Consider the following 57,671-nt stretch of genomic DNA (forward strand, 5'->3'; position numbering starts at 1 on the left):
AAATCATTACCTTTATCATCCCTTATTTCACAAGAACCGCCCATACAGATATATGCAACAAAAGAATCGACAGACGAATAATCCCTGGTCACATCTTTTGTCAGTTCAAGAAGATTGGTTGTAAAATAGCGACAAGATTCGAGTTGTACCGGTTGATTTTCTTTTCGGGTATATGCCGTCTTATAGTTATCATACAATTTAAAGTCTATTGCATCTTTTGCCAATTCGGTATGCAATTCTCGTCCATTACCGTTCGCATCTTTACGATTATAATCGTAGATACGATATGTAATATCGGAAGTTTGTTGTATTTCTGCAATAAAAGTTCCAGCCCCAATAGCATGCACACGCCCAGCAGGAAGAAAGAACACGTCACCTTTCTTTATATCGTGCTTAGCCAAGGAATCTATAAAAGTATTATCTTCTATACTTTTCACATACGAGTCGGGTGTCATCTGTTTTTCGAAACCGGAATATAAGAATGCCCCAGGAGCAGCATTAATCACATACCACATTTCAGTCTTTCCAAACGAATTGTGCCGAGCTTTTGCCAACACATCGTCAGGATGTACCTGAATAGATAGATTATCTCGGGCATCGATAAATTTGATAAGAAGAGGGAATGTGGTTCCAAATATTTCATAATTGCGTTTTCCAACCAATTGCTCCTGATATGTAGCAATAACCTCGCTCAAATCTTTATCTGCAAGCTCTCCATTAGCGACTACAGAGACATTTCCTTTCACACTGGATATCTCCCAACTCTCACCAACACCTTCCTGAACAGGTGTTATACCTTTAAATTTACATATTTCGTTACCACCCCAAATAATAGACTTTAGAATGGGTTTAAACTTTAATGGATATAATTTCATTCTTTTTGTTTAATTAATTCCTTACAAAAATAATCAATCTTTTCGATCTTTCTATTTTGCCTGCAAAAGCATTTAGTTAATTATTTCAATCTATTTTTTTCAGGACAAAAGCTGTACGCGAAGGTATATATAGCTTCAACCAGCCTTTCCCATCCTCTGCGTATAATTTATCATAAATAGTGAAGTGCTCCATCGAGTCTTCTATAAGGCCGTTGCCTCCAAAAGTATATGAATCTGAATCTAAAACAACCTGATATTTGCCTTCAGGTGCTAAAAAGCCATAATCAAAAAATGATTGCCTTGGATTGAAATTAAACACAAAGACTAAATTGCCACGCATAAACGCAAGTACTTGATCTGAATCTTTATCCCAAAGTTTTACAATCTCAGTCTGCTCAAAGTGCTTTACAGAAGATATAAGTAAAAGCATTGCTTTATCAAAATCGCCCATATAGTGATACTTCAAATCCTGATTGTCGGCCAGCCACCACTGCCTGCGGGCGTATTTATGAGACCATCCGTTCCCCTCGCGAGGAAAATCGACCCATTCGGGATGCCCGAACTCATTTCCCATAAAGTTGAGATATCCTCCGTTTATAGTAGATACTGTGACCAAACGTATCATTTTATGAAGGGCGATACCTCTGTCTGTCATGTACGAACTTCCATAGTGCTTCGACATATACCAGTACATATCGGAATCTATCAACCGAAAGACAATGGTTTTGTCTCCTACCAGAGCCTGATCATGGCTTTCTGCATATGAAATAGTCTTTTCATCGGCACGCCTGTTAGTCAGTTCCCAGAAAATACTAGTAGGATGCCACTCTTCATCTTTCTTTTCCTTTATTATTTTAATCCAGTAATCGGGTATATTCATCGCCATACGGTAATCGAAACCATATCCTCCATCTTTTACTTTGACAGCCAATCCCGGCATACCGCTCACTTCTTCGGCTATGGTAATAGCTTTGGAGTTGATCTCGTGTATAAGTTTATTGGCTAGTGTAAGATAGCAGATGGCATCTTCGTCTTCATTACCGTTATAATAATCAGGGTATCCGGAAAAGTTATCGCCCAACCCATGACTGTAATAGAGCATAGAAGTTACTCCATCGAAACGAAAGCCATCAAAGTTATATTCTTCGAGCCAATATCTACAGTTAGACAACAAAAAATGTATTACTTCATCCTTTCCATAGTCGAATACAAGAGAGTCCCATGCCGGATGCTCCCGTCTGCTACCCGAATGGAAATATTGTGTATACGACCCATCGAAACGCCCAAGCCCTTCTACTTCATTTTTCACGGCATGAGAATGAACTATATCCATTATCACGGCAATGCCCATAGAGTGCGCATCATCAATAAGGTGCTTTAATTCATCAGGTGTACCAAAACGTGAAGAGGCTGCAAAGAAACTCGAAACATGATACCCAAACGACCCGTAATAAGGATGCTCCTGTATGGCCATTATTTGTATGGTATTATAACCATCAGCTTTGATACGAGGCAGAATATTCATCCTGAATTCCTCGTATGTACCAACCTTTTCTTCTTCTACGGCCATACCGATATGACATTCGTATATAAGAAGAGGATCGGTCTTAGGCTTAAAGTTTTTCCTCTTAAAAAGGAATGGTTCGGCGGGATCCCATACCTGAGCACTGAATATTTTAGTATTATTATCCTGAACTACACGTGTAGCCCATGCGGGAATGCGTTCGGCTTCTCCCCCATCCCAGCATACGATAAGCTTATATAAATCTCCGTGCTTTATATTGTTCAATGGCACTTTGAGTTCCCATTCTCCGCCATCTTTACGATGCAGCTTATAAGAATCATCTTTTTGCCAGCCATTGAAATCCCCTACCATATATATAGTCGTTGCATTAGGTGCCCACTCACGGAAAACCCACATGCGAGCCATCTTATGCAAGCCAAAATACAAATGACCTGAAGCAAACTCCGAAAGAGTCACTTTTCCCTTATCGGTGAGCTCCTCTTCCCTTTTCAACACATAATTGTATCGTCCTTCTATAGCTTCCTGATAAGGTTTGAGCCACGGATCGTTTTTTATCAGTTTAAGCATGGTTCAGAGATTTATTTGATTTGTATAACTACTACAACTTACATTGAATACAAGAACAATTTATAATCGTATTTTCACAACCACTTTTCTTATCTTTCCTTCTCCTATACATGGGGCATGTCCATCCTGAGGAAAGAATATTGCAAAATCTCCGGGCACAGCCGTAACCCGTGTAGTTCCTTTATCTTTAAAAAACTGAATATCTTTTTCTTCATTAAAGGCTTCGCGCTCTTCTTTTAGTTCTATGCGGGCTTTCCATCCATAAGTTTCGGCTTTGCTTACCGGCAATTGGATGTCGATATACTTATTATGCACTTCCATTTTTGCATCCTCTTCAGTTTTCATATCGCTGTCACTCACCACCACAAAAAGATCTTTTCCTTTAAGTTCGGTTTTGCCAAGTTCAGCTTTCGAGAAATCTACCGATTTGATGTATTCAAATGCTTCTTTAAATAAAGGATGCAAGCTATAATAAGCCTCTGCATTTTTTAAACTGTCTAAAATCATACTATAAATTTATTTTTTGTAATTGTCAGGAGTAATAATCATTGAGAATATATATTTCCCTTCTGTATCGTTATATTGATACTCCATAGTAATATCATTGTCTTTATAGAACTTCACATCAGGGTTTGTTTTCATAGCACTTATTATTTGTGGTTCCAATTTCGATTTGAAAAGTGTAGTATCAGTTACGATTAATTCACCTATTATGCTATGATAATATCGCATAGCAAGACCAGATTGAACGGCACAACTATCGAGGCGTGTCCATTGATCCAACATACGAGGACACATCTTATTCGTTTCTTCTGCCAGTTCTTTCAAACGAGCATCCACACTTTTATTACATTGTGTAAAAAGCAGCCCTGAGCATACTATAGAAAAAAGTAACATAAACTGCTTCTTCCATCGTTTTTCCATATATCTATTTCTTATTCCCATGATTAATATCACAAAATATGATATCTTGCCTGTTTTTCTTTATAAATACAAGTTTAACAAAATTAATCGGGATTTTAGTTAATTCCTATCTTTTTTCTTCATAAGGATCAAAAGCTATAAAAACAGTAGGCTCGATCCAGATGAACAATAACCTCATCTAAAGCGAACCTAATATTAAAAAATATAAAGTTTTTCTAAATTACTTAGTAATCTTCTTTATAGTCTCCTATCTCATCGATCATTTCTTCTACATTGCCCAACCCTTTCGGATTTGGGCCATAATAGTTTGCACCATATTCACCATCGGCAAACAACATCCAAAAAAAATACAAGGGGATTATTTGATACCAGCCTGTATTACCTCTATCATGACATCTTTTAGCTCCTTGAGCCCATAGAAACCAATAAGCAGGAATCATAAAAATATACATTATCGACTCCGGCAATCCTAATAAGCCAATAATAAAGCCAACTATAAAAAAGAATACAAGCGTTATAAGATAACTGATTCCATATTCCATTCGACGAATACGCCCACTGAAAGAAAAAGGATTTTGAAACATAGGCTAGTGTTAAAAGGTTTTTATAAATACTAAACAAAATATTATCACCCACAAAGAAATATAAAATATTGTCAGCACAAAGAAAAAAGGAATAAAAAAAATATTTTAGTTAATTCCTATCTTTTTTATCCTACAGCAAACGAAATAGTTTTAATCAGTAGTATTTTTTACTTATTTTTGCCTACAAGTAAACAACTCACCTAAATACAAGTGTATGAATAAGTTTCTTTTCATTATTAGTTTTTTAATTATGGTCTATTCTTGTAATACGAATACAAGCAGCAAAGATGTGGACAACCCATTTTTCTACGAGTTTGATACACCAAATGGTGTTCCTCCCTTCGACAAAATAAAAGCAGAACATTTTATGCCTGCTTTTGAGGAAGCTATAAAACAGCACGATGCTGAAATAGACTCTATAGTAAATAATACTGAGGTTCCTACTTTCGAAAATACAGTAGTCGCTTTAGACGAATCGGGCAGAATGCTCGACAGGGTAAGTTCTGTGTTTTCTGTCATGACAGGCACAATGTCTGACTCTGTATACAGAAGTATGGAAACCGACCTGACTCCTATATTAACAAATCACTATGACAATATAAATTTCAACGAGAACCTATTTAAACGTATTAAAGTAGTTCACGACGACAGTATAAAAACAGCAGGCCTGACCACCGAACAAAAAATGTTGCTCGACAAAACCTATAAAGGCTTTGTGCGCTCGGGTATCTTATTGGATGGGTCGAAGCAAAGCCGTTTACGTGAAATAAACAAGGAACTAGGTGCTGCAACATTAAGCTTTAGCCAAAACGAACTGAAAGAAACAGACAGCTACCAACTTATAATAGAAAACAAAGAGGATCTTTCGGGGCTACCCGAAGGAGTTATTGCTGCGGCGGCAAAAGCAGCCAGCGACAAAGGTCTTGAAGGCAAGTGGCTATTTGGACTGAGCAAACCAAGCTGGGAGCCATTTCTACAATACGCAGACAACAGAGATCTGCGCGAAAAACTATACAAGGCTATGTATATGCGTGGCGACAACAACAATGATGCAGACAACAAAGAAAATATTAAAAAGATTGTCAGCCTAAGATTGGAGAAAGCAAATATACTAGGTTACAAAACCCATGCCGACTATGTATTGGAAAATACAATGGCAAAAACTCCGGAAAACGTAATGGGGCTTCTGAACAATATATGGAAATACGCATTACCTCAGGCAAAGAAAGAACTTGCCGAACTACAGGCTATTGCAAAAAAAGAAGGACATAGCATAAAAATAGAGTCGTGGGATTGGGCATATTATGCAGAAAAACTACGTAAAGAAAAATACGCTTTAGATGAAGAAGCCCTCAAACCATACTTCAAGGCCGATAACGTACGCGAAGGCATCTTTGCCGTAGCAAACAAACTCTATGGTATCACATTCAAACAAAGAACAGATGTACCCGTATATCAGCAAGACGTGAAGGCATATGAAGTAAGCGATGCTGATGGTTCACTCATTGGACTTATCTATTTTGATGATTTTGCACGAACAGGGAAACGTTCGGGAGCATGGATGAGCAGCTTCCGCAAACAAGAAGTATTTAAAGGAGAATTTGTTCACCCTCTAATCTACAATGTAGGGAATTACAATCCTCCAACAGGCGGCAAACCGGCTTTACTTTCATTGGATCAGGTAGAAACTATGTTCCACGAATTTGGGCACGGGCTACATGGCCTGTTATCGAAGTGTAACTATCACGGACTTTCGGGCACCTCTGTAGCTCGCGACTTCGTAGAACTTCCATCGCAGATAATGGAGCACTGGGCATTTGAGCCGGAGGTATTGAAAATATATGCCAAACACTATGAAACAGGTGAAGTTATACCTAACGAATTGGTTCAGAAAATACAAAATGCAGGATATTTCAATCAAGGATTCCGTACTACCGAACTGGTAGCTGCTGCTATCCTTGATATGAACTGGTATACAATGACCAGCGGCAGCAATGCAACTACTACGGAAGGATTGAAAAATCTGGATGTAAACAAGTTTGAAGCAGATGCTATGAAAAAAATAGGATTGATATCCGAAATCATTCCGAGATACAGAAGTACATACTTCAAACATATATTCAGCGGAGGATACTCTTCCGGATATTACAGCTACCTATGGTCTGAGGTTCTCGATTCTGATGCATATCAGGCATTCGCAGAAAAAGGAAATATATTCGATCAGGAAACAGCCAAATCATTCAGGGAAAATGTGCTTTCGAAAGGAGGATCGGACGAACCGATGACGCTATATAAAAAATTTAGAGGAGCAGAACCTGACCCTATTTATCTATTAAAGAACAGAGGTTTTGTAAAATAATGATATTTACTATCTTTGCAACTCGAAATTTTAAACAAATAATAAAATATAATCAATGGCAACTACAGCAGATATAAGAAACGGTATGTGCATCGACATAGATGGACAATACTATGTTATTATTGAGTTCTTACATGTTAAACCTGGTAAAGGAGCAGCGTTTGTTCGTACTAAAATGAGAAGCGTTACAACCGGACGTGTATTGGAAAGAACATTCAATGCAGGAGTAAAACTAGACGAAGTGCGTATAGAAAGACGTCCTTATCAATATCTTTACCAAGATGACATGGGGTATAATTTTATGAATACCGAAACATTTGAACAAATATCTCTTGCCGGCGACATGATAGAAGGTGTAGCATTCCTGAAAGAAGGCGACTTGGTAGAAGTACAGGTACATGCCGAAACAGAAACAGTATTGACTGCCGAAATGCCTCAAAACGTTGTTTTGGTAGTTACATATACCGAACCTGGACTAAAAGGTGATACAGCAACTAACACACTGAAACCTGCAACTGTAGAAACCGGTGCTGAAGTACGTGTTCCTCTTTTCATCAATGAAGGAGATAAAATAAAAATCAGCACATCTGACGGTTCGTATGTAGAAAGAGTAAAAAGCTAACAAAGTTTTTTAAATATAAGAAAAGAGGCATACCTTTGGGCATGTCTCTTTTTTAGTTAGAAATGGAAAACAAACTTAAACTCAACATTAAGGACTGGGCAGAAGAAGACCGCCCGAGGGAGAAAATGCTTCTTAAGGGAGTTTCGGCTTTGTCCGATGCCGAACTATTAGGGATACTGATAGGCTCGGGAAACAAAAAAGAAACAGCCGTAGAGCTAGCTCAACGAATACTACACAGCACAGAGAATAATCTCAACACATTGGGGAAACTTGAAATAAAAGAGTTAATAAAAAATTTCAATGGGATAGGAGAAGCTAAAGCGATCACTATTGTTGCAGCTTTGGAACTGGGGAAAAGAAGAAAACTATCCGAAATAGTTGTTCAGCCTCAGATAACATCTAGCGAAACAGTGTATCAGATATTTCATCCGATATTGGCAGACCTCAAACATGAAGAAGTATGGGTATTGCTATTGAACAGAGCCAACAAAATATTGAAGAAAATTCAGGTAAGCAAAGGAGGTGTAGCCGGAACGATTGTAGACATACGTCTGATAATGAAAGAAGCAATAGACTCTTTGGCTTCAGCCATGATCCTTTGTCACAATCATCCTTCAGGAAATCCCAATCCGAGCGGAGACGATGACAAAATCACACACAAATTAAAAGAAGCCGGACAAATAATGGATATTCGTCTTCTTGACCATATCATCGTTTGCGATCACACCTATTACAGTTATCTGGATAAGGGAAGAATATAATTCTGAGTTTTTTTCATTACTTTTGCACTACAATATGGAATAGTTATAAACTATCGGCTTTGTTCAAATGTTTATAACGAACATAAAAATAAAAACATGAGCGATTTATTAGAATTGGAAAGCAAAATAGTAAACATGTTGAAAACAGTTTACGACCCCGAAATACCTGTCAATGTATATGACCTTGGACTTATCTACGAAGTAGAGGTCGACGATGATAAGAATGTAACAATTACAATGACGCTGACTGCACCAAACTGTCCGGCGGCCGATTTCATCCTTGAAGATGTTCGCTATAAAGTAGAATCTGTAAAGGGAGTAAACAATGTGATTGTGAATCTTACATTCGAGCCTCAGTGGAACAAAGACATGCTAAGCGAAGAAGCCAAACTGGAACTCGGATTTTTATAAGAAGACTAGGGTGAAAGGAAAGAAAGTCTATTTTTTATCAGATGTCCATTTAGGATCTGCATTTCACAAAAAGAATGTAGATAAATTTCAGGAGATGACCCTGCCTTCTACTCGTGCATATAATAGTGTAACTCCACTGCACGATATAGAACGAAAGTTGTGTCGGTGGTTCGACATGGTAAAAAAAGACGCCAGCGAAATATACCTGCTCGGAGACATCTTCGATTATTGGTTCGAATACAGAGATGTAGTGCCTCGTGGATTCGTACGCTTCCTTGGTAAGGTGGCAGAAATCACAGACATGGGTATACCCGTGCACTTTTTCATTGGCAACCACGACATATGGGTGACCGATTACCTGCAAAAGGAATGCGGTATGACAGTACATCTGCAACCTCTGGTAAGAGATATCAACGGTAAAAAGTTCTTCCTTGCACATGGAGACGGACTAGGCGACGAAAATCTGTCGTTCAAAATTCTGCGAAAAATATTTCACAGTAAGATCTGCCGTATTGCCTATGCAGCTATCCACCCCCGATGGACTGTTGGGTTCGCTCATTGGTGGTCGAATCACAACAGAGAAAATGACGAAATGCCTCCTTATTTCGGAGAAAACAAAGAGCATCTTGTCGTATTTGCAAAAAAGCACCTACAGATGGCTCCAAACATCAATTTCTTTATATTCGGGCATCGCCATATCATGCTCGATCTGGCTCTGACTGCAAGCGGCAGAGTCGTTATATTGGGCGATTGGATAAATTACTTCTCTTACGGCGTCTTTGACGGAGAGAATTTTTCTCTCGAAATCTTCGATGAGAGTAGTCAATCCTGATTCTTCCTTGTCTCAAAATCGAAATAAAGAACTTCACTCCAGTTATCTATCCCTAAAGCAGAGTATTTATCCCTGTTGAGATTTCTTAATTCTCTTTCGAGGGCGGGAATATCTTCTTTTCCTGTAAATATACGAAGCAGGACATTCTTATTTTTAGCACTATCCAACTCATCTTCCTTATCCAATATTTTCTTATTTATCTCTGAAATCTCAGAGTAAAACTTTTTGATTTCGTCATCAATATTGCTTATTTGTTGCCACAATACCTCATTCTGATCTTCGAGCGGAATACTCGACATATCAAATATCTCTCCACATTCCATGAAAAAATATTGTTGGCGACGATCTTCTCTTTCAAGGAAATCCTCAGTTAATTTTATGCAATCTTGCAAATATTTATGATCATACATGTCCTGTTTGGCAAGATCATCCAAGAAATCATATAACCGTTCTTTACCCTGCTCATAGTCTCCTACAAGAGCAATAGGATGCTTATAATTCCATAACAAAGATGGGCATTTTCGAGGACGGACTGACAATAGGAGTTTGAATGCAATAGGAATATTATAGTTCCATTCGGCTATTGACAAAATCTTGTCGGAATCAGACCTCTCCTGCCGGCTAAGGTCAAAATCTATAGAGTAAAGATAACTTCTGTTTGCCATAAACTTATTTCATATATTTGTTTAATACGCAGCTAAATTAAGCAGTATTTATTTAAGAAAAAAAACCACCCTCTCCAGTAAAAATATGTACCTTTGCACCCGAGTAAAAATTAGAAGGTTATCAATATGAAAATGGTAAAAGGTATTTTTATCATTCTTCTGTTCTATTTCTTAGGACAAGGTATCAGTTATCTGATCAGTGGTTTCGTGCCCGGGAATATCATTGGAATGATATTATTATTTCTTAGTCTCTATTTCAAAGCCCTCAAACCAGACAATATAAAAGATGTCGCCAATGCCTTTACCCGCAATATGGCTATATTCTTTATTCCGGCAGGAGCCGGACTTCTTGGTTCGTACGGACTTATAAGTAAATTCTGGATGTCGATACTTATTGTATGTTCGGTAAGTACAGTGCTTGTAATAGCAGTAGTAGCAATCATTCAACAACAAATGGAAAAAAGAAAAAAATGAAAGCACTATTCGAATCCACAGAATTTACACTCATGCTCATATTCGGTAGTTATCTGTTTGGGCAGTGGGTATTCAAGAAAACGAAATTAGGGTTGTTACACCCTATGATTATATCAATAGCTATAATTATAGCTTTCCTCAAGATATCGGGTATCGACTACAAAACGTTTGAAGACAGCAGTAGTTTCGTCAGTTTTATGCTCGGCCCTTCGGTAGTTGCACTCGGATATGTATTGTATGAACAATTATCTTATCTCAAAGGCAATGTATTATCCATACTTACTTCTATCTTTATAGGGAGTATGGTCGGTATCACAAGTGTAATTCTTTTAGCCAGGCTCACCGGGGCTGACCAAATGCTGATAATGAGCCTTGAGCCTAAATCGGTGACCACACCTATTGCAATGAGCATAGCCGAACAGTCGGGAGGAAATGTATCTCTCACTGCCGTAATCGTTCTCTTTTGCGGTATATTCGGCAGTATAGTCGGGCCTCCTATCTTGCGACTATTAGGAATAAAGAGTAGTGTAGCAAAAGGCCTCGCAATGGGGGCATCTGCCCATGGAGTTGGCACAGCCAAAGCTATGGAAATGGGGGTAATAGAAGGAGCCTTGAGTGGGCTCGCCATTGGACTAATGGGCGTTATGACAGCCCTACTGATACCTATAATCCATCAATTAATCTCAGCTCTGTGACTTCAAAGACAAAGCTCGGTTAATAGTCGAAAATTGTTGACTATTGAGCTATTAAGATTACCTTTGCAAAAAATAATTTTATGGCATCAATATTACAGGTAGACTTACTGACAAAAAGTTTTGGAGATCTTGTCCTTTTTTCTGACATATCTTTTGGTATAGCAGAAGGAGAACGAATAGGACTGATAGCCAAAAACGGATCAGGAAAAACGACCTTACTAAATATACTTACAGGAAAAGAGAGCTATGATAACGGATCGGTGGTTTTTCGCCGCGATCTGCGTGTAGCCTATCTGGAACAAGACCCTGTATATCCTTCAGAGCTTACAGTATTGCAGGCATGTTTTCACTCGGGAAATGAAGTGACAGACCTTATTGCCGAATATGAAAGGGTTATGGGTTCGAAAGATCATTCCAATCTGGATGAGATACTCCAAAAAATGGATATTCTGCAAGCATGGGATTATGAACACAGAGCTAAACAAATTCTGGCTCAGTTGAAGATCACAGACTTTGAACAAAAGATATCTGAACTTTCGGGCGGACAACTTAAACGTGTAGCTCTTGCCAATGTACTTATTACCGAACCTGACCTTATTATTCTGGATGAACCAACCAACCACTTGGATTTGGATATGGTGGAATGGCTGGAAGAATATCTGCAACGCTCGCGCCTGAGCCTATTAATGGTAACGCACGACCGTTATTTTTTGGACAGAGTATGCAACGAGATAATAGAAATAGACCAGCAACAGTTGTATCAGTATAAAGGAAACTATTCCTACTATCTGGAAAAGAGAGATGAGCGTGTCAGTGCACAAAATTCAGAGATAGACCGGGCTAACAATCTTATGCGTAAAGAGCTGGAATGGATGCGCCGTCAACCTCAGGCAAGAGGAACAAAAGCAAAATCACGCATCGATGCTTTTTACGATCTGGAGAAGAAAGCTCAACAAGTACGTGATGCAGGGAATGTTCAGTTGCAAATGAAAGGTGCGTATATAGGTAATAAGATATTCGAGGCACAACATGTCTACAAGTCTTTCGGAGACCTGAAAATTCTGGAAGATTTCAATTATGTATTTGCTCGCTACGAGAAACTCGGTGTAGTAGGTAATAACGGTACAGGGAAATCCACTTTCATAAAAATGCTGATGGGTGAAGTAGCTCCCGACAAAGGTACGTTTGATATAGGAGAAACAGTAAAATTCGGCTATTACAGTCAGGATGGGCTGAAATTTGATGAGCAAATGAAAGTGCTGGATGTGGTACAAAACATTGCTGAAGTAATAGACTTAGGTAATGGTAGCAGACTCACGGCTTCGCAGTTTCTACAACATTTCTTGTTTCCACCCGAGAAACAACACAATTTCGTATATAAACTATCGGGGGGAGAAAAGCGGCGTTTGTATCTCTGCACTGTGCTTATTACCAATCCCAACTTTCTTGTTCTGGACGAACCAACGAATGATTTGGATATAGTTACTCTAAATATACTGGAAGAATACCTCCAACAATTTAAAGGGTGCGTAATAGTGGTTTCGCACGACCGTTACTTTATGGACAAGGTCGTTGATCATTTACTTGCATTTCGGGGAAATGCACAAATAAAAGACTTTCCTGGAAACTATACTCAATACAGAGAATGGAAAGAAATTCAAGAGATCATAGAAAAAGAGCAGGCGCAGCCTGTGCGTATTAAAGAAGAAAAGTCTGAAGCCATAAGTCCCAAAAAGGAGGAAAAGAAGAAACTGTCATTTAAAGAAAAACGTGAGTTTGAAGAATTGGATGTTCTTATTCCTCGGTTGGAGGAAGAAAAAGGCAAGTTGGAAAATGAACTCTCCAGCGGCACATTATCAGCTGAGCAGCTGATCTCGAAGTCGAGCCGTATCAGCGAACTTATAGATGAGATAGACGAAAAAACGATGCGCTGGATGGAGTTGAGCGAATTGATGTAAAATCTTTTCCTACCTCTTTTTCTAATCAGAGAAAACCAAATATCTAATTATACGTTTATCTATAGTAAAATAGTAAATATAGAGTAAAAAAGTTACAATTGAGAATTGCTCAATAGAGTGTTACTTTCGTTACTTTTTAGTTAAAATGAAGGAAATGGAAGCAATATCGAAACCAAGGCTTTGGTCGCTGAGTTATCTGAATGTTTGTCTGGCTAATTTTTTGATGGCATGTTCGTTTAATCTGCTAATGCCATCTATTCCACTATATATAACGGAGCAAATGGGAGTAGAGCAGTCCAAAACAGGAATCGTTCTGGCATCCTATGCCATTGCATTAATGTTCGTACGCCCTTTTTCCGGCTATGTGGTAGACCTTTATTCTCGCAAGAAAATATTGCTGATTTCTTTTTCTTGTTACGTGTTGATATTTCTCGGCTACTTTTGGGCAACTACTGTTTTACTATTCGTCCTAATACGTTTTCTGCATGGTATTACATGGGGGTTATCGACCGTATCATCGAGTACATTGGCCATAGACGTCGTTCCATCGGAACGCAGAGCCGAGGGAATAGGCTATTACGGCACATTTATGAATGTAGCTATGGCTATAGGCCCTTTCATCGCCATTCATATATATAACAACTATGGGTTCGACATTTTGCTATGGTGTGCCATTGCAATGGGTGCACTTGGAATTATCACCGTTGCATTGATAAAAGCACCCTTGCGCCCAGTAGTAGAACAAACACAAAAGCTATCTTTAGACCGTTTTTTTCTTGTGAAAGGATTGCCTATTTTTCTCAACCAACTTCTTCCCTGTTTTGCATGGGGAACAATAGGACCGTTTGTGGCTCAATATGGTAAGCAAATAGATATTCCAAATGCAGGCATATTTTTCCTGTTTTGGGCAGGGGGGATAATCGCTTCACGTGTGTTTGCAGGAAAACTAGTAGACAAAGGTAAGATACACGAAGTAAACGTTTCGGCGATGACCATTGTTGCTATTTCATTTTTTGTATTTGCCACTGTACATAACATTTACGCATTCTGTATCTCGGGGCTATTTATTGGAGTAGGATTTGGGATGATGTTTCCCGCACTGCAAACTTTATATATCAACATGGCCGAGAACAGCCAGAGAGGTACAGCAAATTCAACCTATCTTATCGGGTTCGACCTAGGACTGGCAATTGGAATGCTTTTGGGCGGATATATAACCGGAATATTTTCTTTCCCGACACTGTATCTTGTAGCATCGGGATTGTGTTTACTTAGTACAATTATATATTGGTTCTATTCCCGAATTGTATTCGAACGAAAAAGGCTAAGATGATAATTCCTTATCTTATCCTACCCTATTATTCGTTATCAGATCCATAATACGCGAGGTACGTGCACCGGACACTCCATTGGAAGGACACTCTCCCACTCCTCGCAATTCGTCTACAATAGTCTGAATCAATGGCTGCTGAATATGTTCGGGCTGAATGGTTTCGTAATAAGACACTTTACTGCCTGTAACCAATGCAATAGACTGAAAAGAGAATGTGTTGAATTTCAGACACCCCTCAGTTCCTATTATAGTAACAGTGTCCTGCATCATCTCTTTAGGGCTGGCAAAGTTCCACAAGCCTGTCCCTACAACACCTGATTTGAATTGCATCACTGCCGATACAGTATCCGACACCGTATAATATCCAGCCAGATTGCGGGCATATCCTGTAGCATCTTCTATCTCACCTAAAAGGAAGTCGAGAATATCGAGTGTATGAGGAGCCATATCGAAGAAATAGCCATCGCCTGCAATATTCTTCTTCACCCGCCATGGCTGAGTGTTCACATCTTTATCCTCTTCACTTGCAGGACGGATATACTTAACATCAACAGTCATTACTTTCCCTATAAATCCGGCATCGAGCAATTCTTTAACCTTTAGAAAATAAGGTAAGGCTCTGCGATAATAAGCAGTGAATAGCTTCTGTCCTGAACGATTAGCAACGTCTATCATATCTAAACACTCCTGATAATTCAATGCCATAGGTTTCTCTACATAAACAGGCTTGCCCGCCTCAAGAGCTTTAATCGTATATTCTTTGTGTGTATCTGGAGGAGTCGCTATATAGATCGCATTTACATCCGGATCATTTATTAGAGACATGGCATCAGTATAATATCTATCGACATGGTGACGGGTTGCAAAGTCTTTTATTTTAGCCTCATCTCTTCGCATTACAGCGACCAACGTAGAATGTTCTATTTTATAAAAAGCAGGACCGCTTTTATGTTCACACACATCTCCGGCACCTATTATACCCCATTTTATGTTTTGCATATTACTTATTTTAATGAATTTAATCAACGACATAGTTACCTGACATAGAACGTCTCAGTTTCCTGTCTTATTGTATATCTCTTTTCAAATTTATTCCTTACAAATTATATAATAGCCCATTAAATAGCTTTAAACACAACAGAAAGTACTACTCAATTTGCTATTTTTCATAGTATTTTATGAATAACAAAATCCAGGAGATAGAGACTCAGATACATCTTTTACACAGAAAGAGCTCCACCTATAACAAAGGTATAAATAAATCATTTGCTTTTTTATTCAATATCCAATAAAAAAAGCTGTCCGCTTTTATTCGAACAGCTTTTACTTCTTATTGTATTATAAGATTAGAACTTGAAGCTCAATCCAGCCATAAAGTTAAAACCTTGTAAAGCATAACCATATTGCAGTTCGTACTTCTGAAACAATATATTATTAACTCTAGCATTTACAGATACCCAATCGGCAATCTCGTACTCGCCTTTAAAGTTAAGTTCATTTATATCATTCATTTTTTCTACTCTGTAATTAAGTACTCCATAATCTGCTGCAAGGGCTTTTCTACCTGCTGCAAACAGATAATTCACCGATAATATCAGTTTATCGAATGGTCTTACATCTGCATTAAATTCGGCGGTAAAAGTAGGGCGTCCCCACGCCTTTTTCTCAGAAAGCAAAGCTGTATCGAACAGACCATCTATATATCCATTCGTATATTTCACATTATAAAAATAGGCTGTAAGCTTAGCAGACAAGTCGGTATAAGGTATCAATGTTGTTTTAATCAAACCTCCGATATGACCTGTACCCACATTTGCATAAACAGGAGTACCCACATTACCCCATGCTGTATAATCAGGATCAGGGTCTCCGGCAACAACCGGTATATACAAAGGAGAAGCAGCAAACAAATGATCTTTGTCAGTTTTTTTATATCCCGCAAACAGATCGAACTCGAAGCCTGTTATTACTCCCGACTTAAAACCAATTTTAGCATCATATAGCGTTTTCGAGTATTCTATACGAGCCAATGGTGTAGCATATCTGTTTTCTTGAAGAATATCAAGAAAAGTGTTATTGTTCACTCCCCCTGTTGCTTCTACATAGAATGTGTTCTCCTCGTTAACTCTGGCCTGAGCTTTGATATTAGGAGACACCAAAAATTTTGTTTTGATATCGAATAGACTGTTTATATTCAAGCCTAGACTTACATCCCAGTTACCACCTTCCATATTAAAATAAGGACTTGCAGTTATATTCGTAAAGCTATGAAAGGCATCTTTATGAAAGGTTTCATTCTTACTTCCAAAAGACTGATTCATTATGCCTCCTTTTATTCCTATCACTTTGTCTGACGCAAAGTCTGTATAAAAGTCTACATCTATATCGAATTGTCCACCTTTTGGACCTTTATTATCGGTATACAATCCATATTTGCTTTTAAAATTCTGATAACGAACAGAGCCTTTATACTTCAATAAGCCATCATTGTTTTCGCTTGAGCGTAAGCTTGCACCAATATTAATAACATCGACATTCTGACGAGTAGTTATATCGTAAGGAAAAACAGGACTCTCTTTAGGGACAAATGTGTTACCATAATAATTGAACGAATTGTTGAGGAATGAAGCATCGAAAGACAAAATTGACGGCTCGAAAGAATGCTGATATTTCAGTTTTACCTGACTTGCCGCATACTTTGCTTTCGCATCTTTATAGAAATATTTGTCTCCATCCAGATAATCGACATTGCCACTTGTAGAAGAATGAGCTGCTGTAATATCCAGACGATCGTTGTCAGAGTCTAATATTCTATACCCCAATGCACCTTCTACATTCGCATGCGAACCTCCTCCTATGACAAAATAGCCACGCTTCTTACTGAATACAACATCTGTCTTTATATCTCCCGGCTCGGCACTGCCCAAACGATTATTATTAAGGGTCAGCTGAGGAGCCGAACTAACATATTTAAAGTCTTTAGCCTTCACCACAGGGGTGTAAATAGAGGGCAATGTATTTATCTTCGATGCATCTTGCAAAGTCGGGTTATATTCGCGTTCGAGCAATACCTGACGAATTATTGTAGAATCTTTCTGGGCGGCAGCAGTCAATGAGACAAAAGCCAGACCTATTGTAAAAATCGTTTTATATATATTCATTGTTCTTGATTTTCTAATTTGTACTTCAGATTATAATATCTACACTTCTTAATTCAACTTAGCAAGACGAGAAGAAATCATTTCTGCCAAATCCGCCTCAGATCCTTTATAGTTAGCCTGCAAGCTTTCTAAATACTGACGAGCTTGAAATTTATCTCCCTTAGCTGCATATACATCAGACAGTAAGACAACGGCTCTTGCCATCCAATATTCGTGAGGCGTTCCTTCTTTCATAAAGGCTTGTATTTGCTTCTCTGTCTTATCATATGCCTTCGACTGATAATATATATCGGCCAACAGATATTGAGATTCGGCACCAAATACATTGCGGGTATCTTTGGCTACAATCTGAAGATCGGCAATAGCCTTATCACCCTGTCCCAGATTCTTTAATGACTGACCACGATAGAAACGAGCCTCGTTGGCAACAGTAGTCGATAGCTTAGTATCTTCCAATATTTTATTGGCAGCAGTAACCACATCATTATCTTTTTTCATCAGATAAGCACATCTGAGCATACCCAGTCTGGCTACATTACGATTATCGCCACTAGCTGCTACCATATTCAGATGTTCATAAGCAGCATAGGCCGATTCATAATTTCTGCGATCAAATTCTATCCCCGAAGCATATATTAACGCATCATCGATATATTTAGGGTTGTTAGAGTTTATTACTTCTTTGAAATTGCTTAATGCCGAATCAAAATCTTTGATATCAAAAGCCATACTTCCCAGATAGAAATGTGCATCGCTGGCAAATACACCACGAGGATATGTGCGCAAATAACTGTTCAAAGCTGTTTTTGATTCCTCTTTCCTACCTTTCATATACACATTTTCGGCAGCAAGGTAAGTCAAAGAATCCTGACGGCTGGCAGAAAGCACAGTTCCTTTGCCCAAAGAGTTGACATACGAGGCATAAGAACCAATATCGTTTATGTCTTTATATACCCCCTCAAGACTCTCTATTGCTGTACGGGCTTCTTCCGAGTTCGGGTAATTACTGATTACATTCTTGTAGGCATTTATCGACTTCTGAGGATTGTTGGTATTGAAATATAACTGTCCCAATTGTATTCCTGCTTTTTGAGCCAAATTTGTACGTGGATAGTCTTGCAACAGTTTTTCGAGAACAGAAATGGCATCCTTCTCCTTATCTAGCATAACCAAAGCACGGCTCTTTTCGAACAAAGCATCATCGTAATACTGTGAATCGGGATACTTAGCCATCATATTATTAAGGGCTGAGATTTTCCCATTATAGTTACGTTGCAACCCTAGTACAAATGCTTTCTGAAATTCAGAATAATCGGCATTATTAGGATTTACCCGTGCCGCTTGAGAGTAAAAGCTCTCTGCTTCACTAAAATTTCGGTTGAATAAATAACAGTCTCCGATACGGTTGAGAGCATCGGGATAGTTCTGAGATTGACGATCTACTTCGGCTGAAATATATTTTCGGAAATTAGTCAGAGCCTTATTGTAATCTTTTTGCTGAAAGTTTGCATAGCCCAGATTGTACAATGCTAACGGATAGTTCTTTTGTGTAGGCGATACTTGAGCAATATAGGATGAGTAATCGCGTGCTGCCGTAGTATAGTCCCCTTTTCGGTAAGCGGTTTCTCCTCTCCAAAAATAGGCCTCGTTGCGTACTTCTGTGTTGTAACTTCCCAGATTGATTGTTGTATTGAAATCGCGAAGAGCATTATCGTAGCGTCCGTCGATAAATTCCTGCACTCCAATTTGGAACTGAATAATCTGTTTAGCATCCAGAATTTGTTTTCCGGGCGATTTTATACTATTTATTGCATTGAGAGCTGTAGTATAGTTTTTAGTAGACAATAGAGTAGTAGCCAATGCTCCATTCACGTCATCGGTATATTTAGATGCAGGATATTCTGTCAAAAATCGCTGCGAAGCTGTAATAGCTTGGCCGAAAGCAGAACCGCCGTCTTTGTTCATCAGCATCACATAATTATACAAAGCCTCTTCGCTAATTACCCTGTCGAACTGGCTACGTGCAGCAGCATCGAAAGCCATAATTGCATTGGGTGTATCACTGATCTTCAGATAAGACTGTCCGAGAAGCATATACCCGGCCTGACCAAGTTGATCGGAGGTGGATGCAACATTTTTCAAGGCTCCCACTGCCTTCGAATACAAACCTGTTTGATAATACGCTTCGGCTAGTTGGTACATATCTTCACGAAAGGGACTTTCTGTTTTTTCCAAATATCTTTCATAAGCAGTTATTGCACTACTGGTGTTGCCTAAGCGATAATAACTGTTCCCCAAGAGACGATAAACCTCCGCCGCATTATCGGTAGAAGGATAAGACGATAGGTAGTTTTGTCCTTCCGAAATTGTCTCATTCAAATCACCTTGCAAAAATGAGCTTTGAATAAGGAAGAATGTTGCTGTTTCTTTATATTCGCTTTTATTTTTCAATTTTCTGAAAATAGGTGTTGCCTGTGCATATTCACCATCCTGAAAATTAGCATAGGCCAAATAGTATGAGGCCGGCTCTCCATATTTATTACTATTACGGGTTAGTAAGCCAAACAATCTCTTAGCTTCGGCTCTATTGCCTTCTTGAAGATTTGCATAAGCAGCCCTATAACTATAATCTTCCTGCTCGTCTCCTACCAGATAATCTACATCCGATTTGGACAACCAATATAAGGCTTTCTTCCAGTCTTTTTTCACAAAGTGTGTTGAGCCAATAAAGAAATACAATTGGTTGCTATGATATGTTTCGGGATATTTCTCCAGATAGTCTTTCAGCAGATTGCCGACATTGCCTTTTCCTGTATAATACATGGAGCTTACAAGCATATAGTCTGCCTCGGGCATCAGTTTAGTATCTTTCGATTTTGTTTTAAATTCTTCGAGGGTATTCATTGCACCCACATAGTTTTTGTCCAAGAACATTTCTTTGCCTTGCGTAAACAGTCTTCCGGGTTGCTCCGTATAAACAGATTTCTGCGCATAAGCAAATTGCACACTTAATGCAATACTTAAAGCTACTAGCAATTTTTTCATATATTCATTTTTTGTATTTTCCTTACCACTTCTTTTACTGACAGTAGTCCAAACAAATCGGGATTGAGATCGGTTATTTTTATAAACTGAAGTTTTGCGACATCATCTTCTGCCTTAAACGTTGAAGCATCTGTTACTTTACACAGATATACCATATCTAAAGTATGCACTTCAAAGCCCGAATATACATATCGGTTTGGTATAGAGAACATGTATTTCACGTCTGTCACATCCATATTTGTTTCTTCTTTTACCTCTCGTATAACAGCTTCTTCACCCGTTTCGTTCATATCCACAAATCCGCCCGGCAAGTCAAGTGTACCTTTTACCGGTTCATGAGCACGGGTGGCAACAAGCAACTCTCTGTTTTCGTTAACAATAAGAGCTATTGTAGAAGAGCATGAATTGAAATAATATACAAATCCACAATCTTCACATCTCTTCGATTTGAAGTTATTCTCCACAAAACGGTCTGAACCACATTTAGGACAATATTTAAACTGAGCTAACGGATGCATAGTCTTACTTTTGTTTAGTGTTATTATATTCTTCGGCAACCAGAGACAACTCATTATACCAATTTTCTCCAAAACAACGAATCAAGGGTTCTTTAAGAAATTTGTATATGCTTAGTCCTTTTTCTTTTCCCAATACAAGGGCGGCGTCACATACCTGCCAACGATGATAATTCACCGCCGTAAAATCTTTATATTTATGCAAGCGTATAGGATATAAATGGCACGATACTGGTTTGTAGAAATCGACACGTCCTTCTCTATGAGCTTTTTCTATAGAGCATTTGCAGATGCCATTGTCGTCGTAATATGTAAAAACACAGTCTTTACCATTGACTATAGAAGTCACCATATCACCGTCCTCATCTTCGTAAGCAACACCTTGTGCCTCTATAACTTCTTGAGCCTTGGGAGATAAATCGGCCCAGACTTCCGGCAATAAATCTTCGATAATCTTAACTTCTTCCCTTTCGAGAGGAGCACCTGAGTCTCCCTCTACACAACATTCTCCTCTACATGCCGACAAGTTGCACAGGAATTTTTGTTCTATTACTTCCAACGAAACAACTGTATCTCCTATTTGAATCATTATAGTCTTTTTGATCTAAAAATTTTAACAAAGATAATCTTTTTTAAAAACTCATCTCTAATTAAGGTTCAGGCACAACACATATTAACACTATTTGATGAAAAATTCAATTGAATTTGACATGTTGTAGAAATTCTATTACTTTTGCATCCATAAAAACACCGTCACAGGACAGGACGGAATTTAAGGCGCAGTAGTTCAATGGATAGAATAGAAGTTTCCTAAACTTTAGATTCGGGTTCGATTCCCGGCTGTGCTACTTTAAAGCCCGCTAACAATGCGGGTTTTACTATATAAAAACCTAAATAACAGCATCTAACAAACCCTCAACAATCCAACACAATCCAAACTAATATTATAAAATCCATTCTATTTTCGGACATTATACGGACATTTATTATATTTGCTTATTAATTTGTCCGAAAAATGAATAATATCAGCCTCAGATTCCGCTTCGATAAAAGAAATGAAGCTTCAAAGACTAAACAAGGCCTACTTCACATAGAAGCGAGGGAGCTTGGAACCAATGATTGTGTACTTATATCCACAGGAATAAGATTGTATAAAAATCAATTTTCCGACAAAATGGGATTTACTTGTAAAAACCACGATATCGCAGATGCAATTACGAAACAGGCTACCGACCTATTTAATACAATCCATGAATATGCCATTTCCGATAAATGCAGAACTTTAAAAGATATAAAAGGCTGGAAATCGAAAGACAATAAACAGTTGCTAGTCCCATTTATAGAGGCTGAAATGAGGCTTCGTAACATGGAGTATAATACATTAAAGGCCCATGTTACACTTGTAAACAAATTGAACGAATTTAAAAGGATCAAGACGTTTGCAGACCTAACATATGTCAATATAACATCTTTCGACAAATACATGCGAGACAAAGGGATAGGCAACATTTCTATAAATAAAAACCATTCTCTATTGAATATGTATATCAAAATAGCCATAAATAAAGAACTAATAGCAAGATCTCCATACGATTTATTTATACCTCCAAAAGGGAAAAATAAAGAGCCGGTATTTTTAACAATAGATGAAGTTTACAAGATAAAAAAACTATCAGGGTTAAATGATAAACTTGAAAGGACAAGAGATTTATTCATTTTCCAATGCTTCACCGGAATGGCTTATGTCGATATGCAATCATTTTCAAAAAATGACATTCAGATAATAGACGAACAAGAAATAATAAGAAGCAGTAGGACAAAGACAGATGAGTCATTCATATTACTTTTTTTACCCGATGCTAAAATTATAGCGGAAAGATACAATTATAATTTACCTAAAATAAGTAATCAGAAGTACAATGATTATCTAAAGTTATTGATTGCTCATCCGGAAGTAAATATTAATAAGAAAGTCACCTCACATACTGCTAGGCACACTTTTGCAACATATTTACTTAACAAAGGAGTACCTCTTGAAACTGTATCTAAGACTTTAGGACATGCCAATATCAAACAAACTCAACTTTATGCCCGTTTGTTAGGAAAAAAAGTAATTGACGATATGAAAAAAATATTGTAAAATTGGTAAAATAGTTTATCTATACATTAAAGTAAATATTCGGAATAAACACTATTATTTATCAAAAGGAATATCAAATGGAAGAAATAGTAAAATTGTTGAGACTCTTAGAGGACCATGGTAGCGGAGTGAAAGGCTCTGACATTATCGGGCTGTATAAGATACCAGAAAAAACACTTGTATTGGCCAATAGGAAAGGGCTAATACAATTTTATAATATGTATTACAATAGCTATTGTAACTATTTCCATATGTCATTTCTTTGCCAAATAACTCAATCCGGATCAGATTATCTTATAACAGGTGGTGCAGAAGGCTTAATGAAGCGGGATGAAGAAAACAAGAAGATTTCAGAAGAGACGCTGCTAGTTTCAAAAAAGACGCTGCTAGTTTCATCTATTGCCGTTATAGTTTCAATTTTAGCTTTATTTACAACTATTGTCATTTATTTTTTAACTAAATAAAAAGCCGCCTATCTTCCCAGACAAGCGGATCCAAACAATCTTAACCTATATACCTAAAACTTATATTTTATTCCTATCAAATGCCCATTGCCTAAATTGCCTAAGCTTTTTTGATACTGATACTCAAATCCCAGATTATGATAGAATATACCACCTCCGACTCCAACATAATTAAGGGTAGAATAAGAGCCTGAAACAAAAGGCTGCCATACTTTAGTCTTATATATCGTTTGCCGTTCTATAACTGGAGTGAAATTATAATCTAAAGCCGATAGCCTGTTGAATTGTATAGTTGGAAATAACTCAAGCTTACCTTGTGTCTTGTTATCAAAGGCTACAAGGTTGTATGTTCGTTTCATCTCCCAATCTGCAATTATAGCTGCTGTATCTGCCGGAAGATTTACATACTTTACACTTCCTGTATCTCGATACTGTATGTTTGGTTTTTCTTCTTTTACCGGATCAAACTGATTCGGGCTAACAGATCCTGTTATAGTATTGCCCTTTATGTATTCTATTTTAGTGGATGTATCTATAGTTGATCTGCCGATAAAGAAACCGACAACTAAACAGATAATCATTGCTATAACTATGGCTGACGCTTGTTTCATAACGCTATATATTCTTTATTGCACTTCCTACATTTATACATTCTCATACTATGCTCATCCGGGATGTTATCTCCATGAAAATGAGAAAATCTTAATCTGCATCCGCATAACTCACACTTATAAGAAAACTTATTTCGAATCCATATTAACAGCTTCGGTATATATCGTTTCATTTTTATTTTATATTTTTGATAAGTTTAGTATAACTGAGATTAAAAGAGCCTTTGCAGAAATGCGGGGCTTTTTATGGTTTTGTTCCTTTACTGTATAATACTTGCTTCCTGTTATGTCCCGAATTATAAGACATGTGTAAGAAGTTGTTTCTTCCATCCTGATATAATATTGCCTGATCGAAGTCCAATCCACTTCTCAAAAGAGCTGCTAATAGTTTGCGAGGATCTTTCACCGATACATCAGCAGCCTGACCTTTCATGTGCTGTGATGTAGGTACACCTCCAACAGCCTTATTTACTTCCGGGCTTCTATATCCACTACTTATAATAAACGCTTCTCCATATGCCTCTCTTAACGGCTGTAAAAGTCGGTTGCATAACCTGAACAGATTGTCAGTCTGTTCGATGTTAGGCTCATTCTTCATGTTTCTTGCCTTCGCTGTATTGGAATGAGACATTTCTTCTAATGTGAAGTTCTTAGTTAATTGTGTTGCCATTGCTGTTATTGTTTATATATTCTTCAATATCTTTTACTTCTATATTTAATTTCTTTGCGACTTCGCTTTTCAGGACTTTCCATAAAAGTTTTATTACAGGTGTATCAGGTTTAATTATTAGTATATGACCAAATATGCTGACTGCTTCGGCTACTATAAGTACTGAAGATGCAAGTCTGAACATTATATCCCAATTGTCAGAAAGGGCTTTTTCCGCTATTACAACTATCGTTAGGATAGACATATATACAGCCAGTTTAATACATGTCTTGGTAAATCCTATGCTCATTGCAAATGATCCACGTTTTGCGCTCGATGCAATACCCCATATTAAGTCAAGAATAATAGCAGCCAAAACCAAATACACACACATCTCCCGTGTGTCACCAATCCATGTTACTAACCATGTAAGGATAAAGGCAATTAAACTTCCCGCCCATCCCCAAAGGGTTGATATTATCTTCTGTAACTTATCTATTACATTCGCTATCACTTGGCTAATTATTGGTAATAGTTCCATCGTTATATATATATTTCACCCAGCTATACCATTTACGGGTATTCAGGTAGTTTAAGTTATGTTGGTTACTGTATGCTTCACGCTCAAAAGAGATATTGTAATAGGCTTTTGCCTTATCCCTGTATTGAATCAGCCTGATAAGCCATTCGATAACATAGAACAGATAGAAGAATATCCAAAGCATTTCATTTCCCTGTCGGATGTGTATTGCTTCGTGATTGCTTTCTTCTTTGCCGAGTTCTCTCTTAGCGAATACCAACCCGAAGAGGGTTATAGCTAAATAACCCTTCGGAGGAATATATTTGTTGATAATTACTTTCATCTCTTTTATCATTTTATGCTTTTATCGCAGCTAAGAGGACTCCTATTGAATTAGTTACCATTTCTTTTTTGCCTCCTAACACAGGATGCGTATCATCTGTATAAACAGGATAACGCATGTCGAATGATTTCCCCGGATAAAAAGACGAAACCGTTTCGATCTGCCCGTTATATCCGTTGTATCTGTCAATACATAAACCCATGTCTCCGATAAATACATTTTCCATTTCTGAGAACATATCTAAGATATTTTGACGGATTAACAGAATATTATTATTCTTAAATGTTGATTTAGGCGAATCTAAACCTGTCATTGTCGTAAAATTCACGATAAACTTACATTCGGGATTATATGCTTTCATAAAATCTATAACTGATTTTATGTTATTTGCAGTAGATATCGCTGTCTGAATAGCTGTTGAACTAGCATCATTAAATCCTATCAGAAATGAAACGACATCGATTTGAGGTATTCCCGTTATAACATCGCCTGTTGTTGTATCGGCATATTTCGCCTTTGTCAGATAATTCGCAATGTCAATTTGGCTAGTAGTTTCGTTATAAAAAGGGTTTCCTGTATTTAGTGCCACAAAACGACCTGATGTTGTACCCCAATACCCCTCGTGATAGGCATTAAGATTTGGAGAGTATGGATCGCTGACACCTCCCTGAACTCCTGAAAAATGAGGTAATAAACTACCGGGTGTCAATATGTTTTTTAATGCATCGAGCCAATAATAAGCAAGATTATTCCCTTGTGTTATTGAATCACCGAGACAAATTACAGTTTTTGTAATGTTCAGTGTATTTTGAACGGTTCTTATTATAACATCTTTATTGGCTATAACCGTACCTGTTAACGAAAGAAGTTTGAAATTAACGGTCTGATCACCTCCTGCTGTCGGAGTAAAGTAGAAACGTTTATTTCTCACAGTACCGAAAGAGGATGTGATATGTATTTTAAGTGTAGGGTTGTTCATCGTGATATTTTCCAGATATATTGATTTTTCAACTCCCACAACTGCATAAATAATATTAGGTATTAACAGCCTGTTTATAGATATGATACTATTAATTGTCTTTATATCATATGCGTTATCTCTTATCTTATCAGAGAGCAATGATAATGTAGACAGGGTAAGTTCACCTTTATAGAAAACATTACATATGTTATTTAAAGAGCCGTATCTGATATATGCTGTATTCGAAGGTGTCGTAAAATCAAAGTTCTTTCCATCTCCTATAAGATCGGGCGTTTTGTTAGCAGATAATACAGAGATAAGATTAGAAAATCTATCAAAAAACTGTATAGCAGCCCATCCGTTAAGACTACCGTTATAATTGAATATTGCATTTGGCTTTATCGGTATAAATCTGTCATAGCATCTAGAACCACTATATCCCCCTATACCTCCAGTGTCATTTGTACAATAACCGAGAAGCAGCTCATACCCTTTAGGAGCTATATTAGACCCTGTAATAATTAATTTTTCTGTGCTATTTACTTCGTCTTTTATTTCTGTAAGATGAGTTGTTCTGCTAAATATAGTATTTACACTTGTAACCTTCCCATATCTAACTTTTGTAGCCCCCTGTGGAGCTATTATGCTTCTTTCAGGTACAGCGACATTCGTTGAAAATATTCCCGAAATAAAGCTGCTGTCATTATCGTTAGCATAGAATACAACAATACCCAGACCAACAGCAGACATATAGTTTTGAGCTGTAAATACCTGTCCGGGTATGCAGTCATATTTTTTATCAGAAACAACATAACTTGCAGACGCTGCAACAGTTTCGACCCCAGCAGAATTTATATACCTGTTTGAAACTACCGGAAACGTAAATGGAACTTTTAAATATACATTGTCAGCTTTCTTTTCATCCATCTGCTGCATGGATAGAGTAGAGCCGCCTTTGTCGGACTTGTCGTTGTCAAGTTGTTGCCCTGTGCCTTCATATCCCCCTGATGGCATTATATCAGCAGGGACAACGATTCCTGATACAAACTCCCACGTCCTTATATTTATATCTTCTGGATCCACTGTATATCGGTATATTCCGTTCAATAAAGGAGTAGGATCATTTGAGACACTAACTAGCTGATCTAACTTTATAGGTGTACCATCATTAGCTATAGGAGAATCTACATCGCCAACCATTTGAGCATAGGTTGCATATGATTTTCTTATACCTAATGAAGATTGTCCGGCTATCGCATTGGCCGCTGTCAGAATGGCTTCTCCTTCCATTATCTGGGTTACTGATTCTCTGCCTGTTGAGTTTCTTATTTTGTTTCCCCAGTTTATAAGGTCCTGTATCGTATTTCCTACTGCCATTTTAGTTGAATTTATTGTTAAATGCATTTATATGTATTCTGTTGGAGGTTCCGCTATATATACGATCCTCATCCGGCTGCTCTACATTCATTTTGAATACATACAGCGGATAATAAGTACCTAATTTTATAAGTTCAGGAATTGCAGATTCATTGCGGGTAGTTTCTATACCGTCTATAAGGATGTCAGATAATTTAAATATGGAATTTATCTTGTTTCCTACCCATTGCGGAACACCTCTTTTTGTACCTATGGTTAACGCTGATATTTCGTATGATTCAGCGGCTGTCTGGAAAGGTTCGAATCGTTGATCTCGAAATATCTCGTTTTCTACAGCCTGTACTCTGTCTCCGGGATAAAAACCGCCTTCTACACGAAAATTAAACCTCTTATCAACTCCATCCTCATCAATGAAGATAGTATCGTATTCATTCTTACGATGTGTATAATTTAAAAGAATAGTATCAGCGAGATCTTCCGGTTGAGCAATATAAAAAAACGTAGAAACCTCATCAACTTCATTAGTAAGCATAAAACTATATAATCCGGCTGTCTCTACTGAGAAAACTATTTCATAGAGAACTCTTCCATATATATCAGGTTCCAGATACAAAGCTGTTACCGGAACTATAACTTCATCACCTGACTTACTTATATATTTAGAGACAAATCCCCCCGAATCTCCTATAAACTGAATCCTTATTTCTTCTCTTATTGCATAACGCTGCATATAGCATACATCCTGATCGAATGACGCTTTCCAGTTCTCCTTCCTGCCAAGATATAAACTACTGAATTTTGAATTTATAATCATATGCCAATGCCATTTACACAAAGGTAAAAGGATGACATATCAGTAAACAGCCTCGCAAATAACTCGCAAATAACTTTTTATATATAGCGAAAAGTAATTACTTTTATAAAAAAATATCAGGTACTATGAAAAAAATACTCTTAATCATCTTTCTGGGTTCTTTCTTATTTTCGTGTTCCAGTTCAAATGATGAATCCAATACATTAATATCACACCAATTCAATGTTTATAATGATTATATAGAAGATGGTATAACGAATGTAATCATACAATGTAAAGATTTTTCATCTGGCGAGTTGATAGAAAAATTTACAATTGAGCAAATTAATTATAATTCGAAGTCTCAAACAATAACAACCAAAGGAAATAATATTGCTATCACCTATGAATATGTAGTGAATGGAATAATAAAAAAGGATTCTAGAAACGGTTTGTATTTTTCTGGTAATAATACGAAAACAATTAGTATTTCCGGACTAGCTGACAACTTAGGCTCAAATAATTCAGGAGGTAGCGGAGGAAGCCAAACATCATATACGTGTGGAGCTCGCACTAAGGATGGAGGTTATTGTAAAAGAAAAGTAAAAGGTGGCGGCCGGTGCTGGCAACATAAATAAATATATATATATAAACTTATGAAAAAAATACTCTTACTACTATTCATATTTCCTCTTTTCATTGCTTGCTCATCTGACGATGACGATAATAAATATTATTGGGAAGTGTATATTTCAAACAGAAGCGAATTGCACTGTTCCCCTAGCATATATTCAGAAATATTGGCAGGTTATCCAACGATAAGTCCTAAAACAACAGAAATAGATGTAAAAGGGCGCGTTGAACAAAGCAATAAAGATTGGAAATACCTCTATGATAAAGGTGAAATAGATTGCCTTCCTATAATTGCTTACAGGAAGGCAGATAAATAGCTATTTCTTTTTATACAACCTCCATGTTGTTTCCATTTCCCATGCAGGGTTTTTAGATATTTCTTCTATAAATCCCTCATAAACTTGCCCTTTGTATCTGAATCGCACTATTCCATTCACGTTTTCGCCCGATGGCAAATGCTGTATATTACGGCTTGCAATGTCATATATAGTAGGATCGAATAATCCTGATCCTTCGGGTATGTCATAGTTTTGGTCTATTCGTTGGCCGTCTATTATTATCTGAGCATTTGAATCACTGGCCGTAAATTCCATTCGGGCTGCACTTACCCCTAGCAGATCCTCATTTATCTTCATCAGGTTGTACGGGTTTAGGTTACCGTTAAATATGGTACTGCTTCCGGGATAATTACCCGAAAAAACGCTCGTTACTGTTTCGTATGTCGATGCGGCTTCTTTTACATTCACAAGAAACAAATCTTTATCCGATTTGTTATCGGTAGAATCTTTTCCCCTTTCCTGTGTCAGAAATTCTATTCCGTAACAGTCTGCTCTGTATGGGGAAATAAGCTCTAATACCTTATCTATGATGTTCAGGTCGGTTACATAATCATGTATGCCATTAAACTCGAAACGGCCGTTTACATTATCTATCTCTTTTCGATTATACCCTATCTTTAACCCCGGATACAGACGCTCTTCATCTACATACTCTCTAAGATCGGCGCACTCTCTTTCTCCAAGTTCCATAGCTGTCAGATCAGCCCTAAATCCCTTATGCCTTTTTCGTATATTCAGGTGTGTACCGTCTACATGCTGCTCATAGCCATATGCATTCATCCATGTCACAAAATCACGGTACGATGTATGCACTTTAGCCTCATTATCAGCCGTCACAGGTATTCCCCTTATGCTTTCTGCCGCCGATAACATTATCAGATTGTTACTATCTGTATTGAAATCTTCTATGTCGGATGTATAAATTCCCGTACTGTTTGTCATTCTGTCTACCATCGATTGCAATAGTACTTTAGGATCTATCATATCCACACTTACAGGCTTATATTTTGCATTATATTCTACTCTTATGGTTCCGTTTGCCTTAATCGCGACTATTTTAGGAAACGGTTCCTGATCATTCTTCAAATCCAACGCCAGAATAAGATAAAACCTGTTACCTCTATATGCCATAAATTTTTCTGTAGTTATCCATGATGTAGTATCTAATCCCGGTGTAATATCTTTATGGGGCGCAGAGATACTCCACGGATCAGACGTATCATAGTTTGTAGACAATATAAGCCGGGCTCTTCTGATGGAGGCGTGATGGGATGGATCGATATATGCCATGATCTCTGTCAGATTGATTATAAACGTAATCTCTACGGGATTTTCTAATTTATCGTTTACTTCCAGAAAATGAGAATCTGAATTAAAATCAGCCAATGAGGCTATTGTTCTTTCATATACAATATCCTTCACTGCTACTTCTGTAGATTCATAGCTTATACCAACAGTCTTATTATATATTCCTGAACTTTTGAAATTAAACCCAGACGAATTTGCAGCCCTTAACGAAATTGTATTCGCCATCATTATGCGCTCAAAATTCCATGTCTTTTCGGCTTTTAGCTCCGATACGGGAATATCATACACCATCTTGTTTTTTACTTTCAGGTAGTCATATAAGCTTACTCTTTTAGTATCTACCTTTATTATGTTGTCTGTTTTGCTATATGATATGAAATCGAGATTGAATATTTGCGGCTCATGGTATTGTTCTTCTACCCACGGCCAATCATTTTTCAGTAAATAAATATACATATCTCCCTGCGAACGGTGCCTGTAGGTTTCATATATGTTCTTTACCACATCATAAGCTTCAAGGGCAAACTCGAAAGGAAAGCTTATCTGGTGGAATATTCCCGATGTTCTGTCTCTTTTCAGTGTAAACTCTAGTTGTTTCCAGTTTTCTATACTTTTCAATGAAAAATCATATACTTCTCCATAGGCATGGAGTTCAAACTTAGCTCTTGGTGGCGTAATACTGTATTGTGACATAATTTAATTAAATATATTGTTTGTTAATCTATTATTTGATCCGTACTTATTGCCGGAATATATATTATTCAATCGTATGGCATTTATACCCCTGTTAATAGAATTAAGCTGATTATTGGCTTCTCTGGTATTGTGCCTCAACACATCATCATGAAGCAATATCATTTTGCCGCTATCATCATCGTAATACGATAAAGAAGGGTGAACCATCATTTCCGACATGGCTTTCTGGTAGTCAGGTAATACCTCCGTACCCTTTGGTAAATATGCGTATGTATCGGTTGCGGGTGTTTTCCAGATCTCTCCGGATGGGAATATTACCATCTCCGGTCTACCTCCGTCTCCGACACGGGCAAGCCCTCCGGGATGACTATCCGTACCTTTAGCGTAAGCCGGTATTTGTTGTGCTGCAATCATAGCTATCTGAGCCGCTACCATTCCGGCTACAATACCTGCCAGTATAGGCCCCAATATAGGCCCTGCGGTTAATGCTACGGCAAAGGCCTGAGCTCCGGCGATTGTTGTTTGTACTATAGAGTTGGCTTTGTTCCATATAGCTTGCTTACGCTGCATTTCTTTACGCTGCTCATCAAATTGTTTTTCTCTTTCCAGTTGGGTTTCTTCGAGTATGCGCTTACGGGCATCAGCTTCTTCTTCAGACATCAACCCAGCTTCTACATTTTCATCTATCATTTTCAATTTGTCCTCATAATATTCCTGCTCTCTCTTTTCCAATGCATCTATCGACTTTATTTGCTCATCATAATACATAGTCATGGAATCGAATACCATCCCCCACGTTTCCAATATGGACTTAGTGCGCTGATCGTCTAATATACGTTGTATTTTTTTAGACAGTTGTTCCAGAGCAGATGTTGCTCCTTCTGCACTGGACTCGAATTGGTCAATTTCATAGTCGGCTACTTCCTTGGCATGTTTTTTTCGCAATTCATTTATTTTATCTCTAATGTTTTGCTTTTCATCTTCACCTATATCAGTCAATTCCACAACTTTTTCCAGATAGCTTATTTCTTCTTCGTATGCCTGATTGTTATATTGACGAATAATCTGCAAGCGTTCTTTTTGGTAGTCCTCTGTTATCTTATTACGTTCTGTTTCGCTGTTTGCAGCTTTCATCGTTTGCTCGTAAACTTTTGCAGCCAATACCAAGTCTTTTTGTAACGATTCATTTATGGCGGCACTCCTTTTGCTCATAGCGCTTTCTGCATTCTTAATGAAGTCTTTTTCAAAGTCCTTTGCTATATCAAGTCTTAATTTGTTGGTTTCACGATCCAATTTCAAAATCTCCTCATCTGCCTTCTGGTTTATCTGATATATATGCTCTCTACCCTGATCTTCCGACAAGCCTAGTTCCTTCATTTGTTTATTTACAGTAGCTATCTGATTTTTACGCGTTATCTCTATAGACTCCTGTAGTCGCTGAGAATAGACATTCACTGCTGCAAGGCGACTTTCCATAGCTTCTGTTTCACTCGAAGCTATATCTTTATGCTTTTCAGCCTCTATTTGTATAGATTTGGCTTTGTTATCCTCTCTCAATTTAGCTTCTTCTTCAAGAAATTTCTTTTGTTTTTCAAGAAGAGACTCCTGTGCATCTTTCTCTTTTGTCAGAGCTTTAATCTTAATGCCAGCTGATTTTAAGGCTGCATCGGCCTCTGACTCTCTGGATGTCTTTAGATCAAAATATGCATCTCCGGCTTTACGTGACGCTTCTGCTTCTTTATCTAACGCTTCTGCTTCTTTATCTATGGCATTAGCCCTCTGATCTGCCATTTCTGTCACACCCGATCTGTCAAAACGGGTATCTCTCATAACGTCTGTAGAGTTTATAGTCCTGTTTCGGCGACCTTCTTCTGCTTCTTCCCTTTTTATACGGGCTTCTTCTTCTTTTTCTATTTGTTCTTTGTATTTTTTACTGGCTAACTCAGCAGCAGCGGACGCTTGTGCCCTCAACTTTAAAGATTCTATAAACCTGTCAGTATTCGTTACAAGTAAATTTTCAGCATCATTTACTGTCGTTATTGAAACTCCCAGCTCATCAAACGAGCTTTTATTATCTTTTATAAATTTTGTTTTTTCGGATAATGAATTACCTAACTTATTCCATTCTTCCTGAAGTGTCTTTATTTTTACTATTTGATTTCCTGTACTCGAACTTCCCTCTTGCATAGCTTTGTTGACATCCTTTTGCAACTCTATGGATGTTTTTACAGTACTGTTTGTTTTGAATAATCCTGCGGCCATTTTAAACAGTTCGGTTCCGTATTTAGATAATAGGGTAATACCTACCACTAATAATGTTTGCCATGACAAAAATCCCGATAAAACTTGCTTCCATACGGGTACCGTTTGCATTCCTTGTGCTTTCAGTTCCGTTACTTCCATGCGGGTTTTCTTTATTTCGTCCAATAGCATAGGGAAATTGTTGGATATAGCAAGAAAGAACGTATTGAAACCAATACTTAAAGCAGGCAACTCTCTTACTAATTGGTTTACCTGAACATTCAGCCCGTTCCATCCCTTTGCATAATTACCAACACTTAGAGTATGTTTTCCGGTAGCCTCTTGTAATTTACTCATTTGGGTATATACATCTAGAGCTGCTTTTTGCTTCTGTTTCAAAGCTTCTGAACTTTGAATTTCCGCTTCTGAATATCCGTTCAGTTCAGCCTTCATTATGTTATACTGAGCCGACAGCCTATTGTAACTTTCTATATTGGTATTAAGTACCTGTGTATTGTATTTTAGCAGGCTCTGTTCTTGTTTTATTTCTTGTTTTTGCTGTTGCTCCTGCTTTATTAGCTCAGCCTTCTTGTTCTTATAGTCCTCAATGGTCATTCCTCCGGATGCATACACCTTATCAAGATTTCTCATCTCTTGCTGGGTACCACTAAGCACACCTTTGAGGATCACAAGGTTTTTAGCCTGATCATCTATATTTTTTCGGGCTTCTTTAAACACCTCAGAACTATCATTCGCAGCTCGAGTCTGATTTTCTATCGCTTTTGCGGAATTGTTATACTCATTCCGTAAAGCCTCCATTGCTTTTACCTGATTACTGGTAGTCTGAGCATTTTCTTTGGCGGCCGCATCTATTTCTTTTCTTATCTTAATATTAGATTCGGTTACCTTGTTAAGTTCCTGCTCTACTTTTGTTTGACGCTCTATTAGTTTCGAAACATCGGTAAAGGAATTTCCGGCTTTATTTAATCCTGTCGATAATTCTTGTACTTGTCCCAAGAGCTTCTCCATTTCATCATAAGAAGAAATCAACTTTGTATTTAATGTATCTAAGCCTTTCAGCGCACTATCACTGACCAGCTGATCAATCATTTCTGTATTAGCCATGCTTATTTTTCCTCACTTTTAATTGATTTTGGTACTCATTGAACATATTTATATATTCAGCAAATTCAGCAACTGTCATCTCTTTGGCTTTCAGTTGCATTTTTATTGCTTCACAGGTAGATAACATCACAAGAAGTTTATTATAGTATCTACGTGTTGGCTTTTCTCCCTTACCGGAAGAAAGAGCATTATACCTCCCCTGAGCTTCTTTTAGCTTTGCTAATCTATTTTTTCTTTTTAGCAGTATCTTATCTACTAATTTCTTTAATTCTTCTTTGTTTTGAGGGATATAGCACTGTATGCCGTTCTTATTCAGATAGCCTATTGCTGTATCAAATTTGCCGCCTATTATAAGATTAAGAGACAGTTCATATCCTAATATGATATTTCGTTGATAATACAAAGATCCTATCACATCGGAATAGGCTTGCAGCTCTCCATTATTGGATATATCGGCAAAATCGGATATTAATTTAAACCGGGCATTCTCCAACTCTTCCAGTGTCGCATCTCCTTTTATGATCAGGCTTCTTATTTTATCTTCATTGCAGGTAATGTCAATATATACAGACAACGGGCATGTATATACGTCATACAATAAAGTATTCGATTGGTTGCCCGATTCGTCCGGATTTGATCCAGCATTCTTCACATTCGATATATCGCTTTCCTTCGATTTCGATAATGATTTGTGTTTTATTATCTTTTTGGGAAATAGTTTTCGCAAGTTCCCTGATCTTTTGATATCCCTCATTAGATATTGTTTTTTTACATGTTTTACAGCTCATTTTTTCGATAAGTGTTTTAAAATATTTAGCCATATCATAGGCCTGATCCAGTTGTCATAATAGAATTGACGAGATTGCGGGGCTAGTCCGTAAACTTTGCCGTATTTCTGTTCGATGTCACTTGCAGCCTTACCACTCGATCCTATTGTATAGTTGTCAAGGCTTACGGTTATGAAAAAATAGTTATAAAAGAAATTACCATTTACTATCAGATTGGGGGTGTTATAATCCTTCTTCGGGAAAAGCTGTACTTTTGTATAGCTTTTCATAGATTCGTGATCTTGCAGCATGCTAAATTTCATATAAAAGTATGTTCTAGCCTGCTCAAAAGTCTTAAAGTAAGGATCTGATAAATAACCGGGGGTTAATTCGTTTCCGGCTGTATCGCGTCCATATAGCAGCTGATCACGGTTCAGATCGAGTATAACATCTGATGTTTTATTCACCTCTTCTGATACAATGACCATTATTCCTTCCCCTTCATTTCCATAAAGTTGTTCGAATTGTCGTTTAAATCCTGCTATTGTCGCCATATCTATAAATATAAAAGGGTGCTATTCCGCACCCTTTTCGTTATTTTCCTTTTGCGGAAATGCTTCTTCCCATATCCTTTTCAGAACCTTCTTCAATTCCGTTTTACTTACATTTTCGTGTTTTTTTTGAACATCATCAAAGAATTCTTCTTTCTTGTCCGGGGTATATCTTTTCCGGATGCTTTCTATTGAAAAACCGATGGAGAAATTCCCGATTGTATAAACTGGCTGTTTCATGTCAGGTCAGTATATTCTTCTTCTCCCTCATACCCTTCTATATCGGCTGCATCAAGAACAGACGCATCTCCAATCATATATTTGCCTACAGGATCAAATGTCAATTCTCCGGCAGCATATGTCACAGTTGTAGGATTAGCACCTGTAGGATCTTTATATAAAGCCGCGGTTGCCAATGTTGCTCCGTATGTCTCTGTAAGGTCTTCGCCGGAACATGCAATAACAAACTTCGCCTTACCTGCTCCGCTTCTTTGCAATACGACTCCTGTAAGTCCTTCCACATCTCCAGTTAGAGCAATAGAAGCCATCGCATTTTCTTCATTTTCATAGTCAGCATCATAAAACACAGACAAAATGATTGCCCCGGTCTGAGAACCTGTATTATCACGCTTTGTTCTCCATAATTTAGCAAGAAAGCCTCTGAAATGATCTTTACCTTCTATTGTTGCTATTGTACCGTATGCAATCTTGTTTTTGTCTACGGGAAATAGCCGTATTTGCTTTCCGTTAAGCTTTCCCAATTCCTTGAATAAACAAAGCCCTCCCTCGTTGATTATGTAATCCACTCGCTTAGCATTGATACCGATAGGTGTTTCAGGGCCGAATCCTTCTTGTGATGTTCTTACATCTCCTCCGGTCGGCTGGTAGTCTGTGATACCTCCGAGCAATGGAGTAATGCGATCCGCTCCTAAAGCAATAATGCCTGCCTGAATAGCTGCATTGAATAGTGTTTCATCCAAAGGATAGTATTTCCCTTTGTCATGGATAATAAATCCATGGGGTGTACCCTCAAACATGGAACATTCACCCACTCTTGTATGTGCTTTCTTGTTGCCTTTACATAGGCTTGCTATAAATCCACTCATTTTATTAAGTTTTTAATTTCATCTGTTACTTTTTCGCTTTCTTCTGTTATTACATTACTTTTAGCCGTACAAATGTTATTCAAGGCCTTTAGTGTAAAATTTGGCAACTCTATAGCATCTATAAAATCACCATACTGAATTCTTATAATCGAGTTTAAAGTGTTACCCGTTGTTGGTATATATGCACTCGAATAAGGATATCTCCCTGTTGGCTTCTGAAAGAAAGAACTTAATTCTATTTGCCGTATCAGCTCTTCTTCTATAGGTCGCAAAACCAACTTATAAACCTGTGATTCGCGTTTCTGGGTAGTCCATTCTGACAACACAGGAGCTACTATTGCAAGGTTGTATCGAATAAGAGTTATACCCGGATTAAAATTATGTTCCTGATAGATACCCTGATAGCTCAATATTGCAGGAAATTTCAACTTACTACCATTTATAGAGTCTTTTCCAAGGGCCTTAAACACTTGTGATATTTCTTGCATAGTTCCCGGAAAATGCCATAAATGGAGCTTATTTTCATTTATCAACGAAAGCCAGTAATAATACTCCTTTATTCCATCAATGAATTGTTGGTTCTTATTAAGGGCTTGTGATGTCCTGTAAATAAGACTTCCCATTATTTCATTTGCCGTTGCTTTCATAGTCCGAACGTATTTATATTACGGGTTATGCTGCACACATTGCGCCCTGTATAACATCCTGCATATTCTTTATAATCCTCAATATGATTACAGAACCATTTATCAATATCGAATGTCATATCTACCATATCATTCCATGCCTTAACCATCTTATAGTTATTATTTGCATTTATGGCATTATCAAATGTAGGATCTGCTTCTCCGGCTTGAGTTGTTTTTGTACGGGCATCCCTTATTAGCCAATAATAAACATAGTTGGCCAATGGGGATGCTTTATATGGTACTGTTACAATAAGTAACTGATCCCTTAGATTTGTCCATATTTCATCGGGTGAAGATTCAGATATTTCTTTCAAAAAGATTATGGTAAGTTCACGTCCAAACAGGCGGGTTAGATAGTCTATAACATACTTATCTATAAATATGTCAATATTATTTTCACCTACAGTCTGCAATGCTAACTCAACGCCACTACTAGCCGTTCCCGATGGTGATACCGGTATGTTAGGTAGAGATAATTCCCCGATGAAATATGTATTATCTATAAGGATCATTTTACTATTTTTTAGGAGATTCTTTTGTAGCTTTACCAGCCGCTATCAGTTTATCTGCTAATACCTGATGAACTTTTATTTCTTCCCCTTTTTTGTAGTGTCTGCTTTTATCTGTAGCATAAACTGTTACCTTTTCGTTCAGCTTGATCACTTCCCCTTTTTTATCTGTATCTTTTGACATAATATTCTAATTATATGTTTATAAATTGTTACGCTGCATCCGATGGAGCATCAATTGCAGTTTTCACTGTTGCAAATGATTCATATATTACGGATCCTGCATCTATAGAGTTTTGATAGGAGTGCAATCTCATTTCAGCAATTACCGTTACAAGGTTCTTGCGAAAATCGTCATTCTCCCAGCCAAATTCGAGACGGAAGTCTTCATAAACACGAACCATCCATTTTGCAGTATCCATCAGCAAGAAATTACCTGCGGGAATCTCAGTCGTTTCAATTATTCTAAGGCTTCTTAATATCCCTTCCAATTCTATCTTGATATAGTTTCCGGTAGTTGATTTTGTCAAATCCATTACAGCGGAATCAGTAGGATTTAGAAACACAACGTTTGGCTTGTAATTGAGTAGTCTCATTTGAAGCATAGCCGCACGGATAGCATCGGCATTGTTAGCCATAAATATTTTTCCATCTAATCCCGTTCCTATATACCCCCCTGCGTTTGTTATAATACCAGCCGGATCCGTTGTTCCTCCAGTACCGTTCAAAAGCTTATTATCTAACACTTGATAAAGATCCCTATTCAAAAGCAGTCTTATTTCGGATTCCATATATTCGAAATCCTGCAACATTTCTGTTGATACCTTTGTTGATACAGCTATCTTCTTCGCTGTTGAGGATTCTTCATCGTATTCCCAATCCATAAGGGGTTTTAGTGTACCTTCTGCTATGAATGCTGCACCTCCCTCTTTATTTATACGATTAATCCAAATTATAGTTCTGGATGAAGTCATTCCCTTTAATAGGGTTGTTAGGATAACCGGTTGTTCGAATGGAGATTCTTGTATTCCCGGAACAACTTCATAACTTAAGGCATGAGGTGCATTAGTCGCATTTGCAGTAGTTATTACGGCGGCTGCTTTTATTTCCATACCCTCTGCTTTACCGGCTTTCATCTGAGATTTGAAAGAATCTGAGCCTAAAAAATCGGTTAATTGTTTTTTAAATGTTTCTCCGCTAGGGCTTCCTTTGTCTTTAATCTTTTTTATTTCCAAGCCCTGATCTTTCAACGCTTTTTCTAATTTACCGAGTGTATCTTTATTGATACCATAATCTTCAACAAAATGCTCGAAGGCCTTCTTTACTTTCTCATTTAATTCAGGGCCATCTAATAATCCTTTCTGATGCTGGTCTAATTGATCTCCCAAATGTTTGGCCAGCGACTCCAAACCTTTCTCTTCATTCTCACTCAATCCCAATTCTTTTGGTACCACAAACGCCAAAGGAGCAGCCATTGCCACGCCCATCACGGTGCCGCCTACCTTAGATATTGTATTGTCTGAACTAAAGGCTGACCCTGCATACAATATGCCCACAAATAGCAACATTATGATTGCAAAGCCTTTCATTTTCAACAGCCGACTGCATCTGCGCCCGTACAGACTGTTTTGTTTTGCTTTCTTAAAAATCTCTTTCATCTTAATTTTTTGTTAATTGATTAAATTTACTGAACATACTTTTTAGTGCGGGTGGCTGTGCCGGCCCTTCATATTGAGTGCCTCTCGGCGGCTCAGATTCTTTTACTGATTGTGTAGGTGTAGCCCAATTGGAACCCATAAGAACAGCTGATCCTTCTACTAATTTAGCTTCTGTTACAGCCCAGAAATATCCATTATCTTCGGCGGCATCTTTATTTACCACTTCGTTAATATATTTGTCCCAGTTAGCCTTTTCGGATGAGTAATAGGCTTCATTGCTATTTATGCACAAGAATAGCTGAACATATCTCATACCTACTGAATGATTCTTGACATATCCTCTTGCATATTGTTCGAACATAAAAGGATTGCGCGCTTTTTCAATCTCACTGTCAAATATTAAAGCCTCTGTTTGTCCATCAAAATCTATCCCGATCTCTTTCCATGTCATTTTCTTTACAGATGCTGTAACCTCATCGGATATGACATGATCGAACTTCATTAAATGTTCCTGAAGATGATAAACCAGCTTTAATTCTTTAATGGATTTCTTCCAGAGGCCATCAATATGTACATCATCGTGACTGTCTAACAGCTTTGTTGTATTGATAATCACTCTTACCTTTATCTTATCTTTCGAAAGCAGGTATTGCACATTATCAGCGGCCTTTTCGGCCTCATCTTTCTCATTGACAGAATGAACAATGTAGGAAACTGCATCGGCCTTCTTCATTTCAAACTTCTTCTGCGAAACAAGCTGTTTCTCATTATCTTTGAGAAATTTGAATAATTCTGATTTATTTTGAAACTTACTTTTGTCTATCATTTCTTCACTATTTTCTTATCTGTTAATAGCTTCTCCTTTTCCTGCTTCTTTTGGTCGAGTATCTTCTTATCAACTTTGACCGGTAACTTTGTTTCCATTTTCTTCGGTATAGTATGTTGTACCTTTCGGCTTCTCATCCATGTCTAACAATACCCTATATTCTTCTTTCGTTATCACTTTTAGTTTATAAGGTATTTGCAGAGCCTGATTCATTTTCAGAAGTGCTTCAGCTTTCTCTTTTTCAGCTTCTTTCAGATATTCTACATCTGAGAAATCAATGCTTATGACTGCATTTTCAAGATCCAAGAACTCTGTAAATTTTTCTTCGTAAATCCGTGAGGTAGGTATCACATTATCCTGATACAGATATTTGATGGCTTCTGATCTGTTGGCAAATGTTGTTCCCTTCTGGTTAGCCAAAAGTTCGAATGGATAATTAAGTGCATCAGACACACTCTCTATGTTTTGCTTAATACCTTCGTAAAGCATCAAATCCCTTACATTGAAGGATAGTGGTAACCAACCCAAATCTGAGTCCGTTATTATAACTTTTGACTGGTACTCGTTTAGTCCATACTTTCTTTGATAATCGGATTGTATTTTTTCTTTTTCTATAGGGGAAAATGGTACATTTCCGGAAGCATCTTTAGTTTTATTGGTGATAATGCCTTGTGCGCCTCTATCTTTATTCAGGGAATAGATAGCTTCCTGAGCTTGAATAATATTACGTATCTCGTAATGAAGCCCTCCTATGCGAGATGTATTTTTATTTCTATTAAGATATGATATGTCACCGAACGAATCCCGAATAGTAAGTATATGCCGTGGATTAACATCAATAGTAGATCCATTTATAGTAATCACATATTTTTCTATAATATCCTCTATACTTTGGGCAAAGTAGATAATATCCTTTTTAAATATTGGTTCTATACGTTCCGGATTTATGGGCCATAGTGCTGTTGCATCTGATACAGATGAGAAACCTTCAGGAACTACTGCATATACATGAGTAATACCATAAAGACTTCGATATGTATCTGTTTGTATTATAAATTCGGTACGTGTCTGTAGCGGATTTGGCTTCTTTATAAGATCGGATATATTCTTATATCGCTTACTAGAATCGTTATTTTTTTCGTCTACAATCCACCATTTACCATTTGACAAAGATGATGCTGTACGATTTATAATAGTAGATACCGGCGAACATTTGCAATAGGCTTCACGCAATCCAGACATGCTATCCAGTTTGATAGTAAATCCCGGCGAATTGCAATCTCCTTTCCAAGTCATCCAACTCATTGGAAGGCCTTTGAAATATCCTTTTCTTGATAATATCTTTTCTAATATGCCCATAAAAATCGAATAATAACAAAAGTCCTAATTCTATCCCTATCATGGAATAGCCGCAAATAACTCGCAAATAACTTTTGTATTATGTTATGGGAATAATATCATTTTCTATTCTTGCAATCTTGTTTTTCAGTCCTTTATATAAATTCAGTTGATTATTAAATACAATCAGGTTATACGATACATTTTGATCTGTCATTCTTAGATATTTGGCTACAGCAGCTCTTGATTCACTTAACCTTATCATCATTATGTATATAAATATCCTACGGGCCTCGCATATATCCTGTGTTCTTTTTCTCGATAGTATATCTACTTGTGATATACCTGTCAGTTCACTAACTTTCATTATAATATCATTCATGTCCATACTTTTTTATTTGAAATAAAATCTTCTTAAATATTGTGTTGCATCCGACAATACATCTAAGGCTATATTTGTCTTGTCCGGATCGGATATATTGAAAGACGTCATCTTATCAATAAAAGATGGGAATATTTCATTTACCAGTACATTGCTTTCTATCCAGTGAGCTTGTGATACTATGCGGTTAATATATGTTCCTTCCGATTTATATCCTCTAACCTTTATATTGTCGTGTTGCAGTATATTACGTAAAGTGGTACACTCATGCATATACACCGTACATTCATATTGAACTAACTCCGGGATATGCTTTCTGGCCAAAAACGATAAATCTTCTATAAATTGATCTATATCACCGGATTCTACGATATCACACACCATCAATTTTTCTTTATTCTCATAAACTGTTATTGCACAATAGCCATACGCGGTGGCTTTTGCGAATATCATTTTATGTTTTGTATTTTTCTTTTCTTCATTCATCTTCTTTATATGTTGAAGGTTTCTTTATCAGACTATTATTCAGCTCAAACCATTCATTCATCATATACATATCCAATAGATTGGGGCTCTCTCCATTCAGATATTTCTGTTTCATTTCATCTTTAGGTATCAGCCGGGTTGCCTCCTCATCCTTCTTTGTCTGTTTTTTTATCGCTTTACGTTCGAGCATAAACTGCTGACGAATAGTATTCTTTTCATCGTACATTTTATTCGCTACATGTTCAGATATATATGATTCACCCCGGGCGGCTCTTTCTCCCGAATAGATATAACATTGAGTCTTCAGATTGGCAAACGTTCTATTATCACCCGTATCTATAGCCTTACCTCCATTGTGAAAAGGTATTGATCCTTGTATAAATCCATTTTTTTCTCCTCCGATGAAGAAACCTACTCCATCGGCATCATACAGTATATTCGAGTTTCTTACTTTATGTTTTACCTTGAATCTGAGAAGAAGATCTATTACATCCTTGCCGGTCGTCTTATCGTATATCTCTATATCCTCCAACCTATGACCTTCAAAAAATCCGGCTGCGAGTTTATCATTACCTTCTCCGGCAACGTCTACAACTATGCGCCGTTCTCCCCTACTGACGAATGAATTAGAGAATATATCACGAAACGCATAATAGTCATAGACATCGTTATCGCTTATTATAGGTTTCCAACTGCCTAATAATAGCCGGGCTTTTTCTTCTTCCGACAAAGAAGCCAGATTACCTAAATATTCAGGGTTGATACTCAACAATTCCACATTGTCATATATAGATCCTCCTATAAATGTTATAGATTTTATAAAGTTGTCATATGTAGCTAGTCCTTTAGAACTTTCAACCATCGGCTCTAAATAGTATCGAGCCTTCTCTATAACCTCATCTTTTGTATCACCCCAAATATAACTTTCTCCATCTCGCACAAAATATCTTACGATTCCTTTTCTTTCCGGTATTGGCAATCCCGTATTGGGATCTATCCACCAGCTTATTAATTCATATACCCAACTATCAGGATCAGGGTTGCATGTAGCGCGCACATAAGGTATTACTCCACACGTGGACCGGTTACGTGACAACATATAAAAAAACATCTTCTTACTAAAGTGTGTCAGCTCATCGAAGCCTATCATTGGTATCTCGGATCCTTGCCAGTCATATATATTTTTTTCATACTCCAGATGCGAAAATTTAAGTTTCGATCTATCTCCAAAATGCCATTCATAAGATGATTCTTTCGAACGGGCATCAAATACATAACTATATAGTTTTTTAGAGGCATCCCACAACCCACCTTCACTTCTTATCTGAGGGGTTGTCCTTCTAAATATGACAGCTCCAAAGCCTTTTACATCTTTATGCCTCAACGGCTCCAATAGCAGTGTAAATGTCTTACCCACTCCGGCAGCTCCACCGCCTATAACAATATCTGCTGGACTGGATAATGCCATCATCTGATACCCGTCTTGCGGACGTATCTTATTTATTCTTATTTCTGCCATTATCGGGTAATTCAAATATGGTTAATTGACTTATTTCACCTGATATCTCCCTCTTTTCCGGCATATCATATCCTAGCATTTTACAGATACGTTCTATTGTCCAACTTTTACCATGAAGTTTTAATTCAATACCGTATTTACCTTTTTTAATACTTTCTATAGCCTTTACTTGCGTTTCCGATAAGTCGGAGAAGTTCTTGAATTTTATCCTGCCATTTTTAAAAGACAAATAGTCGGTTATTCTTGAATTTAAAATCGCTGATAGCTCTTCTAATATCCTTTCCTTGGTTATATCTGATTTACGCCGCAAATTATCCTGCAATTGTTTTATCCTTGTACTAATCTTGTACTCCTTTAGTAATCTGCTCGATCGTTCATTAATTGTTTCCGGCTTCATACTATCACATGAATATGCCTGCCTATATGCTTCACTGGCATTACCCATTTCTACATACAGATCACAAAATTTTTCTTGCTTTACAGTTAATTTTTCTAACATACTTTCGAAATAAAAAAGAGAGCCACCGATAACGTATTTACGCTATCAATGGCTCTCTGTATCTGCGATAACTGGAACTCTATTTATTTGGCTTTCTTAGAAGCTCTAATTATTACGTCTTGCTTACACCGGGAACATTTAAAATTTAATTCTCCAACCGTATCCTCTGATATTTTAGCAAGTACTTTCCTGCAAAAAGGACATCTAACATCCTTAAATACACTCAAATATACTATTTTTTCTTCATTAATCATATATATTGAACTTATTCTTAGATATACTACTCTTCCTGCCTTTTTCGGCTCTTATCTATGATAAGATTATCGTTTTCATCATATCGAAAACAATCAGGACAATAATACTTATCTCCTTCTCTTATCCATTCGCCGTTATTTCTTACTGCATTGTCTGCCTCTTCTTGATCCGGATAAACCATGTAAAGATCATACTCTTCATAATCACATTCGCAATTATCACATGTACAGATATACAATTCGACTTTCTTTATTCCCTTATTATTTGCTATTTATCTTATTTACTATTTTCTAAAATACCCTAGATAGCATTGCGGATCAGATTCTAATGCGCCATTACATAAAGGGAGATTGTTTTGTTTGGCTATCTGATACAAATTGACTGACCTTGATAGCATTCTGTGATCTGCTATATATCGCTTTCCAGATAAGGAACGATTCATTGTTACATCCCATAACCTTACTCCTCTTTTATCTTTATAGGTAAACTTAACTCTATACCAATGTCGAATACCTGTCTTTATATTAAACCATTCATTTAATTTTTTCATTTCGATAATTACTATTTTTTGGCAGTTATTTATATTGATATATTTTTATAGTGTACATCACGCCATCCTGTATTGTAAGAGACGGATATATCCACCATTGGCATTCGCCATATAGCTGCAAAAGCCGTTGAATCTTATTTATTGTTGATTCGTGAAAGAATTTACCCTCAATGGCAATTACATCAGAATCTATACGCAATAGCAATTTTGATTCTTCAACTACTTTACCAAGTTTATCTATTAGATCATTGTATTTCATTTCTATTTAAAGTGATTTAATTATTTTATTACTTTTGAGGTATGGTTGAAACAGTAATAGCTCACTCAGTTCTTTTTTCTCCCCTTGTTGCGATACTATCGTTACTGTGCGCTGGTATAACTTGGCTGAATAGAAAGAAAAGAATAAGTATTTTTTTTGTTATACTATCTGTTGTTTTTATTACCATATCAATTTTATTCTACACCTCTGACTTATGGTGGAATCCGCTAAAGTGATTGATTAATTCTTCGAGGGTGGCTTTGTGTATCAAACTCTTATCTCTAAAATTGTATATATCTCTCCACTTCGATATGTTTTCTTCATAACATAGAGTCCATTTCACCCCATCCGTAAACCACTGCATATAATCGCTATCATCCCTCATAGCTGTTACGGCTCGGAATAATTCATCATTACCAGTACAATCAATCAAATCAGGATATGCTTCTTTTACTTTTTCAATAGAACTAGTGTAAAACTGAGCGTATTGTGTAAGCTCGTCACTTGTTATTACTATGATAGGGGTTGGATGCTTTAATTGCAATTCATCTTTATATCCTAACTTCTCTAACCATTCTCTATTTTCAGGCGTGTTGTCGCCTATGCAACTGTATTTGAAATTCATTGTTAATCGTATTTATAGTTTGGTTCTATTCTTATTCCAAAAGCCCACAGAAGCCATCCGCATTCAATAGAGAAGTCACTCCAATCTATCTTTGTAGGATTAGCTCTGACAACAATGTAAGGCAGTATGTTGAAGCATCTATCCCACCCACTATATCTAAAATGGAATCTTTTATTCCGTATATAGAAATACTTTGTTTTATTGTATTCTTTCATCTTTCTTTATTTTGAGGTTAGTAATTCGGGGTTAATGATCTCGTTTACAAATTTTCCTGCCATGATAGCAAGCCCTCTAGGAGAATATGACTTTTGGATAGTCCTCATATAAAGGACACCGTTATAAGCAAATCTTAAATATGATCTATTATTATCATACTCCGATGTACATTTCACAAATCCATATTTGCAAGTGTATAGCCCTGCACAGTATAATTTACCTTCTCGTGTTTCTCGGTCATATATATTAGACCAAGGCTTACTTATCTTCATTGAACTATCATATATCTTTCTCATATCATTCGTTATTACAATTATAAATCTTCATAGTCATAGCCAAGTTCAGCAATTCGGGCACGCTTTTCTTTGATCTCTTTCTTATATTCCCTGCGTTGACCTTTCATGTGTTCGGCATCATTATCTAAATCATACTCTAAGTCTAATATTTCTTGATGCAAAGTGTCTACTTCGTTATCAACTTCATAGCATGATTCACAATAGAGCTTGTTTCTATCTGTTTCGGATTGTCGGGTACTATTTAATTCTACCCATTCTCCACATTTGTCACATGGTACTGGCATTTCCATATTATTCGTTATTAAATAGTTGTTTGGCTTTTTCAGAAGCTAAAATATACTTGCGTCTACACTCCAATGCCTCGAAGTAAGTTTCTGCTACACATGGGTCAATTACAACCGGGGCAAGTTCTACCAACTCTCTCAGCACCTCCTTGTACTGAGAGAGGGTGTCGGATTGGTCTGTGATGGCTTGAGTGTAGCCAGTCGTATAGTCATCAGCGGTATATCGTTTTAGCGTTTCAATTTCCAATGTCAATTTAACTTCATCTGGCAGACGCCAATTATCATTAGCTCTCTGTTTCGCTTTCTCTTCTATATCTTTATCGTTCATGGCTGTGTTATTTAAAATTTCCGTTTATCATAATCTCTCTACAGTTCCAAATACCCAATTGTCCTTTTACATTAATGATAGGGTTCTCAAATAGTACAGGATTAGCCAGCACCCAATGATAATGATCTTTCAAGGCCCATGTAGATTTATTATTCTCAACAATGTCTACAAGATCAACATGACCGATAATAGCAGAGTACATTGAATCTTTCTCGCTCAATAATGAGGTCACTATCGGGTTTTGTGATATAATAGTTTCTTGTTCCTCTGTCAGCTGATAGGCTGAACGACCTTTTTTCCAAGCGCACGCATGAATATATATCCGGCCTCTGTAATCAGTTTTCCAAGCCCTATTTTCAATATATTTTATTCCTAATACTTCCAATAGAGCAAAGGGCTGTTGAACGGATAAGGCTTGTACTTTTAGCGTTTGCTGGCCTCTGTATATATCATCTGTTGAATATTTATATCCGATCTCAATTGCGGAGGCCGCTTCTTTACTGTCAAATGCCAGAATGTGATTAGGGGCACTTCCCCAATTACGGGATTCTACCAACACATGCCACTTATTGCCAAACAAATGAGGTTCACCCATTACTTTTGTTACTGTTCGTATCATTGCTCTAATTCTCCTATAATTTTAGTTTGATAATATTCTTTCTCTATTTTACATACATATTCATATATCACGGGCCACGATGGGAGGCCGCCTACCTGCTTGTCATCTATATACAGATGTGCATAAACTTTGCGGGTTGAGCCTCCATATTTAGCATTATTTTCAGGCTCGTGATCGTTTACCCTGTCAAACGGGATATTATTCTCTAAAAGCCAATTTATCGCATCTGTCAATCTATCTCCGTTTCTGCATGTCCATATTATAAGATAGTGTCCTTTATCTTTTAATTGCTGCATTACATATATCGAATTGGGAAAAGGGTTTCCTATATCCGGATAAACACCATCGTGCAACGTTCCATCAAAATCTACTGCTATAATCATTGTCCTTTATTGTTCTGTTACTTGTTTAAATTCTTCTATAAACATGAATGAGAGTATATGAACTATTACATCAACCGTCCATCCGTTACCACACATCTTGTAAATTTGAGTGTCTGACACTATCCATTCGTACCAATCAGGAATAGTTTGAAGGCGTGATACTTCTTTTGGGGTTAATCGGCGTATTCGATCTTTCGTACTTATATTATTTCTACCTCCAAGCTCAGCCGTTAGAGCCGGCATTATTCCATAATCAGCATAGATTCTATTTTGTTGATATGGCTGTTTACCCCCGCTTTCTGTAGATGTATTTAATTGGATTACATGATTATTATGCTCCCAACTGTTTTTTGTTAGAGTAGGTGTTTTGTCTTTATGCATGCCACCTTTATTAAATCCTCTTCCGAGTTGTATAATCAGGTTATCTTTTTGAACACTGGTCAATGTATTTGTTTTACCATATTCACGGGGTTCTAAGCTTTGGATGTTCTTCCTTTGCTCCTTAATATCCCCAGCTTCATAGGCTTTTCTTATTTGTTTACCATATTCGGTACGTTTCGGGGCTAGGCACGCAACACAAATTAAATCCATATCGGAGTGATTACCTGCCGAATGCGCACCTGCCGTAAAACAGGATGCTTTGGATTGGTCTTTCTTTGGATTACCCTGTTTGTCTAACTTTATGAACTGAAAATTATATTTTTTATCAAGACATCTTCCTGTTGGACTCCGTTGTGTTGGGGCTTTTCCGTTTACTGAAATAAATGTAGTCCCCGAATCAATAGACATTTGTCCTGAATTATTTTTAGTGTTTAATGTTCCCGTTTTATCCGGATCAATTGCAGGCTTCGAATATTGTTTCCTATTTATCCGATCAACAACCGATTGAGAAATATAATACTTCTCATCTACATTCTTTTCCAAAATATCACGTAATAAAATACCTCTATCCTTTGGCTGTGATATATCAGAATGTATTTCTCCAAATATTCCTACTTGCTTGGTTCTGATATTCGTCCAGTACCAACGGTTACGATTCTGAGCCGATACAAGGTTGCTGTTAATGTTGACAGGGAACACTCCGCAATAGTCAGATATAACTCTCATATGAGATCGTTTCATATCTACATTTTCAAGCAAAAATTTCACATTTGGATTTATCCTTTTTATATGATTTAATATTTTAATAAACTCAAAAAACAATTTGCTTCTGGGATCATTAAAGGCTAACTGTTTTCCTGCATAGCTAAAACCCTGACAAGGTGATCCCGCTAATACAAGATTTATACTACTCCAGTCTATTTTATATATTTGTCTAAATCTTTCTTTTGTCCTTTCACTAATCCATTTCGATTGGTAGAATCTATTAACCGTATTTTCTTTCCAAGTCATAGCATATCTCAAAAGAACTACATTCCCCATCTGTATAGTATCAGGAAAGTTATGTTGTGTCTGTTGTATAGCAAACTTATCTATCTCGGATGCGTAATAGTTCAGAATCTTTACTCCGAGTTGGCGTAAAGCGATCTGACCGCAGCTCATACCGTCAAAGAGACTCAATACATTTATTCCTTCGTTCTTTCTCATATTCTCTTTTTTTTGATTTCCCTTTTGGAAGCCTATCGGCTTACCCTTTCGGGAAATATACGACAAGCAACCGGAATATTACGGCATGTATATAAGTCGCCGTATGAGTTATACTTTTATACTCATTTATGCCTTTTCGTATTCTATTTGCATCGTAATTCATTGATAACTAACCTTTCTTGTTTTTACTATTTTGTGCTGTAATCATCATTCTCTATAATTGTCTGGCAATCTGCCATTAATTGCCTGAACTCCAATTCCTCATCACTCTTTATATAGCGAATTTCTTTTTTCAGGACATTCCATTCGTTTGTTACAAACTCCCGGATGTTTCGATACTCCCAATCTGTTAGCACACGTCTATCATGCTTCTCTTTGGCTTGACGCAATACAATATCAGGGCCTTTGTTCATTATCTCGATACATAGCTGTTGACGGGCGCGCCCTGTTCCTTTAGGAGTAATGATGTCTTTCTCAAACTGTATTGTTCTCCAATCGCGGAAGAATGTATTTACCATCTTTCGGAGATTATCAGGCGAAAAGAAATCGTTAACAAAACATTTATCTTGTCGCCTGAATACTGTTTCTATCCGCAATATATTTCCTTCCGGTATCAGCTTACTTTTACGATCCTTCATCTCAAATACTTTATCATATACTTTAAAGTATTTTCGGAAATCTTTATGAAAAAGAGTTGTTATTGTTCGCTTGTCTTTATAGCGGGCATTTACAAAGAATGGCTTTAAATTTCCCTCCGGACCTATACTTCTCATTTTATCCATATAGGCCCTACAATCTTTCGATACATTCAGGTTTATTCCCACTTCATAATTATACACCCTAGTACCTTCCGCAACAATACCTTTGTCAAATAATAGCCTCTCTATAGTCCCTTTTGCCTCGGACATCGTAAATAGATCGAAGTTATTCCGGCCGTTATTCGTTATGTCATTTCGGTACTTATGCAAACTTCCCTCTAGCTTTAGGCGGCCATTTGTTTCTATCCTGATAAACAGACCGTTCTGCTGCTTTAAATTCTTAGTACCTATGTTGTCATAAAAAACAACTCCATCCTTCGAATTTGTTTGTAAACCGTTACGCCAAACAATATTGAATATCTCCTCATCGCTCAATGACGGCTTTACCAATGTGATAAGGTCTATCATATGCAACCCTCATCTATAAGTCTTTCCAGATAGCCCCGTTTCACATAAGCCTTACTATTTGCCCCGCTACCTATCTTCTTTTGTTCTATTATCCCCTCTTTTACATATCGCTGATAAGTATTGCGATTTATTTTTAATATCTCGCAGACCTCAACAGGGGTTAACAGATCCTTCTGTCTTTCGACCAGTATCTTATCCAATTTAAGCTCTATGGATGCAAGGCGGCTCTTTGCCTCGTTCCATTCGCGGATCGGTATGATTATAGTTCTTTGCATAGGAGATATAATTATACAGTTTCCACGATATCAAATAGAGACGGCATTAATACTTCTTCCTCTGCGGCCCGGCAATAAACGGAACCGTCTAAGAAATATTTATGAGCCAATTCAATTATAATTGCTTTACGCTTTTTTAATATTGATCTATAGGCCACTGTTCCAATACCCCCAAACGGATCAAGAATCGTATCGCCGATATTACTACATTGCTCTATTACGCGGTCTACTATGTCGAATTGAAGAGGACAAAGATGCATTTCTTTACCTTTCCCTGATTGAAGGGTATTAAGAGTAAGCATACGTGTTATATCTGTCCAAACCTCATCACTCCAGCTCTGAGGCTGTAATAACATAAATCCGGAAGGAAGCTTACCATGAAGTTCCAATGTTTCTGCGATAGTAACCACATGCTCAAAATCCCATACTTCGCTCAAAGAATACCGTTTAAATTCCTGAAATATGACATCACAATCCAACTTCGCCAGCTCATCGGGTGTAAGACATCTATTGCCAGAACTGCGTGTATATCCGTGTGCATCCATCTGCCATCGGGCCCTACTATATGGAATCATTTCCTTTTCACACTTATGGCAATAAAAAGTTCCTTTTTCCTCTGTGCTCTCATATTTTTTATGAATTTTAGTTTTGCAATTTGGACACTCAACATAATCATTGTCTGAACTCACATAGTGTTTTCCTTTTACTACCGGTATATCGGCATAAGCATTTGTCCGATCGGTCTGAGGTTTGCGAAAGTATAATAGATATTCAGGCATACCTACACCCATTTTAGAACCATCTTTACACTGCTCTGTCCATCCTAAACGATAGGTTTGATTATTCTCCCTTACGACATCAGTTACGATTGTTTTCATCCCCATGTATGCAAAACCATGTTTTTTGTAATGGTTTATAGCATCCAAATGAAAAGGATAAACTTCTTGACATCCCATGCCCGATAATCCCATAGGCACTATACGATCTTTCACATGAATAACAGCCAAACGACCGGGCATTAATACTCTATAAAGATTCGGGGTTAAGAAATCCATTTGTTTAAAGAACTCTTCATTACTTTCCGAATGTCCGTAATCGGCATAGTTAGGAGAATACTCATACTGAGTAGAGAAAGGAATAGATGTATGTATAAGCCCTATAGTATTATCCTGATAGCGTTTTTTATCTGCTAGTTCAGGAACATTGTCATTGTTAACACTTGTGTATGTCTTTCCTTTTATTTCCATACGCTCAACTCCTATTTTTCGAGTAAGGGCTTGTGCCATTTCCGCATGGGATAATCCGTACTTCTTTATTATCTCAGTCATTTTTCGTATCAGTTTATTATGTTTTTTCCATTTGTCCTCTAGCGATTTGCGAACATTACGTTCAGCTTCAGTGTAAATGAGATCTACTCTAACTGTATTCTTTTGAAGAAATCGCTGCAAACGATGTATAGATTGTATGAAATCATTAAACTTATAACCTATGCCCAGATATATAGCCCAACTACAATAACGTTGAAAGTTGCAGCCGCTACCAGCTATTACGGGTTTCGCTGCCAGTTCAGGAATATGACCGTATGAAAAATCATGTATTGCCTCTTCTCTCTTTTCATAATCCTGTGATCCATATATTGAGGTTATACCTGTTATTGCCTTTTCTATTGATCTTCGCTCATCTTCAAGATCGTGCCATATAATACGATGTGCATGCGGATTCTCACTCCGTAATTCTATCATTTTGTCAATACGTGCGTCAAGACTTTCTCGCTTTTCTTTGGCCGATTGCTGCAAACCCAATGCTACATCCTTAAACATCCGGAATTGTCCACTCTTCTCAACCTCACTTTTGCTATGATCGGTAGGTATTTCATGCCATCGAAGATCAAGTTCAGGCAAGATATACCCCTCATCGTCCGCAGGGTTGCCCGTTATGTCGGAAGGCATATTCACAAATACGGCCCATGAAGCAATCCACATCCAGAAATCCTCCTCCATGTGTTCGAGTAATATCAGGTTATCGGCTTTTGTAGAATCACGTTTAAAAAACCGTGTCTTTGCCTGCGATATATCCATGATACCCAGAAAATCAGCATAGGTTAGCAGTTCTATATAGTCATTAGGTGATGGTGTCGCCGTAGCTACAAAACGATATTTTACATTCTCTTTTCCGCGTCTAACTTGCATAGGTCCGGCATCACCCGTAAACAAACGCATATATTCACGAAAGGTCTTAGAACTGCCGCCACCCCTCAGTGTAGAGGCTTCGTCAAGACTTGCCACCTGAAATAATCGAGGATCAAGACGTCCGTCACGTACACTTTCGTAATTCGTTAGATAGATACCATCTCCTTTTACCTCATTATTGCGACGTATAAACCTAGGGGCTTCACTCCATCCCAATATATTTACTGCATCTTCTATAAATTCCTGCCTTACATTCAAAGGAAGATTTATAAGTCCCCTATTAGTGGATGACTTTTCAAGCATACAGCGGACAGCTTCCAATTGGGTTACAGTCTTATGAAGCCCGAATGAGGCAAAGCAAGCCCTCTTGCCGCCTTCTACAAGCCATTTTACCATCAGCTTATTATGCAACTTCATGCGAGGGTTTATTTCGTCTAAATCCAGTTTAAAGCCATAATTCTCTGCGATCTTTATTTTTCCTTTAAGGAATGCGTTATACTCTTTTTCTTCCATTACCTTTTATCTTTCTCAAACTGTTTATACTTTTCCTCATCCAACACAAAGAAGCCTTTAGCCTTGCGGATAGCTTCACAATAATGAAGTGATTCTTCTCCCGGTACTATAACTCCATAACCCAAAGGCACACAATAGCCTAATGCCTTACATTTCCACATATGGCCGAATCGCTTATTTTCACCTTCATTGTTGCGACAGTATTCGCACCGGGCAATAATAGGAGGAAATTCCGTCTGTTTGGCTTTCTTACTCATGTTCCTCATTTATCAGCACACGCCGGGGCGATGCTCCGTTAAACGGTCCTACAATACCTTGTTGCTCCAACGCATCTAATAGCCTGTTAGCACGGTTGTAGCCTATTGAGTAGGTACGCTGTAGTAATGATGGGCTAACGGTTGTATGATGTGCCAATAGATCTTTCGCCTGATCATATAGAGGATCTTCATATATCCCATCCAAAAGATCGGGCTCCTGCTTTGGCTTTTCCGCTTTATCGGCATCATAAGGAAATATATCCATTATGCCAGTTTCGGTTAACGATCCGATTGTATAATCAGCCATTGTTCCTTCCATCCCTTTTTCGATGACCTTCAGAGCTTCTTTTATATCGCATGCCTGTACAAGCATATTCGAAGGCGTTTTCTTTTCCTGTCCGTTCTTTTCGTCCAACGTGATGAAATATACTTTTGCCCTGAAATAGCGATCCCCATTCTTATTGAAAAATATTTCGCTTAGTTTCGCTCGCTTTATATCGGCGACACTGAATTCTCCGGAGATATAAGGCTTAATGTTTTCTATTATACGGGCCTCAGCCTCAGTAAAAGACAACGCATCGACCAAATAAGACTCTGTTACTTTCTTTTGTTGACCATTCTCCAGTTGCTTGTCATAGCTTATCTTACATTCAAACCAATTGTGCATGATTATTTATTTTTAGGTGAAATAAAATGTTTTGCCACTACCGACTCCGAAACTTTGCTGCTTAATAGTAACTGTAAAAGGGAAGCCATTTTCAGGTATTTTATCAAGTACCTGTTTTAAGTTTTCCGAATTGGTAAAGAATTTATAATCGTTATTGTTATGCCGTATCTTTATTACATACCTATCAGGACCATGCTGTGTTTTTACTCCCTTTTGAAAAGCAATCACAATTATTTCACAGTTAATAATATCCGTAATTGATATTTTAGGCACTTCAAATATTTTACTATTGTTCTGTATCTTAATTCCAAGCTCCGAGAACTTCTTCATGCTTAATTATCGTTTTAATTAAATTTCTTGAATTAGAATATTTACACCATCCTATCCATGAGCATATCTTTATCCTGTATTCCTTTGCTGTCATTATACTTTTGTTCAACCGGGCTACACGCCTGCAAAAATTCTTCTTTATGCGTTTTCGCAGCATTGTATGTGTATGGTAGAATACATAGCCTAAAAAATCTATTCCGCGCGAGACTATGGGAAATACCTGATAGTTTTGTTTCATCTTCAGATTGAGCTTTCCGGATAAATAAGATCCGATATCTATCCGTAACCGGTGCAGATCCTCTTTACTATCGCACAGGATAACCAGATCATCAGCATACCGGTAGTAATATTTTACCTTCTTTACTTCTTTCAGCCAATGATCGAAATAGGATAAATACAGATTAGCCAGAAACTGAGAGAGGTAATTTCCGATAGGTATGCCCGGAGCAGAATCTATTATACCATCTAGCAATACCAGAAGCTTAGTGTCCTTTATTTTCTTCCGGACAATCTGTTTCAATATATCATGGTCTACAGATGGATAGAACTTTGTGATATCCATTTTCAGACAATAAGTAGTTTCTTTCCGGTTTCTCAAATCGCGCCTGATATGTTTCCATGCCCCGTGTATGCCTTTGCCCTTGATGCTTGAATAAGAATGCGAGATAAACACAGAGGTCCATATATCTTCCAATACGTTCATTATCGCATGCTGTACAACCCTGTCACTGAACGGTAAGCTATAGATGGTACGCTCTTTAGGATCGCGGATAACGAATACATTGTATTCCGATGTAACATAAGTTTCGTTCATCAATACTTTTTGTATCTGAAGAATGTTTCTATCCAGATCCTTCTCGAACTGCAATACACCTCTTGTTTTCGATTTACCTTGCTTTGCCTTACTGTAAGCTAGATAAAGATTATCCAAATCGTATATTCTACTGTATAAGTTTCCTTTTCGCTTCATGCCTTTGTTTCTTATCGGAGCGTTCGGTATTCCTACTAACACCTTTTGAATATTTGTTTTTCGCCAA

63 protein-coding genes, 1 tRNA gene and 1 pseudogene are annotated in these 57,671 nt (G+C 37.4%); 14 read left to right on the forward strand and 51 right to left on the reverse strand.

The genetic code is table 11. The annotated features are described in order from the left end of the window. The 5 genes from BGC7_RS16470 to BGC7_RS16490 form a co-directional block, all read right to left on the reverse strand. Positions 1 to 875 (reverse strand): type I phosphomannose isomerase catalytic subunit (locus BGC7_RS16470; RefSeq protein ID WP_050702703.1); only part of this gene is annotated, 875 nt, incomplete at its 3' end. 85 nt (positions 876 to 960) lie between these two features. Further along, on the reverse strand, positions 961 to 2,967 hold the full coding sequence (locus BGC7_RS16475) for an alpha amylase C-terminal domain-containing protein (RefSeq protein WP_050702704.1): 2,007 nt from the start codon (positions 2,965 to 2,967) through the stop codon (positions 961 to 963). A 60-nt stretch (positions 2,968 to 3,027) separates the two neighbouring features. Then, on the reverse strand, positions 3,028 to 3,474 hold the full coding sequence (locus BGC7_RS16480; RefSeq protein ID WP_050702705.1) for a NanQ anomerase/TabA/YiaL family protein: 447 nt from the start codon (positions 3,472 to 3,474) through the stop codon (positions 3,028 to 3,030). A 9-nt stretch (positions 3,475 to 3,483) separates the two neighbouring features. Further along, the gene (locus BGC7_RS16485; RefSeq protein WP_242034414.1) at positions 3,484 to 3,891 is read right to left on the reverse strand and encodes a hypothetical protein; all 408 of its coding nucleotides are present in this window, start codon (positions 3,889 to 3,891) and stop codon (positions 3,484 to 3,486) included. A gap of 224 nt (positions 3,892 to 4,115) precedes the next feature. Beyond that, the gene (locus BGC7_RS16490) at positions 4,116 to 4,475 is read right to left on the reverse strand and encodes a DUF805 domain-containing protein (RefSeq protein WP_050702706.1); all 360 of its coding nucleotides are present in this window, start codon (positions 4,473 to 4,475) and stop codon (positions 4,116 to 4,118) included. 214 nt (positions 4,476 to 4,689) lie between these two features. On the opposite strand from BGC7_RS16490, the gene BGC7_RS16495 reads away from it, so the two are divergent. The 5 genes from BGC7_RS16495 to BGC7_RS16515 all read left to right on the forward strand — a co-directional run bounded on the left by BGC7_RS16495 (position 4,690) and on the right by BGC7_RS16515 (position 9,460). After that, entirely contained in the window at positions 4,690 to 6,834 is a 2,145-nt protein-coding gene (locus BGC7_RS16495) for a M3 family metallopeptidase (RefSeq protein ID WP_050702707.1), read from the forward strand. Positions 6,835 to 6,889: 55 nt separating this feature from the next. Beyond that, complete coding sequence (gene efp, locus BGC7_RS16500) at positions 6,890 to 7,456, forward strand: elongation factor P (protein WP_050702708.1); 567 nt, start codon at positions 6,890 to 6,892, stop codon at positions 7,454 to 7,456. A 62-nt stretch (positions 7,457 to 7,518) separates the two neighbouring features. Continuing rightward, positions 7,519 to 8,217 (forward strand): RadC family protein, encoded by a 699-nt coding sequence (gene radC / locus BGC7_RS16505; protein WP_050702709.1) that lies wholly within the window; start codon positions 7,519 to 7,521, stop codon positions 8,215 to 8,217. 96 nt (positions 8,218 to 8,313) lie between these two features. Then, positions 8,314 to 8,628, forward strand: a complete 315-nt coding sequence (locus tag BGC7_RS16510; RefSeq protein WP_050702710.1) for a metal-sulfur cluster assembly factor — start codon at positions 8,314 to 8,316, stop codon at positions 8,626 to 8,628. 10 nt (positions 8,629 to 8,638) lie between these two features. Next, positions 8,639 to 9,460, forward strand: coding sequence for a UDP-2,3-diacylglucosamine diphosphatase (locus tag BGC7_RS16515; protein ID WP_050702711.1), 822 nt, complete (start codon positions 8,639 to 8,641; stop codon positions 9,458 to 9,460). Here the strand turns inward: BGC7_RS16515 and BGC7_RS16520 are convergent. Further along, complete coding sequence (locus tag BGC7_RS16520; protein ID WP_050702712.1) at positions 9,451 to 10,125, reverse strand: DUF7822 domain-containing protein; 675 nt, start codon at positions 10,123 to 10,125, stop codon at positions 9,451 to 9,453. The genes BGC7_RS16515 and BGC7_RS16520 overlap by 10 nt on opposite strands. A gap of 126 nt (positions 10,126 to 10,251) precedes the next feature. On the opposite strand from BGC7_RS16520, the gene BGC7_RS16525 reads away from it, so the two are divergent. The 4 genes from BGC7_RS16525 (at position 10,252) to BGC7_RS16540 (ending at position 14,585) form a co-directional block, all read left to right on the forward strand. Beyond that, positions 10,252 to 10,599 carry a CidA/LrgA family protein gene (locus BGC7_RS16525; protein WP_082206813.1) on the forward strand — a complete coding sequence of 116 codons (348 nt, stop codon included), beginning with the start codon at positions 10,252 to 10,254 and terminating at the stop codon, positions 10,597 to 10,599. Further along, a complete protein-coding gene (locus BGC7_RS16530) occupies positions 10,596 to 11,294 on the forward strand; it encodes an LrgB family protein (protein WP_050702713.1) in 699 nt (232 codons plus the stop codon). The genes BGC7_RS16525 and BGC7_RS16530 overlap by 4 nt, the downstream gene beginning before the upstream one ends. An 80-nt stretch (positions 11,295 to 11,374) precedes the next feature. After that, complete coding sequence (locus tag BGC7_RS16535) at positions 11,375 to 13,252, forward strand: ABC-F family ATP-binding cassette domain-containing protein (protein WP_050702714.1); 1,878 nt, start codon at positions 11,375 to 11,377, stop codon at positions 13,250 to 13,252. 154 nt (positions 13,253 to 13,406) lie between these two features. Next, positions 13,407 to 14,585 carry an MFS transporter gene (locus tag BGC7_RS16540; RefSeq protein ID WP_050702761.1) on the forward strand — a complete coding sequence of 393 codons (1,179 nt, stop codon included), beginning with the start codon at positions 13,407 to 13,409 and terminating at the stop codon, positions 14,583 to 14,585. Positions 14,586 to 14,597: 12 nt separating this feature from the next. Here the strand turns inward: BGC7_RS16540 and BGC7_RS16545 are convergent, their stop codons facing one another. The 5 genes from BGC7_RS16545 to BGC7_RS16565 all read right to left on the reverse strand — a co-directional run bounded on the left by BGC7_RS16545 (position 14,598) and on the right by BGC7_RS16565 (position 21,895). Next, on the reverse strand, positions 14,598 to 15,584 hold the full coding sequence (locus BGC7_RS16545; protein WP_050702715.1) for a Gfo/Idh/MocA family protein: 987 nt from the start codon (positions 15,582 to 15,584) through the stop codon (positions 14,598 to 14,600). A gap of 347 nt (positions 15,585 to 15,931) precedes the next feature. Next, positions 15,932 to 17,746: a TonB-dependent receptor gene (locus BGC7_RS16550; RefSeq protein ID WP_050702716.1), complete on the reverse strand. Its 1,815-nt coding sequence runs from the start codon at positions 17,744 to 17,746 to the stop codon at positions 15,932 to 15,934. A gap of 48 nt (positions 17,747 to 17,794) precedes the next feature. Further along, a complete protein-coding gene (locus BGC7_RS16555) occupies positions 17,795 to 20,791 on the reverse strand; it encodes a tetratricopeptide repeat protein (RefSeq protein ID WP_050702717.1) in 2,997 nt (998 codons plus the stop codon). Continuing rightward, entirely contained in the window at positions 20,788 to 21,309 is a 522-nt protein-coding gene (locus tag BGC7_RS16560) for an NUDIX hydrolase (RefSeq protein WP_050702762.1), read from the reverse strand. Before BGC7_RS16560 ends, BGC7_RS16555 begins: the two co-directional genes overlap by 4 nt. Before the next feature lie 4 nt (positions 21,310 to 21,313). Beyond that, positions 21,314 to 21,895, reverse strand: coding sequence for a DUF3109 family protein (locus BGC7_RS16565; RefSeq protein WP_050702718.1), 582 nt, complete (start codon positions 21,893 to 21,895; stop codon positions 21,314 to 21,316). A 187-nt stretch (positions 21,896 to 22,082) separates the two neighbouring features. On the opposite strand from BGC7_RS16565, the gene BGC7_RS16570 reads away from it, so the two are divergent. The 3 genes from BGC7_RS16570 to BGC7_RS16580 all read left to right on the forward strand — a co-directional run bounded on the left by BGC7_RS16570 (position 22,083) and on the right by BGC7_RS16580 (position 23,910). Beyond that, positions 22,083 to 22,154: transfer RNA gene (locus tag BGC7_RS16570), tRNA-Arg, on the forward strand. Positions 22,155 to 22,321: 167 nt separating this feature from the next. Further along, on the forward strand, positions 22,322 to 23,446 hold the full coding sequence (locus tag BGC7_RS16575) for a tyrosine-type recombinase/integrase (protein ID WP_050702719.1): 1,125 nt from the start codon (positions 22,322 to 22,324) through the stop codon (positions 23,444 to 23,446). 77 nt (positions 23,447 to 23,523) lie between these two features. After that, a complete protein-coding gene (locus BGC7_RS16580) occupies positions 23,524 to 23,910 on the forward strand; it encodes a hypothetical protein (RefSeq protein ID WP_050702720.1) in 387 nt (128 codons plus the stop codon). Positions 23,911 to 23,963: 53 nt separating this feature from the next. Here BGC7_RS16580 and BGC7_RS16585 read toward each other — a convergent pair whose 3' ends face one another. The 6 genes from BGC7_RS16585 to BGC7_RS16610 form a co-directional block, all read right to left on the reverse strand. Continuing rightward, positions 23,964 to 24,521, reverse strand: a complete 558-nt coding sequence (locus BGC7_RS16585) for a hypothetical protein (RefSeq protein WP_157258764.1) — start codon at positions 24,519 to 24,521, stop codon at positions 23,964 to 23,966. 244 nt (positions 24,522 to 24,765) lie between these two features. Beyond that, positions 24,766 to 25,191, reverse strand: coding sequence for a D-Ala-D-Ala carboxypeptidase family metallohydrolase (locus tag BGC7_RS16590; protein WP_050702722.1), 426 nt, complete (start codon positions 25,189 to 25,191; stop codon positions 24,766 to 24,768). Beyond that, entirely contained in the window at positions 25,172 to 25,711 is a 540-nt protein-coding gene (locus tag BGC7_RS16595; protein ID WP_050702723.1) for a phage holin family protein, read from the reverse strand. Before BGC7_RS16595 ends, BGC7_RS16590 begins: the two co-directional genes overlap by 20 nt. Continuing rightward, the gene (locus BGC7_RS16600) at positions 25,689 to 26,033 is read right to left on the reverse strand and encodes a hypothetical protein (RefSeq protein WP_050702763.1); all 345 of its coding nucleotides are present in this window, start codon (positions 26,031 to 26,033) and stop codon (positions 25,689 to 25,691) included. Before BGC7_RS16600 ends, BGC7_RS16595 begins: the two co-directional genes overlap by 23 nt. Before the next feature lie 13 nt (positions 26,034 to 26,046). Next, a complete protein-coding gene (locus BGC7_RS16605) occupies positions 26,047 to 28,371 on the reverse strand; it encodes a hypothetical protein (RefSeq protein ID WP_050702724.1) in 2,325 nt (774 codons plus the stop codon). Position 28,372: 1 nt separating this feature from the next. After that, positions 28,373 to 29,185 (reverse strand): hypothetical protein, encoded by an 813-nt coding sequence (locus BGC7_RS16610; protein WP_050702725.1) that lies wholly within the window; start codon positions 29,183 to 29,185, stop codon positions 28,373 to 28,375. A gap of 125 nt (positions 29,186 to 29,310) precedes the next feature. On the opposite strand from BGC7_RS16610, the gene BGC7_RS16615 reads away from it, so the two are divergent. Beyond that, on the forward strand, positions 29,311 to 29,802 hold the full coding sequence (locus BGC7_RS16615) for a hypothetical protein (protein WP_050702726.1): 492 nt from the start codon (positions 29,311 to 29,313) through the stop codon (positions 29,800 to 29,802). 18 nt (positions 29,803 to 29,820) lie between these two features. After that, positions 29,821 to 30,114 (forward strand): hypothetical protein, encoded by a 294-nt coding sequence (locus tag BGC7_RS16620; protein WP_050702727.1) that lies wholly within the window; start codon positions 29,821 to 29,823, stop codon positions 30,112 to 30,114. Here BGC7_RS16620 and BGC7_RS16625 read toward each other — a convergent pair whose 3' ends face one another. The 34 genes and pseudogenes from BGC7_RS16625 to BGC7_RS16780 form a co-directional block, all read right to left on the reverse strand. Continuing rightward, positions 30,115 to 32,136, reverse strand: a complete 2,022-nt coding sequence (locus tag BGC7_RS16625) for a hypothetical protein (protein ID WP_050702728.1) — start codon at positions 32,134 to 32,136, stop codon at positions 30,115 to 30,117. A gap of 3 nt (positions 32,137 to 32,139) precedes the next feature. Then, positions 32,140 to 35,505 carry a hypothetical protein gene (locus tag BGC7_RS16630; protein ID WP_050702729.1) on the reverse strand — a complete coding sequence of 1,122 codons (3,366 nt, stop codon included), beginning with the start codon at positions 35,503 to 35,505 and terminating at the stop codon, positions 32,140 to 32,142. Then, positions 35,498 to 36,259 carry a hypothetical protein gene (locus BGC7_RS16635; protein WP_050702730.1) on the reverse strand — a complete coding sequence of 254 codons (762 nt, stop codon included), beginning with the start codon at positions 36,257 to 36,259 and terminating at the stop codon, positions 35,498 to 35,500. The genes BGC7_RS16630 and BGC7_RS16635 overlap by 8 nt, the downstream gene beginning before the upstream one ends. Positions 36,260 to 36,289: 30 nt before the next feature. Next, a complete protein-coding gene (locus tag BGC7_RS16640) occupies positions 36,290 to 36,826 on the reverse strand; it encodes a hypothetical protein (RefSeq protein WP_050702731.1) in 537 nt (178 codons plus the stop codon). 21 nt (positions 36,827 to 36,847) lie between these two features. Beyond that, complete coding sequence (locus tag BGC7_RS16645; RefSeq protein WP_050702732.1) at positions 36,848 to 37,063, reverse strand: hypothetical protein; 216 nt, start codon at positions 37,061 to 37,063, stop codon at positions 36,848 to 36,850. After that, complete coding sequence (locus BGC7_RS16650) at positions 37,060 to 37,929, reverse strand: hypothetical protein (protein ID WP_050702733.1); 870 nt, start codon at positions 37,927 to 37,929, stop codon at positions 37,060 to 37,062. The genes BGC7_RS16645 and BGC7_RS16650 overlap by 4 nt, the downstream gene beginning before the upstream one ends. Then, positions 37,926 to 38,576: a hypothetical protein gene (locus tag BGC7_RS16655; protein WP_050702734.1), complete on the reverse strand. Its 651-nt coding sequence runs from the start codon at positions 38,574 to 38,576 to the stop codon at positions 37,926 to 37,928. The genes BGC7_RS16650 and BGC7_RS16655 overlap by 4 nt, the downstream gene beginning before the upstream one ends. After that, positions 38,573 to 39,130: a hypothetical protein gene (locus BGC7_RS16660; protein WP_050702735.1), complete on the reverse strand. Its 558-nt coding sequence runs from the start codon at positions 39,128 to 39,130 to the stop codon at positions 38,573 to 38,575. The genes BGC7_RS16655 and BGC7_RS16660 overlap by 4 nt, the downstream gene beginning before the upstream one ends. 4 nt (positions 39,131 to 39,134) lie before the next feature. Continuing rightward, entirely contained in the window at positions 39,135 to 39,311 is a 177-nt protein-coding gene (locus BGC7_RS17995) for a hypothetical protein (RefSeq protein ID WP_157258765.1), read from the reverse strand. Positions 39,312 to 39,339: 28 nt separating this feature from the next. Next, on the reverse strand, positions 39,340 to 40,785 hold the full coding sequence (locus tag BGC7_RS16665) for a phage major capsid protein (RefSeq protein WP_050702736.1): 1,446 nt from the start codon (positions 40,783 to 40,785) through the stop codon (positions 39,340 to 39,342). Position 40,786: 1 nt separating this feature from the next. Beyond that, positions 40,787 to 41,611, reverse strand: a complete 825-nt coding sequence (locus BGC7_RS16670; RefSeq protein WP_050702737.1) for a hypothetical protein — start codon at positions 41,609 to 41,611, stop codon at positions 40,787 to 40,789. 69 nt (positions 41,612 to 41,680) lie between these two features. Continuing rightward, complete coding sequence (locus BGC7_RS16675; RefSeq protein WP_157258766.1) at positions 41,681 to 42,916, reverse strand: phage portal protein; 1,236 nt, start codon at positions 42,914 to 42,916, stop codon at positions 41,681 to 41,683. Between the two features lie 133 nt (positions 42,917 to 43,049). After that, positions 43,050 to 43,331 (reverse strand): helix-turn-helix domain-containing protein, encoded by a 282-nt coding sequence (locus tag BGC7_RS16680; RefSeq protein WP_157258767.1) that lies wholly within the window; start codon positions 43,329 to 43,331, stop codon positions 43,050 to 43,052. A 12-nt stretch (positions 43,332 to 43,343) separates the two neighbouring features. After that, complete coding sequence (locus tag BGC7_RS16685; protein WP_050702740.1) at positions 43,344 to 43,817, reverse strand: hypothetical protein; 474 nt, start codon at positions 43,815 to 43,817, stop codon at positions 43,344 to 43,346. Further along, positions 43,810 to 45,336: a terminase large subunit domain-containing protein gene (locus BGC7_RS16690; protein ID WP_050702741.1), complete on the reverse strand. Its 1,527-nt coding sequence runs from the start codon at positions 45,334 to 45,336 to the stop codon at positions 43,810 to 43,812. The genes BGC7_RS16685 and BGC7_RS16690 overlap by 8 nt, the downstream gene beginning before the upstream one ends. Then, positions 45,314 to 45,835, reverse strand: coding sequence for a terminase small subunit (locus tag BGC7_RS16695; RefSeq protein WP_050702742.1), 522 nt, complete (start codon positions 45,833 to 45,835; stop codon positions 45,314 to 45,316). The genes BGC7_RS16690 and BGC7_RS16695 overlap by 23 nt, the downstream gene beginning before the upstream one ends. 280 nt (positions 45,836 to 46,115) lie before the next feature. Continuing rightward, on the reverse strand, positions 46,116 to 46,271 hold the full coding sequence (locus BGC7_RS18000; RefSeq protein ID WP_157258768.1) for a hypothetical protein: 156 nt from the start codon (positions 46,269 to 46,271) through the stop codon (positions 46,116 to 46,118). A gap of 394 nt (positions 46,272 to 46,665) precedes the next feature. Further along, positions 46,666 to 46,899 carry a beta-N-acetylhexosaminidase family protein gene (locus BGC7_RS16705; RefSeq protein WP_050702744.1) on the reverse strand — a complete coding sequence of 78 codons (234 nt, stop codon included), beginning with the start codon at positions 46,897 to 46,899 and terminating at the stop codon, positions 46,666 to 46,668. Positions 46,900 to 47,098: 199 nt separating this feature from the next. Beyond that, entirely contained in the window at positions 47,099 to 47,524 is a 426-nt protein-coding gene (locus BGC7_RS16710) for a hypothetical protein (protein ID WP_050702745.1), read from the reverse strand. 2 nt (positions 47,525 to 47,526) lie between these two features. Further along, positions 47,527 to 47,739: a hypothetical protein gene (locus BGC7_RS16715; RefSeq protein ID WP_050702746.1), complete on the reverse strand. Its 213-nt coding sequence runs from the start codon at positions 47,737 to 47,739 to the stop codon at positions 47,527 to 47,529. 6 nt (positions 47,740 to 47,745) lie between these two features. Then, complete coding sequence (locus BGC7_RS16720; RefSeq protein ID WP_050702747.1) at positions 47,746 to 48,036, reverse strand: hypothetical protein; 291 nt, start codon at positions 48,034 to 48,036, stop codon at positions 47,746 to 47,748. 17 nt (positions 48,037 to 48,053) lie between these two features. Continuing rightward, positions 48,054 to 48,326: a hypothetical protein gene (locus BGC7_RS16725; RefSeq protein ID WP_050702748.1), complete on the reverse strand. Its 273-nt coding sequence runs from the start codon at positions 48,324 to 48,326 to the stop codon at positions 48,054 to 48,056. A gap of 1 nt (position 48,327) precedes the next feature. Continuing rightward, positions 48,328 to 48,648 (reverse strand): hypothetical protein, encoded by a 321-nt coding sequence (locus BGC7_RS16730; RefSeq protein ID WP_050702749.1) that lies wholly within the window; start codon positions 48,646 to 48,648, stop codon positions 48,328 to 48,330. 7 nt (positions 48,649 to 48,655) lie between these two features. Further along, positions 48,656 to 49,267 (reverse strand): ASCH domain-containing protein, encoded by a 612-nt coding sequence (locus tag BGC7_RS16735; protein WP_050702750.1) that lies wholly within the window; start codon positions 49,265 to 49,267, stop codon positions 48,656 to 48,658. Continuing rightward, a complete protein-coding gene (locus tag BGC7_RS16740) occupies positions 49,264 to 49,650 on the reverse strand; it encodes an HAD family hydrolase (protein ID WP_050702751.1) in 387 nt (128 codons plus the stop codon). The genes BGC7_RS16735 and BGC7_RS16740 overlap by 4 nt, the downstream gene beginning before the upstream one ends. A gap of 6 nt (positions 49,651 to 49,656) precedes the next feature. Further along, positions 49,657 to 51,237, reverse strand: coding sequence for a DNA cytosine methyltransferase (locus BGC7_RS16745; RefSeq protein ID WP_157258769.1), 1,581 nt, complete (start codon positions 51,235 to 51,237; stop codon positions 49,657 to 49,659). 188 nt (positions 51,238 to 51,425) lie between these two features. Continuing rightward, positions 51,426 to 52,403, reverse strand: coding sequence for a hypothetical protein (locus tag BGC7_RS16750; RefSeq protein ID WP_050702753.1), 978 nt, complete (start codon positions 52,401 to 52,403; stop codon positions 51,426 to 51,428). Further along, the gene (locus BGC7_RS16755) at positions 52,400 to 52,678 is read right to left on the reverse strand and encodes a helix-turn-helix domain-containing protein (RefSeq protein WP_050702754.1); all 279 of its coding nucleotides are present in this window, start codon (positions 52,676 to 52,678) and stop codon (positions 52,400 to 52,402) included. The genes BGC7_RS16750 and BGC7_RS16755 overlap by 4 nt, the downstream gene beginning before the upstream one ends. Positions 52,679 to 52,689: 11 nt before the next feature. Next, on the reverse strand, positions 52,690 to 55,380 hold the full coding sequence (locus BGC7_RS16760; RefSeq protein ID WP_050702755.1) for a DNA methyltransferase: 2,691 nt from the start codon (positions 55,378 to 55,380) through the stop codon (positions 52,690 to 52,692). After that, positions 55,380 to 55,637, reverse strand: a complete 258-nt coding sequence (locus BGC7_RS16765; protein ID WP_050702756.1) for a hypothetical protein — start codon at positions 55,635 to 55,637, stop codon at positions 55,380 to 55,382. The genes BGC7_RS16760 and BGC7_RS16765 overlap by 1 nt, the downstream gene beginning before the upstream one ends. Next, on the reverse strand, positions 55,630 to 55,842 hold the full coding sequence (locus BGC7_RS18225) for a DNA translocase FtsK (RefSeq protein WP_369799105.1): 213 nt from the start codon (positions 55,840 to 55,842) through the stop codon (positions 55,630 to 55,632). Before BGC7_RS18225 ends, BGC7_RS16765 begins: the two co-directional genes overlap by 8 nt. Positions 55,843 to 55,851: 9 nt before the next feature. Further along, a pseudogene (locus BGC7_RS18230) lies at positions 55,852 to 56,304 on the reverse strand (DUF4494 domain-containing protein); the annotation flags it as partial. A 12-nt stretch (positions 56,305 to 56,316) separates the two neighbouring features. Next, a complete protein-coding gene (locus BGC7_RS16775) occupies positions 56,317 to 56,634 on the reverse strand; it encodes a hypothetical protein (RefSeq protein ID WP_050702757.1) in 318 nt (105 codons plus the stop codon). Next, entirely contained in the window at positions 56,606 to 57,604 is a 999-nt protein-coding gene (locus tag BGC7_RS16780) for a reverse transcriptase/maturase family protein (protein WP_050702758.1), read from the reverse strand. Before BGC7_RS16780 ends, BGC7_RS16775 begins: the two co-directional genes overlap by 29 nt. Positions 57,605 to 57,671: the final 67 nt, after the last annotated feature.

Source organism: Dysgonomonas sp. BGC7 (assembly GCF_001261735.1).
In the GTDB taxonomy this organism is placed as follows: Bacteria; Bacteroidota; Bacteroidia; order Bacteroidales; family Dysgonomonadaceae; genus Dysgonomonas.

Excerpts from the sequence above, each read along its gene's own strand:
- BGC7_RS16475 (WP_050702704.1), bottom strand. The coding sequence starts at position 2,967 with ATGCTTAAACTGATAAAAAACGATCCGTGGCTCAAACCTTATCAGGAA.
- BGC7_RS16480 (WP_050702705.1), bottom strand. The coding sequence starts at position 3,474 with ATGATTTTAGACAGTTTAAAAAATGCAGAGGCTTATTATAGCTTGCAT.
- BGC7_RS16485 (WP_242034414.1), bottom strand. The coding sequence starts at position 3,891 with ATGGAAAAACGATGGAAGAAGCAGTTTATGTTACTTTTTTCTATAGTA.
- BGC7_RS16490 (WP_050702706.1), bottom strand. The coding sequence starts at position 4,475 with ATGTTTCAAAATCCTTTTTCTTTCAGTGGGCGTATTCGTCGAATGGAA.
- BGC7_RS16495 (WP_050702707.1), top strand. The coding sequence starts at position 4,690 with ATGAATAAGTTTCTTTTCATTATTAGTTTTTTAATTATGGTCTATTCT.
- efp (WP_050702708.1), top strand. The coding sequence starts at position 6,890 with ATGGCAACTACAGCAGATATAAGAAACGGTATGTGCATCGACATAGAT.
- radC (WP_050702709.1), top strand. The coding sequence starts at position 7,519 with ATGGAAAACAAACTTAAACTCAACATTAAGGACTGGGCAGAAGAAGAC.
- BGC7_RS16510 (WP_050702710.1), top strand. The coding sequence starts at position 8,314 with ATGAGCGATTTATTAGAATTGGAAAGCAAAATAGTAAACATGTTGAAA.
- BGC7_RS16520 (WP_050702712.1), bottom strand. The coding sequence starts at position 10,125 with ATGGCAAACAGAAGTTATCTTTACTCTATAGATTTTGACCTTAGCCGG.
- BGC7_RS16525 (WP_082206813.1), top strand. The coding sequence starts at position 10,252 with ATGAAAATGGTAAAAGGTATTTTTATCATTCTTCTGTTCTATTTCTTA.
- BGC7_RS16530 (WP_050702713.1), top strand. The coding sequence starts at position 10,596 with ATGAAAGCACTATTCGAATCCACAGAATTTACACTCATGCTCATATTC.
- BGC7_RS16535 (WP_050702714.1), top strand. The coding sequence starts at position 11,375 with ATGGCATCAATATTACAGGTAGACTTACTGACAAAAAGTTTTGGAGAT.
- BGC7_RS16540 (WP_050702761.1), top strand. The coding sequence starts at position 13,407 with ATGGAAGCAATATCGAAACCAAGGCTTTGGTCGCTGAGTTATCTGAAT.
- BGC7_RS16545 (WP_050702715.1), bottom strand. The coding sequence starts at position 15,584 with ATGCAAAACATAAAATGGGGTATAATAGGTGCCGGAGATGTGTGTGAA.
- BGC7_RS16550 (WP_050702716.1), bottom strand. The coding sequence starts at position 17,746 with ATGAATATATATAAAACGATTTTTACAATAGGTCTGGCTTTTGTCTCA.
- BGC7_RS16555 (WP_050702717.1), bottom strand. The coding sequence starts at position 20,791 with ATGAAAAAATTGCTAGTAGCTTTAAGTATTGCATTAAGTGTGCAATTT.
- BGC7_RS16560 (WP_050702762.1), bottom strand. The coding sequence starts at position 21,309 with ATGCATCCGTTAGCTCAGTTTAAATATTGTCCTAAATGTGGTTCAGAC.
- BGC7_RS16565 (WP_050702718.1), bottom strand. The coding sequence starts at position 21,895 with ATGATTCAAATAGGAGATACAGTTGTTTCGTTGGAAGTAATAGAACAA.
- BGC7_RS16575 (WP_050702719.1), top strand. The coding sequence starts at position 22,322 with ATGAATAATATCAGCCTCAGATTCCGCTTCGATAAAAGAAATGAAGCT.
- BGC7_RS16580 (WP_050702720.1), top strand. The coding sequence starts at position 23,524 with ATGGAAGAAATAGTAAAATTGTTGAGACTCTTAGAGGACCATGGTAGC.
- BGC7_RS16585 (WP_157258764.1), bottom strand. The coding sequence starts at position 24,521 with ATGAAACAAGCGTCAGCCATAGTTATAGCAATGATTATCTGTTTAGTT.
- BGC7_RS16590 (WP_050702722.1), bottom strand. The coding sequence starts at position 25,191 with ATGGCAACACAATTAACTAAGAACTTCACATTAGAAGAAATGTCTCAT.
- BGC7_RS16595 (WP_050702723.1), bottom strand. The coding sequence starts at position 25,711 with ATGGAACTATTACCAATAATTAGCCAAGTGATAGCGAATGTAATAGAT.
- BGC7_RS16600 (WP_050702763.1), bottom strand. The coding sequence starts at position 26,033 with ATGAAAGTAATTATCAACAAATATATTCCTCCGAAGGGTTATTTAGCT.
- BGC7_RS16605 (WP_050702724.1), bottom strand. The coding sequence starts at position 28,371 with ATGGCAGTAGGAAATACGATACAGGACCTTATAAACTGGGGAAACAAA.
- BGC7_RS16610 (WP_050702725.1), bottom strand. The coding sequence starts at position 29,185 with ATGATTATAAATTCAAAATTCAGTAGTTTATATCTTGGCAGGAAGGAG.
- BGC7_RS16615 (WP_050702726.1), top strand. The coding sequence starts at position 29,311 with ATGAAAAAAATACTCTTAATCATCTTTCTGGGTTCTTTCTTATTTTCG.
- BGC7_RS16620 (WP_050702727.1), top strand. The coding sequence starts at position 29,821 with ATGAAAAAAATACTCTTACTACTATTCATATTTCCTCTTTTCATTGCT.
- BGC7_RS16625 (WP_050702728.1), bottom strand. The coding sequence starts at position 32,136 with ATGTCACAATACAGTATTACGCCACCAAGAGCTAAGTTTGAACTCCAT.
- BGC7_RS16630 (WP_050702729.1), bottom strand. The coding sequence starts at position 35,505 with ATGGCTAATACAGAAATGATTGATCAGCTGGTCAGTGATAGTGCGCTG.
- BGC7_RS16635 (WP_050702730.1), bottom strand. The coding sequence starts at position 36,259 with ATGAGGGATATCAAAAGATCAGGGAACTTGCGAAAACTATTTCCCAAA.
- BGC7_RS16640 (WP_050702731.1), bottom strand. The coding sequence starts at position 36,826 with ATGGCGACAATAGCAGGATTTAAACGACAATTCGAACAACTTTATGGA.
- BGC7_RS16645 (WP_050702732.1), bottom strand. The coding sequence starts at position 37,063 with ATGAAACAGCCAGTTTATACAATCGGGAATTTCTCCATCGGTTTTTCA.
- BGC7_RS16650 (WP_050702733.1), bottom strand. The coding sequence starts at position 37,929 with ATGAGTGGATTTATAGCAAGCCTATGTAAAGGCAACAAGAAAGCACAT.
- BGC7_RS16655 (WP_050702734.1), bottom strand. The coding sequence starts at position 38,576 with ATGAAAGCAACGGCAAATGAAATAATGGGAAGTCTTATTTACAGGACA.
- BGC7_RS16660 (WP_050702735.1), bottom strand. The coding sequence starts at position 39,130 with ATGATCCTTATAGATAATACATATTTCATCGGGGAATTATCTCTACCT.
- BGC7_RS17995 (WP_157258765.1), bottom strand. The coding sequence starts at position 39,311 with ATGTCAAAAGATACAGATAAAAAAGGGGAAGTGATCAAGCTGAACGAA.
- BGC7_RS16665 (WP_050702736.1), bottom strand. The coding sequence starts at position 40,785 with ATGAAAGAGATTTTTAAGAAAGCAAAACAAAACAGTCTGTACGGGCGC.
- BGC7_RS16670 (WP_050702737.1), bottom strand. The coding sequence starts at position 41,611 with ATGATAGACAAAAGTAAGTTTCAAAATAAATCAGAATTATTCAAATTT.
- BGC7_RS16675 (WP_157258766.1), bottom strand. The coding sequence starts at position 42,916 with ATGAGTTGGATGACTTGGAAAGGAGATTGCAATTCGCCGGGATTTACT.
- BGC7_RS16680 (WP_157258767.1), bottom strand. The coding sequence starts at position 43,331 with ATGAATGATATTATAATGAAAGTTAGTGAACTGACAGGTATATCACAA.
- BGC7_RS16685 (WP_050702740.1), bottom strand. The coding sequence starts at position 43,817 with ATGAATGAAGAAAAGAAAAATACAAAACATAAAATGATATTCGCAAAA.
- BGC7_RS16690 (WP_050702741.1), bottom strand. The coding sequence starts at position 45,336 with ATGGCAGAAATAAGAATAAATAAGATACGTCCGCAAGACGGGTATCAG.
- BGC7_RS16695 (WP_050702742.1), bottom strand. The coding sequence starts at position 45,835 with ATGTTAGAAAAATTAACTGTAAAGCAAGAAAAATTTTGTGATCTGTAT.
- BGC7_RS18000 (WP_157258768.1), bottom strand. The coding sequence starts at position 46,271 with ATGGTTTATCCGGATCAAGAAGAGGCAGACAATGCAGTAAGAAATAAC.
- BGC7_RS16705 (WP_050702744.1), bottom strand. The coding sequence starts at position 46,899 with ATGAAATACAATGATCTAATAGATAAACTTGGTAAAGTAGTTGAAGAA.
- BGC7_RS16710 (WP_050702745.1), bottom strand. The coding sequence starts at position 47,524 with ATGAATTTCAAATACAGTTGCATAGGCGACAACACGCCTGAAAATAGA.
- BGC7_RS16715 (WP_050702746.1), bottom strand. The coding sequence starts at position 47,739 with ATGAAAGAATACAATAAAACAAAGTATTTCTATATACGGAATAAAAGA.
- BGC7_RS16720 (WP_050702747.1), bottom strand. The coding sequence starts at position 48,036 with ATGAGAAAGATATATGATAGTTCAATGAAGATAAGTAAGCCTTGGTCT.
- BGC7_RS16725 (WP_050702748.1), bottom strand. The coding sequence starts at position 48,326 with ATGGAAATGCCAGTACCATGTGACAAATGTGGAGAATGGGTAGAATTA.
- BGC7_RS16730 (WP_050702749.1), bottom strand. The coding sequence starts at position 48,648 with ATGAACGATAAAGATATAGAAGAGAAAGCGAAACAGAGAGCTAATGAT.
- BGC7_RS16735 (WP_050702750.1), bottom strand. The coding sequence starts at position 49,267 with ATGATACGAACAGTAACAAAAGTAATGGGTGAACCTCATTTGTTTGGC.
- BGC7_RS16740 (WP_050702751.1), bottom strand. The coding sequence starts at position 49,650 with ATGATTATAGCAGTAGATTTTGATGGAACGTTGCACGATGGTGTTTAT.
- BGC7_RS16745 (WP_157258769.1), bottom strand. The coding sequence starts at position 51,237 with ATGAGAAAGAACGAAGGAATAAATGTATTGAGTCTCTTTGACGGTATG.
- BGC7_RS16750 (WP_050702753.1), bottom strand. The coding sequence starts at position 52,403 with ATGATAGACCTTATCACATTGGTAAAGCCGTCATTGAGCGATGAGGAG.
- BGC7_RS16755 (WP_050702754.1), bottom strand. The coding sequence starts at position 52,678 with ATGCAAAGAACTATAATCATACCGATCCGCGAATGGAACGAGGCAAAG.
- BGC7_RS16760 (WP_050702755.1), bottom strand. The coding sequence starts at position 55,380 with ATGGAAGAAAAAGAGTATAACGCATTCCTTAAAGGAAAAATAAAGATC.
- BGC7_RS16765 (WP_050702756.1), bottom strand. The coding sequence starts at position 55,637 with ATGAGTAAGAAAGCCAAACAGACGGAATTTCCTCCTATTATTGCCCGG.
- BGC7_RS16775 (WP_050702757.1), bottom strand. The coding sequence starts at position 56,634 with ATGAAGAAGTTCTCGGAGCTTGGAATTAAGATACAGAACAATAGTAAA.
- BGC7_RS16780 (WP_050702758.1), bottom strand. The coding sequence starts at position 57,604 with ATGAAGCGAAAAGGAAACTTATACAGTAGAATATACGATTTGGATAAT.